The sequence below is a fragment of the Bradyrhizobium sp. CSS354 genome, assembly GCF_029051725.1.
In the GTDB taxonomy this organism is placed as follows: domain Bacteria; phylum Pseudomonadota; class Alphaproteobacteria; order Rhizobiales; family Xanthobacteraceae; genus Bradyrhizobium.
Map to the genome: position 1 here is coordinate 167,184 of NZ_JAACFU010000010.1, position 51,718 is coordinate 218,901.

Genomic DNA, 51,718 nt, shown 5'->3' on the forward strand with positions numbered 1-51,718 from the left:
GGACAATGCTGTGCGCGGGGCAACGATTCCACGCATCGGCAAAGAATGCGAATCCCGGGTCGGAGGCACGTTGCTGGCGGGCGCCTTCGACTGCTAGCAGCACCAACGTCCGTGACCGCAGCCGGATCAAACCAACGCAGTCTCCATCGCGCACTTCGCGGATCACGCGTGCGGGCGCGCGCAGCGTGCGAAGCAGTGCATCCTGCGGTTCGATCTTCGCCAGATTGTCGCCGCGAAGCACCAGCTCGCGCATCAGATCGATCGACTTTACGATGTTGTCCATCGCAAGCGCAGTTGCATGCGCGCAAGCCATGTCGCCGCGCGAGGCTGCCTCAATTCGATCGAGCGCAGCCTTCAACGCGCCGCTGCGCCTGATCCAGTATGCACGCAGCGGCCAGGCCGACAGCCAGGCCTGCAACGTGCGCGCGGCGGCGTAGGACTCCTCGCTAGCAACATAGTCGGCGAAGAAGAGCCGGCCTATCGCTTGCTGAACAGCGACGCCCATGCTGCGATGTGCGTGCCCGTCGCGGATGTAATTGCCGAGTTCGGCGATCTCCGGCGCGATCCGCTGCAACAGCGGCTCGACATCCGAAAGTGCGGATTCGAGCGCCGCCTGATGCGCCGCGCGGAATGCATCGCGCCGGTCGCGAAACGCCGGCCAGATGTCACCATCACGTGTGCGGAAAACCGCGAGCTTTGCCGCGATCGAGCGATTGAACAGACCGCCGCGGCCGGACAGCGAGCGCGCGACCACGCCCGCATCGTTGACGCGGAGCAGTTCGTCCGGATCGCGCACGAGGGCAAGACGAACGAGGCCCGGAATGGTGATGATGAGGGCCATGACTAGCCTCGCAGCACATTCCAGGGGGCAAAAGCGTTGTTGACGCCCTCGAGCGCCGCGCCGAGCTGCGGCACATGCCGCAGCAGGACCGATTTCATTCCGTTGTGGTTGATCCAGTCCAGACCGAAGTCGGTGTAAACTTCCGGCCGGTAGTCGTCGGTGAAAAAGCGGTCGCTCTTGAGACGCCGCGATGCCATCAGGATGAAGATGCGGAAAGCGGTATCGCTGAAGCCAAAGCCGTCCGGCAGGTCCTCGGCTAACAGCCCCACCATCAGATCAACGCGGTCGACGTCGCCCTTGTAGATCGTGCGCATCTTCTTGGCGGCACCGGGGATGCTGGTGATTTCCTCGAATGTCTTGACGCGCTTCTTGCCGACCAGCTCGCGGAAACGATTGTAGCGCGGCACGCCGCGCTCGCGATCACGCATGATATCGATCGCGGCCACGTCCAGCAGCGGCTGGCCGTCTTTCGTGAACTGGCGCAGGAAGTTGGGATAATTGTGGAGGCGAATGGCGCCGGGATGAGCGGTGCCGAAGGAGTACATCAGGTTGGCGAAGCCGTGAGACTGCATGAACTCGCGGGAGACGCGCCCCTGCATGTTGACCAAGTCGCAAGATTTTGGCTCTGTGGTATCGAGCCGCCGCACATCCATCTTGTCCGGGAGCAACGGGTGCAGGCGGTAGACAGCGGTGAATTCCTCGGTCATCGCGTAGGGCGCGCTGTGCTGGTCCGTCGGAGAGCCGATGATGCCATAGGCGGCCTCGCTGTTCTTGCCGAGCACTGCGCGCAGCACCCGGTATGGTATCCCCGACCAGTTGGCGTGCATGCTGAAATCCAGCGCAGGATGGTCGAGGATGCCTGGCGTCCATTCGACGGTGTGGATCTTGGCGATCAGGGCCGCGTTGATCAGGCGCGCACGCTGGAATAGTTCTTCGTCATTCCAGGCCGGATACCGGGTCTTCAAGCCATCGCAGATGAAATTGTGCTCACGCGCGAAGAGATTGTGGAGCAGGCTGAGCCCGACCCACCAATTGTCATTGAAGCCGGTGAGATCGGCACCCGGATGGACTGGATCGGCTGGGAGCATCCCATCATCGCCGACCCTGATCTTCCCATCGACCCCGGATCGGATCTGCATCTGCCTCGCGCGATCGCTGCCGTAGATCTGCCCGGCGTCCCACCAGTGCGAGTTGAAATTGCGAAATGTCGGTGTGGCGCCGAGCCATGACTCACGCGATGTCTCGTCGCAAACCGTGCGACGAATCTTCATGCAGTCGTCGAGCCGCTCCTTCTTGGGCCATTGGTCGCCCGCTTTCAGCGGGATCTTGAACTCGTTTCCCGGCTCGGGCACCCCATGGCTGAACCAATTATGCGTTTCGAACTGAATCCAGGCGGCGGCCAGCAGATTGAGGCTGGTCGCGGGAATAAATTGGTCCCGCGCCAGCAATTCCGTCGAAATTTCGCGCGGACTGGGTTCGAGCAGATCGTCTACGCCGTCCGGCACGCATTCCGGCAGCGGGAAATTGCGTCCGAACCGGGCGCCCGCCATGCCCATGCGCGGATGGTCGAGGCTGTTGAACGAGCCGTCAGCGGAACGCCACCGGTCATTGCCGGTGCTCCAGCCAGGCGACGTCGCGCCATAGCCGGTATGGTGGAGGTTGTGCTCGCGCAGCCGGTCGCGGAACACCGAAAGATTGGCAGCTCCGAGCAGGGTCGGCAGGTGGTCCCATCTGACAAGGAAGTTGATGGCCCGATAGACAACATCCAGGACCGCCTGGAGCAGGTCACGATGGAAGGCAAAACCATCGTTCTCGCGGGACATTGACGCTCCCAAACTCGATGGCGTGAAATAAACTCAATTTGCAACTAGTAAATGCAGTTCAATAGCACCAAAATAGCCGTTTGCCAACGCGGCTTTCCGGCGGTTGCGGTCGCCCGGGCATGCAATTTTCCCTGTCGACCAAAGGTTTGCTCGGATAGGATAACGTACAGCACGTGGGTGCATCGGGCGACCCGGCTGAATTTGCGTGAGCGCGGCGAAGCTGCGCGACAAAGCGCTTCAATCTCGTGAGAACCAGGCCGGCACCGGCGCCGGCAAGACCGAAAAGCCATCCTAAGTTGCGTGTTTCGCCGTCAAGGGGGTGACGCAGATGGGCAATATGGTTCGCAATTACGACGGCGGGATCACAAGCTCGCCCGCGCAATTGGTGTCACCGCGCTCCGTTGACGAGATTCAATCGATCCTCAGGGATGCCGACCGCTACCCAAGCCCTGTTCGGGCGATGGGCAGCTATCATTCCTTGACGCCTTGCGCGTCCTCCGACGGGACGATCATCGACATGTCCGGGATGAGCCGCATCCACAAGATCGATCCACACAGCATGACGTTCACGGCCGAGGCCGGTCTCCAGTTCATTGCTGCATCGCGGCTATTGCGGGCGATGAACCTCCAGTTTCTGACCAATATCGAGATCGGGAACATGACGCTCGGTGCGGCGGCCTGCTGCCACACCAAGGACGGCCTGGACGGCGGCGAGTTCGGACAGGTCGGCTCGTACATCACAGCGATGAAATGGGTGACGCCCAGCGGCGGGCTGGCGGAAGCATCGGAGGAGAAGGACCCGCATCTGATGTACCTGATGCGCTCCAGTTACGGCCTGTGCGGCGTCATCTACGAGGTGACGTTTCGCATCAAGCCGCTGGAAGCGATCCACTTCAGATATTTGCCGCGCCGGATCGGCGAACTGACCGAGAAGGAAGTGGACGGGATCATCGATGCGTCGCGAGGCCTGATCTGTTGGACGGTCGGACGAAAGGCGTACTTCCAGACGCGACGTCCCATCGACAGGATTGGACCGTTGGGATCGCTGTTCGCCGCCAGCCGCCGTAACCTCTGGAATTTTGCGGAAGCCCGCGTCGGCAGATTCATCGACAGTAGCATCCCGACCAAGCCTCTCAGGGATGCGTTGCTCGACACGTGGTTCATTGGCAACCGGCTGTTGATGTCGTTCTTGCACCTGATCGGCGGAGCGACCTTATACAATCCCGACAAGACGATCGACTACAGCAATACGCGGCCGTCGGCGCGATATGCGTTTACGTTCTGGGCATTTCCGCGCTCTGAATGGCTGCATGTGCTGCGCGATTACGTGGACTTCAGCGAAAAATATTTCAAGGACCATGACTTCCGCTGCAACATGGCGCTCGGCTCCTATTTCATCCGGAAGGATGAGCACTCGTTGCTGTCCTACTCGCATGACGGAGACGTGTTTTCGGTCGACCCCATCCACGCTTATACGGACCGGCCGGCTTGGGACGGGTTTTTGAAGGCGTTCAATGAATTTGCGAGCAAGAGGGGCGGCATTCCCCTGTTGAACCAGAGTCCATTCATCACCAGGGACCACGTCGAGGCAGCGTACGGGACAAGATGGATCGACTTCTCGGCGCATGTGAGAAGGGAAGATCCGCGAGGACGAATGCTGAATCCGTTCTTTGCCGATCTGCTGAGTCCGTGAGGATCGGGCTCGCGATTGAGGCAGCGGGATTGACCAATTACTCGCGTAACGTGTCGTGGACTTCTACCGAGGCAATGGCCAATCTGCGTCACGCTTTCGAAGAGGCAGCGGAGCCAACTCGAGCCGTGACGTCGAACCGGGCAACATGCTTCAGAATTCCGGGATGAGTGATGGATGACCCTCACGACAGAGCAACCGAACGCCGCCAGCTGACAGTTCTGTTCTGCGACGTGGTCGACTCAACAGGCCTGTCCGAGCGCTGTGACATAGAGGATTTGCGAGAGATCCTGCTGGAATTCCAGGCGATAAGCTCGCAATGCATCACTAATGCCGGGGGCAGCGTCGTCAATTATATCGGCGACGGCATTCGTGCGGAATTCGGCTATCCGCTCGCATCGGAGAACGAAGCCGAGAGCGCGGTCCGTGCCGGCCTGGTGTTGTTGCGGGCACTCCACGAACTGAGTGAGCGCGCCATCGCGGAGATCCAGGAACCGCTGCGCGTTCGGATCGGGGTCCATACGGGCGTAGCGGTGATCGGCAAGGCGAGGCTGGGTCACGTGCACGATGCAACCGAGATCGTCGGCGATACGCCCAACATTGCATTCCGGTTGCTGGAGATGGGCGAGCCCAATTCGCTGGTGATCAGCGGTGAGACCAGGCGTCTCCTCCGCGGCAAATTCGCCCTGCAATCGCTCGGTATGTGTTCGCTCAAGGGACTGTCGCGAAAAGTCGAGGTCTTTCTCGTCGAGGGCGAGGCGTTGGAAGATGGCGCTGGCCATCGTGCACGCCGTCGCAATGCCTCGCCCCTGGTGGGCAGGGTCGCTGAAATGGGGCAGCTGCTGCAAGCGTGGGAGCTGGCGCGGACCGGGCAGGGGCGTACGGTGGAGATCACTGGGGAGTCCGGGATCGGAAAATCGCGCCTGGCATTGGAGCTGATCGAAAGGGCCGCGCTGCCCGACGACCTGATTCTGGCGATCCAAGCTTCCGCCCCGCATCAGAGCACGCCGCTTTACCCGATCATCAGGGCACTCGAGCAGCGCATCGGCATCGGCAGGGATGGAGACGCCGACGCGAATTCAGCGCGTCTGCGTGATTTCGTGGCCGCGACGTCCGGCGGCGACGAGGAGCAGTTGACGCTGATCGGCCAGATGCTCGGCTTGGCGGTGCCGGCGGCGTCAGGCGCGATCATTCCCGACGCGCAGGAGCAGCGTCGAAAGACGCGTGATGCGGCGGTGCGGCTGTTGATCTCGCAAACGCGCGGCGAAGCCAGCCTGATCCTGATTGAGGATTTTCACTGGGCCGATCCATCGACAATCGAGATCGTCGAGCGAATTGCCGGCCAGATCGGCGGTACGCGGAATCTCCTAGTGTTCACCAGCCGGGCATCCGTGCTTGGTGACGTGTCGCCGACGATCCTGCGTATAGTGCTTCAGCGCCTCGACGATGAGCACTGCCGCCATCTTGCCGGATCGGTCGTGCGCGACAAACAGCTATCAAGTCAGCTGATCCAGCAGATTGTGGCGCGATCGGACGGTGTGCCGCTGTTCGTGGAGGAGCTGGCGGCGGCGGCCCTCGAAACGGGCCAGGTCGATCCGGGCGTCCGAACGGCTGGCGCCGGCGGACCTTCAGAAGTGCCGTCGGCGCTCTACGACTCTCTGATGCTGCGTCTCGAGCGCCTCGGCAATGCCAAGGCCGTCGCGCAGCTCGCGTCGGTGATTGGCCGAAGCTTTCCGCATCGGCTTCTTGCTGCCGTCGCCGGCGAGCTTCAAGATAGCCTCGAACCGGCTCTCGAGCGGCTGCGAGCGTCTGGGCTGATAGGATTTGAGCGCAACGACGACGAAAAGGTCTACTCCTTCAAGCATGCGCTGGTCCGGGACGTTGCCTATTATTCGCTTCTCAAGAGGCAGAGACGAGAGCTTCACGACCGCGTGGCTGCGGAGATCGAGCTCCATCTGCCGGAGGTTGCCATCACCGAACCCGGCTATCTTGCGCAGCACCTGTCCGAGGCCGGGCGCACCTCCCGCGCGGCACAGATGCGGCTCAAGGCGGCCCAGCAGGCAGCACAACGTTCGGCTAATCTGGAAGCGGTCGCCGAGCTCAACATGGCGCTGGAGGAGATCAGGAAGCTTCCGGCGGGACTTGAACGGGACAATCTGGAGCTGAACGCCCAGATCGCGCTGATCGGGCCCACGATCGCGCTGCAGGGATTCGGCGCCGATGCGGTCGCTGACGTCAGCAGCCGCGCCATCGAGCTCTGCCGTGCCCTCGACAACGATCCGCGCATCTTTCCGGCGCTGTACGCAAGATGGTCTTATTTGCGTGTTGCAAGCAACGTGCGGGAGGCCGGCACGCTGGCGCGGGATTTTCTGACGCTCGCCGAGCAAAAGGGAACGAGGGCCGATCGGATGGTGGGCCACCGGCTGCTCGGCACGTCGCTGCTCGACGGGGAGACCGAGCAGGCGTGCGTCCATCTCGATCGGGCCGCCAAACTCTACGATGCTGCCGCCGACCGAGCGACGGCCGTGACATACGGCACCGACGTGCAGATCACGAGCCTGTCCAACCTGTGCATCTGCTACTGGCTGGTGGGCCGAGTTGCCGACGCGGTCACGCACGGCCGAGAGGCACTTCGACACGCGCAGCAATTGTCGCATGCCCATACCCTCGGTTACGCCTATGCCCACGCCTGCATGCTCTACACGCTGGAGCGGGACGTGCCGACGGTGCGGGAGCTCGCCCAGCGGACGCTCGATGGGGCGATCAGACGGGAGCTGCCGCTCTGGGTCTCGGTGGCACGGACATTTCTCGGTTGGGCCGACGTTGAAAGCGGCCGCCTCACGGAAGGCATCGATCTGCTTGAGAAGCAGCGCGATTTCCTGCAGACGGCGCACCTCGTCTATTGGCTGCCCACTTATCTCTGCTGGTTGGCAGAGGCCTATGTCCGCGCCGACCGTCTGGCAGACGCACGGCGTTGTCTCGATCAGGCGCGTAACGTCTTCGGGCGAGGCGGCAACTACTGGTATGAGGCTGAATGCCTGCGTATCGAAGGGCGATTTGCCGCACATGCGCAGATCAACGACACTTCGCTGGCCGAGCGGAACTTCGAGCTGGCGCTCGCGCTTGCCAAGCGTCGTGGCCAGCACGGATTTGGCCTGCGTGCCGCGGAGGGTCTTGCGCGCCTGCTCGCCGCCAAAGGAGAGACCGAGCGCGCCCGGACGCTCCTGCATCACGAACTGCAATTTTTTGTCGGTCAGCCGGACGGTGGTGATCGTCCGGAGGCCAGCAGGCTGTTGCGCTCCCTCCAGGAGCGGTCGCGCTGATAGCTCAGACCCAGGGTCGATCAGGACATCGGCCGGCGAGACGGTCGGCATCGGCGATATCGCCGCCGCGCAGAAGATCGGGTTGACCGCCTTCGTGGCGCGGCCGACCGAATACGGTCCGCTCAAGAAAGGTCGATTTCGAGGCCACGGGCAAATCGTCGCCAAGGATTTTGGCGGAATCGCCGACAAGCGCGGGTGCTAGGCAGCCTTTCTACGGTTTGACATCCCTCAAGAGAGCGCCTTTCATATCGACGATGTCGATGTGAGGCCGCCCTTGGATACCGAGCTTGCGCGTACATTCCTGACGGTGGTCGCGACGGGCAATTTCATTACGGCCGCCGAGCGGCTTCACGTCAGCCAGTCCACGGTCAGCACGCGGATCCAGAGCCTCGAAGAACTGCTTGGCTGCACGCTGTTCGTGCGCAACAAGGCCGGCGCGGCATTGACGGCAGCCGGGCGCCAATTCCAGCGCCACGCCTCGACCCTGGTGCGCACCGTCGAGCAGGCCCGCCATGATGTCGGCGTTCCCAAGGGCTTTAGCGGGGCGTTGGTGATTGGCGGCCGCATCGGGCTGTGGGAGGAGTTTCTGGTGCTCTGGCTGCCGCGGATGCAGGAGGCCAATCCGCAAATCTCCATCCGCGCCGAGAGCGCGCTGGAGCCGGAGTTGATGCAGGGGCTGGTCGAAGGTCGCATCGACATTGGCGTGATGTATACGCCGCAAAGCCGGCCCGGCCTGAAAGTCGAGCTGCTGATCGAGGAGCAGCTGGTGCTGGTCTCGACCAATCCCAAAAGCGACCCCGAGCTGCAGGAGGGCTACGTCTATGTCGACTGGGGACCAGAGTTCTATGCCCGCCACAGCGCCGTCTTCCCCAATTTCGCAGGACCCGCGCTGACTGCCAATATCGGCTGGCTCGGGCTTCAGCATGTTCTGGCAAACGGCGGCTCCGGCTACTTCGCGCACCGGATCGTCGAACCGCTGCTGAAGGCGCGGCACCTGCACCTGGTGGCCGGCGCGCCGAAGTTCTCCATGCCGGCCTATGTCGTCTATTCGGTCGACCAGTCGGACGACCATGTACAGAGCGCGATCGCGATCATGCGCGACCTCGCCGCCGAGCAAGCGCGGCGCGTGATGGAAACGCCGGCGCGGAGCGCGCGCAAAGGCCGCTGACATCAGGTTCGCAGCGGCCGGACGGTCCTAGCGCCGGCGGTGCAAGCGGGTTTCGGCAACGGCCGTCACCGCGCCGATCGCAAGCATGGCGACGACGGTGTCCGGGGTCGCATCGAAGCCGAATGCAAGGACCGCAGCGGCGACCACCGCGGCAAGCATGCAGAAGGTAAAGCCCTCATCGGCGATCAATTGCCGCGCGCCGCCGACGCGCGTTGCGGGCCTGTCCGTCGAGCGCATGGGGTCGTGCCTACTGGAACAGCTTCATCGCGTTGAGCAGGGTCTGGATGACACCCGCAAGCAAGGGGATGCCTGCAAAGCTCCAGGCCAGCGCCAATTGCAGCGGCGTGGTTTTTACGGTCTGGGCATGATGCATGATAATGTCACGCTCCCGAGGGGTTGTTGCTCGCCGCGGCGGCGGCAGCGATCTCGCTGGCGCGATGGGACGGCTTGATCGCCGCCATCTGGGACACCCGATAGGTGATCCAGCTCAGCAGCAACTGGGAGAATGACGCTTCGCTTCGCGATGTCGTTGTCATGGTCGCTCCTTCTGTTCCGCTGCGGCTCAAGCACGCGCCGGCTCGAGACCTGCGTTGTCGTCTTTCATGTGATGGCGCTTGTCGACGGCACGGACGCAGAGGTTGGCGAGGAAGCCGACCACGAGCAGTCCGGCCATGATGTACATTGTGGTGTTGTAGGCCTGCGCCTTCGGCACGCCGTGGGTGACGTTGTATTCGCGGATGTAGTTGATCAGCACCGGCCCGGCGATGCCCGCCATCGACCATGCGGTGAGCAGGATGCCGTGGATGGCGCCGACATAGCGGGTGCCGAACATGTCGCGCAGATAGGCCGGCACCGTGGAAAATCCGCCGCCATACATGCTGACGATGATCAGGAAGCACAGCACGAACAGCACGACATTGCCGCTCGCGCCGGCATAGGGCACCGTGACGTAAAGCGCGAAGCCGAGCACCATGTAGACGAAATAGGTGTTCTTGCGTCCGATGAAGTCGGACAACGAAGCCCAGCTGAAGCGTCCGCCCATGTTGAACAGGCTCATCAGGCCGACGAGACCCGCGGCCGCCACCGCGGTGATATGTCCCGGGAACATCTCCTGGCTCATCGCCGAGGCCTGCCCGAGCACGCCGATGCCGGCCGTGGTGTTGCAGAACAGCACGATCCAGATCAGCCAGAACTGCGGCGTCTTGATCGCCTGATAGACGAACACGTCGTTCTTGGTCATCAGCTTGGTCGCGGTTGTAGGCGGCACGTAACCTTCCGGTTTCCAGCCCGGCGCAGGCACGCGCACGATTGCGGAGCCGACCATCATGAAGACGAAATAGACGCAGCCGAGCGTGATGAAGGCGCCGAGCGCGCCGACGTCGGTCGCGCTGGCGAACTTGCTCATCAGCCAGACCGAGAAGGGGGAGGCGATCAGTGCGCCGCCGCCAAAGCCCATGATGGCCATCCCCGTCGCCATGCCTGGCCGGTCAGGAAACCACTTCATCAGCGTCGAAACCGGCGAGATGTAGCCGATGCCAAGTGCACAGCCGCCGACGACGCCGTAGCCGAGATAGATGATCCAGAGATTGTGCAGAGAGACGCCGAGTGCCGAGATCAGGAACGCGCTCGCCCAGGCGACGCCGGCGGTGAACATCGCGCGCCGCGGGCCGCCTTCCTCGACCCAGCGTCCGAACACCGCGGCCGACAGTCCGAGGAACACCATCGCAATGGAAAAGATCCAGCCGAGCTCGGTCAGTTTCCAGTCGCCGGGCGCCGATTGCGTGACGCCGATCAGCTTGGTCATCGGCAGGTTGAAGACGCTGAAGGCGTAGGCCTGCCCGATACAGAGGTGCACGCAAAGCGCCGCGGGCGGCACCATCCATCGGCTATAGCCCGGCCTTGCGATCGTATGCTCGCGATCGAGGAACCGCAGTAGCGAGCGTGCAGGCATTCCCGATGCGTCGAGCGTCGTCGTCATCTTCATCCTCCTTGTGCTTCGCCATTTTTGGTGGCGGCCGTTCGGCCGCGGGCGATAGCCGCTCTGCGTAAGCTACGCAGGAGGACGATTTTGACAAACGAATAATATTGGCCGATTAAATCGGAATCTTAGATACCAAAGGCGAAGTGGGCGCTTTGAGACGGGAAGCAAAAAGTCCGGGCGGCAGGCGCTGCCCGGACTTTGACGATCTACAGAGTCATCTGCATCGGTTCGGGATAATAGTGGAATCCCTCACCGGCCTTGGCAACATGGCCATAGCCCGGCCAGGCGAAGTGATAGGACATCACCGGCACCTTGTTTGCCGCGAGCATGGTCAGCAGCTTGACGCGTGACTCGGCCGCCTGCTTGGGATCGGTGTCGTAGGAGAATTCCATTCGCGGCCGCTCCAGCAGCAGCACCGAATGGTGCGAGAGGTCGCCCATGAAGGCGAAGGACTTGCCGGCGGACGAGACCATGAAGATGGTATGGCCGACGGTATGGCCGGGCGCCGCGATCGCCTGCACGCCTGGCAGGAATTCCTGGCCGTCCTTGAAGAACACGATGCGGTCGCGCACCGGCAGCAGGTTCTTGCGGGCGTGAACGACGAAATCCTTGGCGTCGCTGCCGAGCTTGCCTTCGTCGGTCCAGAAGTCGAAATCGGTCTGCGAGATGTAGATCTGCGCGTTCGGAAACAGCGGCTTGCCGCCGTCGTCCACGATGCCCCCGATGTGGTCGATATGGGCATGCGAACAGACCACCGCATCGATGTCCCCGGGCTTGATGCCGGCCTCGGTCATGCTCTTCTGTTGCCGCCCAGTGGTAGCGCCGAACATCTTCGAGCTGCCCATGCCCGTATCGAACAGGATGAGCTTGTCGCCGGTGTTGACGATCGGCGAGTTCTGTTCGAGCACGACATTGTCCGGCGACAGGAAATTGTCTGCCAGCATCTTCTTCACCTCTTCCTTGGGAACGCCGGTGAAGGTGCCGGAGGGATCGCCGAGCGGAAGCGGTCCGTCGGAGACGATGGTGACTTCGGCATCGCCGAGAACGAAGCGGTGCCAGTAGGGCGTCTGGGTGCCGAGCTTGGGAGCGCGCGCCATCGCGCTGCTGCCGAGCATTGCGCTGGCTCCAAGGCCGGCCCCAAGGGCCAACAAGGACCGACGTGAGACATCGATTGTCATGCGTTTCCTCCGCTTTTGTCTTTTGTTTTGCGCAATTGTTTGCGCGTTACATTCGGCCTGCGCCGATCGCCTCGCGTCAGCACGATCGGATCGTACGGCCGAATGCAGTCAATGATTGTGTCGCGATTGTGTCTCTTGACTGCGCGTTGTAGCGGGACCGCAAGTTTCTTCGTCGCGAATGCCGTCTCACGCAATCCTCGGCACCAAGTCAGTGCGCTCCGTTTCGGCAAAGCCTGCCTGCAAAACCTCTTCGCGCTTATGGCGCAGATGCGCGCGCAGGATATGGGCGAGGCCGACGCCGTCCCGCCTCTGCAGTGCGTTCAGGATGGCATCGTGCTCCTGCACGGCGACCGCCCATCGCTCGGGCGTCATCGGCGTGACATAACGCGCGCGGCGGATGCGCGCAGTCACGGACGTATACAGCCCCGCCAGCACCGGGTTTCCGGCCGCAGCGACGATGGCTTCGTGAATGGCGCGGTTGCCGCGATAGTACTGGATCAGATCGCGCTCGCGATAGTGCCGCACCATGTTCGCGTGCACCGCGGCGATCGCGTCGATCTCGGCATCGGTGATGCGTTCGCAGGCGAGCTCGCCGGCGAGCGCCTCGAGGCCCTGGCAGACCTCGAACAGGTCGCGCATGTCCTTGTCGGTCAGTTTCGCCGCGCGCGAGCCGCGGTGGGGCAGGAGCTGCACGAGCCCTTCGGCGGCGAGCACCTTGAGCGCCTCGCGTAGCGGCGTGCGCGATATCTGCAGCCGTTCGCACAACTCGCGCTCGGGAATCCGTGCGCCCGGCGGGATCTCTCCGTCGAGCAGGATGGCCCGGATGCGGCCGACGACGTCCTCATGCAGCATGGGTCTGAAGTCCATTTGAATGCAAAAATGAAGATATAGGTGGTTTAAGGTAAGTTCCAGCTTGTAAACCGACAATTTTGCATTCAAAAATGTAGAAAAGCAGAAGGACATGAGGAAATGGACCAGCAGGTGGGGGTGGAAGACCTCTTTTTCGAGCGTCAGGACGGTATCGGGCGCATCACCTTCAACCGCCCGCAGGCGCGCAACGCCTTCACCTTCGCGATGTACGAGCGGCTTGCCGCGATCTGCGAGGAGATCAACGACGATCATGCGATCAAGGTGCTGGTGCTGCGCGGGGCCGGCGACAAGGCGTTTGCCGCGGGCACCGACATCAATCAGTTCCGCGATTTCAAGTCGCCGCAGGACGCGATCGACTACGAGAACCGCATCGATCGGGTCCTGACCACGCTCGAGCAATGCCGCGTGCCGACGATCGCGGCAATCAACGGGTTCTGCACCGGCGGCGGCGCGGGCATCGCCGCGGCCTGTGACCTCCGCATTGGCACCCAAAGCGCAAAAATCGGCTTTCCCATTGCCCGCACGCTCGGCAATTGCCTGTCGATGTCCAATGTCAGTCGTCTCACCGCGCTGATCGGTGCTGCCCGCGTCAAGGATCTGATCTTCACGGCGCGCCTCGTCGACGCCACGGAGGCCGCCAGTGTCGGTCTGCTCGGCGAGGTCGTCGAGGATCTCGCCGCGCTCGACAGGCGCGCGGACGAGGTTGCCCGATTGCTCGCCAGCCACGCGCCGCTGACGCTGAATGCGACAAAGCAGGCAGTGGCGCGCCTGCAAAGGCCGCTGACGCCGGACGAGGGCGAAGACCTCATCCTGATGTGCTACACGAGCCAGGATTTTCGCGAAGGCCTCGATGCTTTCCTCACCAAGCGCGCGCCGCAATGGCGCGGCCGATAGGACGCCCCGATGCAAAGCGATCGCTCGCAATCAACCTCCCGCCGTTCGGGGCCGCTCGCCGGCCTCAAGGTCATCGATCTCACCCATGTCATGGCGGGGCCGACCTGCACCTTGATGCTGGCCGACATGGGCGCCGACGTCATCAAGATCGAGAAGTCGCCGAACGGTGACGACACCCGCCATTCGGTGCCGCCGAAGATCGGTGACGAGGCGGCCTCGTTCCTGATGATGAACCGCAACAAGCGCGGCATCGTGCTCGATCTGAAGACCGATGGCGGCAAACAGGTCTTGCGGCGGCTGATCGCGGGCGCCGACGTGCTGGTCGAGAACTTTGCGCCGGGCGCCATGGAGCGCCTCGGCTTTGGCTACGAAGACCTGCACAAGCAGTATCCAACGCTGATCTATTGCTCGCTGTCGGGCTTCGGCCGCACCGGACCCTACAAGCACCGCCGCGGCTTCGATCTGGTCGCCCAGGCCATGAGCGGCATCATGAGCTTTACCGGCGAACGTCCCGATGGTCCGCCCGTGAAATGCGGCCCGCCGCTGTCCGACATCACCGCCGGCCTGCTGGCGAGCATGGGCATCCTCGCGGCCTACACGCACCGTCTCAAGACCGGCGAAGGGCAGTGGGTAGAGACCTCGCTCTATGAGGCCGCGCTGGTGCAGACCTACTGGCAGTCGACCATCGCGCTGGCTGCGGGTACCGCACCGCGCGCCATGGGCTCGGCCCATCCGCTCAACGCGCCCTATCAGGCCTTCGAGGCCTCGGACGGCTGGCTGGTGGTCGGCGGCGCCAACAAGAAGCACTGGCTGTTGATGCTGGAGGCCCTTGGCGCGAGCGAGCTCGCTGCCGATCCGCGTTTCATCAACGGGGCTGACCGCATGGCCAATCTGAAGGAGCTCGAAGCCGTCCTGAGCGCGCGCTTCCGCACCCGCACGCGGGCGCACTGGCTGGCGGCACTAGACGAGAAGGGCGTGCCGTGCGGACCCGTGCACGACATGCTGGAGGCGCTTCGCGATCCGCAGACGCTGGCGCGCGAGATGGTCGTCGAGGTCGAGCATTCCACGCTCGGTCCCGTGAAGACGATCGGCTTGCCGGTCAAGTTTTCGGAGACCCCAGGCAAAGTCCGCACGGGCGCGCCGGTCTACGGTGAGCATACAAGCGAGGTGCTGGTCGAGCACGGGTTCGACCAGAAGCAGATCGAAGCGCTCGAACAAGAAGGCGCAATCGTCCTGGCATCAGGAAGACGCGAGGAACGCGTCGCCTGACCGGACGTCGAAAACAACAAGTGACAAAAAATCAGCTGGAGGAAATCATGGGTCGGACGTCAACACTTCTGCTCTCCGCCGCCGCAACCGTGCTCGCCGGTACGATGCCGGCGCTCAGCGCCTGGCAGCCGCAAAAGCCGATCGAGTTCGTGGCGACCGCCGGGCCCGGCGGCGGCACGGACAATCTCGCGCGCGCCGTGCAGAACATCATCACCAAGCACAAGCTGGTGGAGCAGCCGATCGTCGTCGTCAACAAGGGGGGCGGCAGCGGCGCGGAAGGCTATGTCTACGGCAAGGCGTCCGCCGGCGATCCCTACAAGGTGATCTTCGGCACGTCGAATGCCTGGCAGCAGCCGCTCGTCTCCAAGGTTGCCTTCAACTACACCGATCTCACTGCGATCGCGGCGATGGCGCAGGACGAATTCCTGCTCTGGGTCAAGCAGGACGCGCCCTACAAGACGGCGGGCGACTACCTGAAGGCGGCCGCATCGGGCGAATTCAAGATGGGCGGCGCCCAGTCAAAGGACACCGACGAGGTGCTGACCCGCATGATCGAGAAGGCCGGCCACATCAAGCTGACCTACATCCCTTTCAAGAGCGGCGCAGAGACCGCCGTGCAGCTGGCCGGCGGACACCTCGACTCCCACGTCAACAACCCCAGCGAAAGTCTTGGGCAATGGCGCGGTGGAACGCAACGGCCGCTTTGCGTTTTCAGCCCGAAGCGGCTGCCGCAGGGCGCCAAGGTCACCGCGACCGAAGGCTGGGGCGACGTTCCGACCTGCGTCGAGCAGGGCCTCGACATCAAGCAGTACGAGCAGCCGCGGACAGTGTGGCTCCCGGGCAAGGTCACGCCGGACCAGGCCGCGTTCTATGTTGACCTGATGAAGAAGGTGCAGGCGACGCCGGACTGGAAGGACTACATCGAGAAAACCTCCCAGGTCGACACGTTCCTGACTGGCGCCGAGCTCGACAAGTTCATCAAGGAGGACCTCGAGCACGTCAAGCAAGTCGCGGGCGAGCAGGGCTGGTTGGTCAAGTAGACGGGACTCTTGCATGGGTGGTGACCACGTGGGCAGGCCTTCCAGCTACATCTCGGCGTTCGTGCCAAAAACTCCGCCGTCGTCCCGGCGAAGGCTGGGAAAAGCACGCGCGTTCTGCACGACCAGCCGCCGCTCGCCGACTGACCGGAGCCCCTGATGATATCGCGCCGCGCTCTCGAACTTGCGACCGCCGTTCTCACCGGCAGCTTCGGTCTGACCGTCGTCGTCTCCAGCCTCGATAACGGTATCGGCTGGTCGAGCGCGGGTGTGGAGGCCGGGACGTTTCCGTTCCTGACCGGGATCATCATCGTACTCGGGAGCCTCTACAACCTGGTTCGAGGTGTCGTGCCGGCCGCGACGCTCGCCAGCGTCCCAATTGCCATCACATCGATCGAGCTGCGCCGGCTTGCCGGCCTGTTCGTGCCGGCCGCGATTTTCGTGGCTGCGATCCCGTTGGCCGGGATGTACGTCGCCTCGGCCCTGTACATCTTCGCGGTGCTGGCGATCCCCAGACGACAATCCGTGCCGCGCGCGCTTGGCATGGCGGCGGCGACAGCGCTCGCGCTCTACGTCGTGTTCGAGCGCATGTTCCAGGTGAGCTTGCCGCACGGCGCGCTCGCCGCGGCGTTCGGCTTCTGACGGAGAGGTCGATGGACAATCTTGGGGAACTCCTGCACGGCTTCAGCATCGCGATCACGCTGCCGCATCTGGCGCTGATGGTGATCGGCGTGCTGCTCGGCATTCTCGTCGGCGTGCTGCCTGGGTTGGGTGCTCCGAACGGGGTGTCGCTGCTGCTGCCGCTGACCTTCGGCATGCAGCCGGTCTCTGCCATCATCCTGCTCTCCAGCATGTATTGGGGCGCGTTGTTCGGGGGGTCCGTGACCTCGATCCTGTTCAACATTCCGGGCGAGCCGTCGTCTGTCGCCACCACCTTCGACGGATATCCGATGGCGCGCGACGGACGGCCGACGACGGCGCTCGCCACCGCCTTCGGCTCGGCGGCGTTCGGCGCGCTGATCGGCGTTATCCTGATCACCTTCCTCGCATCGTGGGTGGCGCAGGTCGCACTCGCCTTCGGGCCGGCGGAATATTTTGCGGTCTATTTCCTGGCCTTCGCCAGCTTCGTCGGCATGGGCGGGGCGGCCCCGATCAAGACCATCGTCGCGCTGGCGATCGGCTTTGCGATCGCGGCTATCGGCATCGACACCGTCTCCGGCAGCGTGCGCCTCACGATGGGTGTCGACGAGCTGGTCAAGGGCGTCAACTTCGTCGTCGCGGTGATGGGCCTGTTCGGCATCGGCGAGCTGCTCGTCGCCGTCGAAGAGGAGTTCCATGCCCGTGCGGTCTCGTCGAAGATTGAGTGGCGCGAGGTGTTTCGCGCGATCGGCCGCCTGCCGCGGCATAGTGTTGCGCTGCTGCGCAGCGCTGCGATCGGATGCTGGATGGGCATCACGCCTGGCGGCCCGACTGCGGCGTCTTTCATGAGCTATGGCATCGCCCGACGCTTCTCGCGCCGTGGCCGATACTTCGGCACCGGAGAGGTTGAAGGCATCATCTCGCCGGAGACGGCCGATCATGCGGCCGGCACCAGCGCGCTTCTGCCCATGCTCTCGCTCGGCATTCCCGGCTCGGCCACTGCGGCCGTCATGATGGGCGGGCTGATGATCTGGGGTCTCAATCCCGGACCGATGCTGTTCGTCGACCAGAAGGACTTTGTCTGGGGCCTGATTGCCTCGATGTATGTCGGCAACATCGTCGCCGTCGCGCTGGTGCTGCTGACCGTCCCGGTGTTCGCGGCCTTGATGCGGATTCCCTTCGTGATCATCGCGCCGCTGATCGTGATCATCTGCGTCGTCGGCGCCTATTCGGTGTCGAACTCCTATCTCGACGTCGTCATGATGCTCGGCTTCGGCATCGTCGGCTATCTCTTCAAGAAGCTGTTCTATCCGCTGGCGCCGCTCGTGCTCGCGATCGTCATCGGCGACAAGGCCGAGGACGCGTTCCGGCAGTCGATGCTGATGTCCAAGGGATCGCTCGGGATATTCTTCGCCAACAAGCTGGTGACGTGCCTGATCGTGGCCGGCATCGCGCTGTTGCTGCTTCCGCTCGTGCTGCAGTTGCCGCGTCTCTGGCGCAAACCCGCATCTGCCGCGACCGAGACAACGGCTCAAGAGACCGCTCGTGAGAAGGTGACCATATGACCGCAAAGCCGCTCATTGCATTGGCAATGGGAGATCCTGCCGGCATCAGCCCGGAGCTGACCGCAAAGCTCGTGGTGCAGGACGATATCCGCGCCTGCAGCCGGATTGTCGTGATCGGCGACCGCCGCATCTTCGACGAGGGCGCGCGCGTTGCCGGCGTCAAGCCGGAGCTGACAACAGTGGAGCAGGGAGCCGATCTGCGCGCGGCGAAGGGCGAGACGCTATTCGTGGATCTCGGGCACCTCGATGCCGGCGACGTCCAGCAGGGAACTGTGAGCCTTGCCGGCGGCAGATTCGCGCTTGCCAACTACAAGCATGCGCTCGAACTCGGCCGCGACGGTCGGGTCGATGCCGTCTGCTTCACGCCGTTCAACAAGCAGGCGATGCGGCTGGCTCGGGCCGAGTATGACGACGAGATCGCGTTCTCCGCCGAAGTGGTCGGACTCAAAACTCCCGCAAGCGAATTCAATGTGCTGGACCGGCTCTGGAACGCCCGCGTGACGTCCCACATCCCGCTCAAGGACGTCGCCGCGCTGTTGTCCGGCGAACGTATTCATCGCGCGCTCAAGCTGACTGATGCCTGCATGCGCAATGCCGGCTTCGCCCGGCCGCGCATCGCGGTCGCCGGGCTCAATCCGCATGCCGGCGACGGCGGCAATTTCGGCCGCGAGGAGATCGATGTCATTGCGCCCGTGGTCGCGGCCGGCCAGCGCGAGGGCATTGCCGCCGAGGGGCCGTTCCCGGCCGACACGGTGTTCCTGCGCGCCAAGGGTGGGGCCTTCGATGCCGTGCTGACGATGTATCACGACCAGGGCCAGATCGCGATGAAGCTGATGGGCTTTGATCGCGGCGTAACCCTGCTCGGCGGCTTTCCGTTCCCGATCTGCACGCCAGCCCACGGCACCGCCTACGACATCGCCGGCCAAGGCATTGCATCAGTCGGTGCCAGCCGCGCCGCGGTGTTGCTCGCCGCGGAGATGGCCGTGCGTCGCGTCGCCTGATTTCTCCGACGGGGAGGTGGGCGCCTGCTTGTGTCTGCGGTGGCCGCGCAGTTTCGGACTTTCCGGGAAAAAGTGGAAACTTCCGTCCTCGTAACGAGTTGCCGTCGCATGAACGTCTCCATCTCGGAGTTGGAACATGGTCGACGACGACCCGCTACGAACGGCGGTGGATATTGCTTGGTCCGTTTACCGCGCCCGGCATCGCCACGTCGATGCCGCGGATAGTCGTCGCTGTCTGCTTGAGCGTCATCTGCAAGGGAGATGGAAAGCGCGCGGGAGCGATGCCGAAGAACTCACGCAATTCGGGATTGCCTACCTCGATCGGCTTCCTGACGACGAATGTTGAGGCTCATGGAAGGGGTCGTCTGCCGGGTCGCGGCCGCAAGTGCCAGGCCGAATTGGACGCTGCTCGCGATTTCGAACCTTCTGTCCGCCGCGATCATTCTGATCGTGCGTGCGGCGGTTTAACGGGTAGCCTCTCATGCGCATCGCTCAGCTTGCTCCCCTCGCCGAAAGCGTCCCTCCGAAGCTTTACGGCGGCACTGAGCGGGTAGTGGCCTGGCTGGTGGATGGACTGGTCGAGCTCGGCCACGAGGTCACGCTGTTTGCGAGCGGCGATTCCAGGACGAATGGTGCGCTTCATCCGGTTTGGCCACGCGCGCTGCGTCTCGGGCGGACGGGGGCGGACCCGACGGCCGCGAGCGCGATGCTGATGGAGGCGATTGCAAGGCGTGCGAAGGAGTTCGACGTGATCCACGCGCATGTCGACTGGCTGTCGTTGCCGTTGCTCAGTCGTCTCGGCGTGCCGTTCCTTACGACCATGCACGGGCGCCTCGACTTGCCTGGGCTACCGGACGTAGCCAGGCAATTTCCTGAAGCATGCTTCGTGTCGATTTCCGATCATCAGCGCCTGCCGCTTCCGGATGCGAAATGGATCGGAACAATCCAGCACGGGCTGCCGTCCGACCTGTTTCGGCCGTCCTACGAACAGGGGTCCTATTTGGCGTTTCTCGGACGTCTCACCGCAGACAAGGGTCCGGAGGACGCCATTCGCATCGCACGCGCGGTCCAGATGCCCCTCCGCATCGCCGCGAAGGTCCCTCGCGCCGAGACAGCCTACTTCAGGAAGCACATCGAGCCCAACATCGACGGCAAGAACATCCAGCTTGTTGGTGAAGTCGATGACGCGAAGAAACAGCCCTTCCTTGCCGAAGCCGCTGCGCTGTTGTTCCCGATCGACTGGCCGGAGCCGTTTGGGCTGGTCATGATCGAAGCCATGGCATGCGGAACCCCGGTAATCGCCTATCGCTCCGGCTCCGTCCCTGAAGTCGTCGAGCACGGATTGACAGGCTTCATCGTCGAGAACGAGGAGCAGGCCGTCAGGGCAGTCGGCGAATTGGGCAAGCTGGATCGAAGGAAGGTGCGCTCCCGGTTCGAGGAGCGCTTTTCCGCGAGCCGAATGGCGAGGCAGTACGAAGATCAGTACCGCAAATTGTCTGCCGCCGTGGCTCGGGAATTCATCACTGAACCGTCGGAAACGTGAAAGGACCCGGCAATGTCGCTCGGAAAAGCGGGGCAGATTTGCATCTTTCTGATCTTCGCTCTGACGGCGCCGCCAGCGTTCGCCGCGGCGATGGACGCCGCCGCCATCAATTCCGCCCAGCCAACCAACAAGACTCTCTCGAACGAGAAGCCGACCCCTGCCGGCGTCCGGCTGCAGGTCCTCCTGGACAGGGCGCGTTTCTCGCCCGGCGAGATCGACGGCAAGTTCGGAGAGAACGCCAGGAAGGCGCTGCGCGCCTATGCGGAAGCGCAGCAATTGCCGAGTTCGGAGGCTCTCTCGGAAGACATCTGGAAGGCGTTGCTGGCGGACGACCGGCCGGCAACGGCGACCTACACGATTGCCCAGCAGGACGTGGCGGGCCCTTTCCTGAGCAGGCTTCCGTCGAGCATGGAGGAGATGAAAGGAATTCCGAAGCTTGGATTCACGAGTCCGCGCGAAGGATTGGCCGAGAAATTTCACATGAGCGAGGAGCTCTTGGCAGCGCTCAACCCCGGGCGCCGCTTCGATCGTGCCGGCGACACCATCGTCATCGTGGATACCGCGAGTGGAGGCGCTGCGCCTGCCAAAGCCGACAGGGTCGAGATCGACAAGAGCCGACAGACGTTGAAGCTGTTCGACAAGTCGAATGCGCTGATCGGCTTTTATCCTGCGACGGTAGGAAGCGAAGAGAAGCCATCGCCCTCGGGCACCCTGAAGGTCACGGAAATCAGCCGCAATCCGCACTATCGCTACAACCCCGATTACCACTTCAGGGACGTCCGTTCGCGCAAGCCCTTCACCATCCAGCCCGGTCCGAACAATCCGGTCGGCACGATGTGGATCAACCTGTCCGCCGAGGGCTACGGCATTCACGGCACGCCTTCGCCGAAGAAGATCTCCAAAGCGGAATCCCACGGCTGCGTGCGTCTCACCAACTGGGACGCTGAACGGGTGGCAGCCAGTGTCTCGAAAGGTACCCCGGTCGCGTTCGTGGCGAGCGCGGGTTGACGCCAGCGTCCCGTTCCAGCATCGCCGTCTGCTGACCTGGCGCTACTTCGCGAGAGGCGTCGTCAGTTCCTTGTCGGCTGTATCCACCACGAACACGGCAAGCAGCTTCGCGGGCTCGGTGTCGCTGGCATTGGCGCTGACGGCATGACGGTCGCCAGGTCGTTCGGAAAAATTCTCTCCCTCATGAAAGACCTTGGCGGGGCCGTCATTCACTTGGCTGCGGATCGCTCCTTCCAGGACGGTGGCGTAGATGAAAGCCGAGGGCGCGTGGATGTGGGCCGGAGAGGAGCCTCCTGGGCCGTACTCGACCAGCACGCCCTTCATGCTCTTGCCGGGGACGTTGGGCAGCGCCTGGTCGAACACGACCGTCACCTTGGCTGTGGGTGCCGCCGTCTCGGCGGCATGGACCGTCAGGAATGATGCGGCATAAACAGCGGTTGCGATCAGCAATCTGCGCATGGAAGTCTCCTCAAAGTCTCGCGAGCCATGTAGCGAGCGGCGTTTTGCCAAGCCGCGCCTCGCCGAGAGGCCTCAGCGATGTGTCGTCGATGGGAGCGCCGTAGTACGGCGCCTTTGGGTCTCCCACCACCGGTCGGGCGTCGCCGGATGCCTTGAGGCGCCGTTCGATGAATTCATTGAAGGGCGCCTTCTCAGGCCCTGCGATATCGATCGTGCCATTGAGCGGCTGGCCCATCGCGACCTCTGCGAGGCGATCAGCCACGTCCTCGGCTGCGATCGGCTGAAACAATGCCGTGGGAACGACGATCCGGTCGTCGGCCGCGCCCATATCGCCGATGCCGCTGAGGAATTCGAAGAACTGGGTGGCGCGGACGATCGAGTAAGGGACCGGAGATGCCTTGACGATGGTCTCCTGTGCCAGCTTGGCGCGAAAATAGGAGTTATCGGGCGAGCGCTCGGTTCCGACGATCGAGAGGACCACATGATGCTTCACGGCTGCAGCCGCCTCAGTCGCAGCGAGGTTCTTGCTCGAACGCTCGAAGAATTCGAGCACGGCGGCAGGCTCCCAGGACGGCGCGTTGGCAACGTCGACGACGACATCCGCACCCGCCAGCACAGCGGCGAGGCCTTCCCCGGTCACGGCGTTCACGCCTGATTTCGGCGAAGCCGCGACGGCGTCGTGGCCTTGCTGCTTGAGTCTCGCTACGAGCTTGGATCCGATCAATCCCGTCCCGCCGATCACGACGATCTTCATGGCATGTCTCCTCGGCACGTTGCGAGCGCGAGCGTTTCAGGAGCGACGGCGCGCGCGTCGCGAAAGCGATGAGGCGACTCTTACCGGGGAAATGGGGCGGGCTCTTGCCTGTAACCGGCCTGCCTTGTCGAAAAATGCTGAAGACGTCTATCCGATCGCCGATAGATAAAGTTGGGTATCGAAATAGTCCGAAGCGCGGCGCGCAGTGCTGTCGCCGGCGTCCGCCGGCGGCACTCGCTAGATTGCAGCACGTCCTTCTTGTTGGCGTTCGGTTACTGACGGCATCCGCGCCACACACCGGAATCCGACATGACTGGTCGAGGTATCGACCGGCTCGGCGTGCCGCGCGGCCGGACGATATCGGCGGCAATAGTTCGGCGCGCAGAGGTGCGAGCCGCCCTTGAGGACCTTGCGCGGAATCTGGATGCCGGGGAGGCGAGGGTCGTAACTCGTGTGCTCACCGCCGCCGCGGGGATTCTTGGGAATGCAGCAGGGTTTTGCAGCCTCGGCGGCGTGCTTTGACGACCACCAGTCGGAGGTCCACTCCCAGACATTGCCGATCATGTCGTAGAGACCGTAGCCGTTCGGCGGGAAGGCCATGACCGGCGAGGTACGTTCGTACCCATCCTCGCCGAGATTCTGGACGGGGAAGTTGCCCTGCCAGACATTGGCCATGTGCTTGCCGCCCGGCATCAGCGCATCGCCCCAGGCGTATTCCTCCGCCTCGAGGCCGCCACGGGCCGCGAACTCCCATTCCGCCTCCGTCGGCAAGTCCTTGCCGGCCCAGCGGGCATACGCTGCCGCATCGCTGAAGGAGACGTGAACGACGGGATGGTCGTCGAGGTCCTTGATGTTGCTGCCGGGGCCATAGGGATGGCGCCAGTTGGCGCCGCGCAGGAAAGTCCACCACTGGCTCCAGTCGGTCAGATCGGTGATGCGCGGCAGCGGTGAGAAGACCAGCGATCCCGCGTAGAGCATCTCTGCCAGCGCGCCTGGATAGTCCTTCGGATCGGGGACGATCTGCGCCTCGGTGACATGGCCGGTTGCGTTGACGAACTGCTTGAACTGCCGGTTGGTCACGGGCGTGCGGTCAATCCAGAAGCCGTCGACAGCGACGCGATGGCTCGGCGTTTCCTCGGGATAATGATGGTCGGATCCCATGCGAAAGGTTCCGCCGGGAATGAAGACCATCTCGCCGGTCTTCAAATCATCCGGCAACCACTCGCAGTGATCCATATCCGCTCGCAACATGGTGGAAGCTCCGATACGCGCATTCCACTCGATGCTACTGCGCCAACTCTGGCAGACTTCGACGATAGCTCTTTGCCCGGCCCACTGGACGCATTGTCTAGTCCCCCTCTTTTTTTGGTGCTCGGGGGAGAGGAAGACGCTGCATTGCGTCAACATCTCTTTCCTTCGCACGCACGTTTTCGAGTACGCGGCAAATCATGCCGCGTGCGCTCTGCCATCCGCAGAGCGCTTCCCCTTGATATCGCTAAGGTTGCAAACGGTACCCGAAGATTGGACGGCTGTGATGTGCAGTTTGTGCCAGTCTGCGGGCATTTGGTGAGACCTAGGGCGCGGACTGATAACGCGCGGCCAGCCATAGCCGGATAGATGCAAGTTAGACGACGGCAAGGTAGTTTCCTGCAAGCCTGTCGTAGCGCCTCGCCACCCGACGGCACTGCTTGATCCTGTTGAAGAACAGTTCGACGAGGTTGCGAGCGCGATAGAGGTACGGACTAAAGCAGATCAAGCCGACTCATTTTTTCGCCGTCGCTGATCAAAAACGCTCATTCAACACGGCACTTTGGTGAGCTACGTTTCGCACAACGTAGAGGGATGGCGGATGAGCGACGTTAAAGACAAAGTTGTTCTTATTCTTGGTTGCGCTGGAGGCATCGGATCAGTAACGGCAAAGGATCTCGCATCAAAAGGGGCGAAGATCGCGGTCGCCGACATCAACGAAGCGAAGGCCGAGGATGTTGCAAGGGCGATACGTAACACGGGTGGCGAAAGCCGCGTCTATCCCGTCGACGTGACACAGAAAGAGCAGGTAAGGGCAACAGTCGCGAAGGTCGCTCAGGATTTTGGTTCGCTGGATACACTGATCAACTGCGCCGGGATCATGTTTGTCCGCCCGCTGATCGAGATCAACACCGTGGAATGGGAGACCACTGTCGACTTAAATATTAAGGGGGGCGCTGTGGGCAATCGCGGCTGTTCTGCCGGTTTTCATGCGCCAGCAGCGCGGGCATATCATCAGTCTCAGTTCCATCCACGGCCTCAAAGTGTTTTCGCCAGGCGGCGCGGTGCATTCGGCTTCTAAATTTGCGCTCCGGGCGCTATCCGAGGGTCTTCGAGCCGAACTTGCAACCACGCCAATACGGTCGACTTTAATCACGCCAGGTGCCGTCGACACCGGCATCCAACATAAGACCACAGGCTCCGACAGTGCGCGCATGCTTGATATCGACAAAAATGCGATTCCGCCCGAAGCGGTAGCTCGTGCAATCGCGTTTGCAATGGAGCAACCCGCCAATGTCGATATAAATGAGATTGTGGTTCGCCCGACGGCTCAAGCAATTTGACCGTGGATCGAACTTACTGAAACAATTTTGACTCGTCGTCGAAAGTAAAAGAAATATGGTCCGCGACGGTTTTGATAGGCAGGCTTTCTCGACTTTGACGCCTCATGATCAGCCACAGCTCGCGGATCAGCGGTTCACGCTCAAGATTGCATGTGAAGAGGCCGTCTTTCGATTTGCCAACGAAATGCGGTAGAAGTGCAATGCCTGCGCCCGCACGAGCGGCGACCGCCTGGGCGGACTGACTGTCGGTCCGAAAAGATAATCGACAACGTGGAAAGTGCTTAGACAGCCAGCGTGCTTCCGGCAAAATGCGCGTTCACTTCATCGAACCCGACAAAGACCGGCTCGGCTCCGGCTTGAACCCGGCGCCGCCATTCGGCATTAGCGTAAAAGCCGAACCCGATTGGCAGCAGCCGCTTGGCAACAACGTCACCATCCTGCGGGCGTCCGAAACGGAGGGCAATATCCGCTTCATGTCGTTCTAAACTCACCGAGCGAAAGTCGGTCGCCAAGTCGACATCGAGCCCTGGATGTTGCCTGCACAGTTTGGCGAGCCGAGAAACGAGAAAGTGTTGCGAGAGACTTGGCGGCGCGTTTACTCGAACAAGCCCAATAGGCTTGTCCTCGCCTCCGCCACGGCTGAGGTTTGCCGCCGCTGTTTCCATTTCAGTGGCTGGACCGAGAAGACGGGTGCCCGCAGGCGTAAGCAAATAACCGTCGAGACGCCGCTCGACCAGCCGCTGACCAAGAGATTGCTCTAACGACTTCACGCGGCGGGCGACCGTCGCGTGATTTACGGAGAGGGCACGCGCGGCAGCCGACAAACTCCCGTGGCGAGCGAGCGCGAGAAATTCTCCCAATCAAGCGCTGTGCGATTTTTAACAGCCATTGGGAGAAGATAGTGGATTTTTATCCGATGGCCAGTGGATTATCTAAGGTTGGACAACATTGAAGAGAGCTCTATGTCCGGTTCAATCACCCTCACCTTGATCGGTGGTCCAACAGTGCTCATTGAGCACAATGGCTTTCGCCTACTGACTGATCCTACCTTTGATCCACCTGGGCAATATCAGGGGCCGCACAGCCCCGTGAAACACGTCAAGACCGAAGGGCCGAGTATCTCGGTGGAGAATGTCGGAAGGCTGGATGCAGTCCTGTTGAGCCACGACCACCATTTTGACAATCTCGATAATTTGGGCCGGGCTTTGTTACCGAAGGTCGGCGCGGTCTATACGACCATGTCGGGAGCTCAACGTTTAGGTGGAAATGCCGTCGGCATTGACCCATTTGAGGCTCGTTTTCTCGAAGGAAAGGATGGTCAGCGGTTAATCGTGACTGCCACGCCGGCTCGCCATGGCCCTGTTGGCGTCGAGGCTGGTGACGTGGTCGGCTTTGCCCTTGGAGCAGAGCAGGCCGGCGACCTGATCTATATCACGGGCGATACGCTTTGGTTCGACGGCACGTCTGAGGTGGCGCGGAAGTTTTCGCCCAGGATTGTCATCCTACACACAGGCGCGGCCGAACCCCGCGGGCGGTTTCACATGACGATGGGTAGCGAGGACGCGCTGGAGGCTGCGCACGCCTTCCCGGATGCAGCTTTAGTCGCTGTGCATAATGAGGGATGGGGGCATCTGAGAGAGAGCCAAGATCAACTTGCCGAAGTCTTTGCCTCGTTTAACTTGTCAAAACGTCTGACAAGGTTTGAGAAGGGCGAAGCGTTGACGATCTCTTGGTAGCGGATGGTTGGCGCGATGGCACGTGTCGGCGATCAGTCCTTCTTGGAAGTCCGACAACGTCCGCTTTCGCGCCGCTGTTGGAGGACAAGCGGACATTGCGCGCCTACTCTTAGCAGCAGATTTTGTGGGTACGCACCCTGGCGCCCCATGTCGCAAATCCCTCAATGCAGAGGCAATTCAGTGGCATATCTCGCGACAAATTCGGCGATGATTTGCCTCAAAACGCGAAGTCGGCTTGTCGCGCCCACCTCGCGTTGTGGTGGTATTTCGCTGCTGTCTGCCGCAGAATTGTCGCGCTTCAGTAACACGGTACAGCCATGGGGCAATTCCTTCTGGTTGATTCGCGCAAGCTGGACGGTTTTGAAGGTCTACAGCAGGCCGTCCACGGCTCGCATGTCGATGTGATGCAACTCGGCCGCGGTCGGTTGCGCGGAACTTTATCCCATGTCGGCATCGGCGACTTCTCGCTCAGCATTGGTGCTTTCAACGTCGGCATGCGCACGCAGCGGGTTTCCAGCGACGACAGACTGATCATCGGGATGCTGCTCGCAGCCGAAGAACGCGTCGCCCACTGGTCGTTCGACATGCAGCTTAATGATGTGCTCGTCATTCCGCCGCGGCTCGAACATGACGGTGTTTTTCACGGCGGCTCCGCCTACGCCGCCATGCGCTTCGACCTCAACGAAGTCGCAACGCTGTTCGGTGGTGAGGCACGGCTGAGCGACCCCGTCACCTGGCGCAGCCGCGGTCATTTCCGCGCGCACATCGAGACCGGCGCGATCGCCTCGCGCCGCCTGGTCCGGGTCATGTCGCACCTGCGCGACAACAAATATGGGCTGACGCCATCAACTGCCGATTTCTGGAAACGATCGATCGCCGAATGCATGGCTGCCAACGTCGCGTCGTCGCTGCCACCCGACGGCAATGGCTGGCTCCCTTCCGCGCGACGGCTGATCCGCAAGGTCGAGGAGTTTCTCGACGACGCCGGCACGCGTCCGGTGCATGTGTCGGAAATTTGCGCGGCGCTCGGCGTATCGCGGCGCACCCTCCACCGCGCCTTTCAGGAGGTATTCGGTCTCGGCCCGGTCAGCTTCCTCAGGCACAAGCGTCTCTGCGCTGTTCATTCGATCCTGCACCAGAGCGCACCCGGCTCGACCACCGTGACAGCCGTCGCCATGCAACAGGGCTTTTACGAGCTCGGCCGGTTCTCGCAATATTACCTTGCAATGTTCGGGGAGCGTCCGTCGCAAACGCTTGGAATTGCGACGCAGCAGGCCGTCGAAGACGATATCACCAGAGCCTAGCGCTCTGAGTCTGGACCGCGAACGACGCCATGATGGCATGCGTGCCGGTGTTTTGCCGGCGTCAAATCGCGAAAAAACCGTCATGAAAACAACCAGATGGCTACTGTGCATGGGGTTGTTTTCACGGTTTTGAGTTGGATGGGCAGACCGCCTCCAGCTTCACGCCCCGCAGACGATCACGCCATACCAGCCCAGGCCGCGATATGTCTCGTAGCCCGGCGTGGCGTGGAACGCCACCAGCGTGCCCGAGCGGTCCTGATAGAAGCCGGAGCGCTGGCCGTCCAGCGAGAGTGAGATGCGCTCGCTGAGGATGCCCTGGCCGTCCGAGGCGGCGATGATGCGAAGATTGGAGTCGACCAGCAGCACGCGTGCCTTGTCGCTGTCGCCGACGCGCACACCCTGCACGATGGCGCGGGCCTGTGCCTCCCAGTCGAAATGGATGGCGAGCACCCCGATCGGCGCGCCGTTGGCCTGGCCCCCGGCGCGGACGCTGGCGCAATAGGTCGCGACCTGGGCGTTGCCGAGCAGCGGCTGGTTCTCGACGTCGCCGGCGACATAGTCGTCGCCGGAGCGCAGGGTGTTGGCCTCGCGAAACCATTTGGTGTGGGCGACGTTCTGGCCGACGGTGCGAAAGCGGTCGGCGCGGCCGTTGGCGATGACGTTGCCGTCGAGGTCGCAGAGCCAAAGGTCGAGGTAGACGGTGTAGGCCCCCAGGATCACACCGAGACGCTGCGAGGCATGGGACACGGCCGCGCCGTCGGGCGAGGCCGCGCAATCGACCAACGCTGAATCGGTTGCCCACCAGCGCACGTCGCAGGTCCGCTCATAGAGATTGCGGTCGATCAGCTCGATGGCGTTGAGCGACAAATCGACCATGCGCTCGCCGCGCGAGCGCTGGCTCATCCGGTCAATCGAGGAGACGAGATCGCCGGTCCGTTTCGTCAGTTGGCTTTCGAGCTCGCGGGCGATGGTCTCGACCTGCTGGCCGACGCCGCGGACCTCCTGCGCCACCACGGCGAAGCCCGCGCCCTGCGCGCCGGCGCGCGAGCTTTCGATCAGCGCGTTCAGCGCCAGCATCTTCATCTGGTTGGTGATCTGCTGGATCGCCTTGGTCTTGTCGACCGCGATCTGGTTGACCTCCGCCGTGAGGCGGTTGATCAGCGCGGAGATGTCGGAATCATCATCAGCGGGTTCATTTGCGATCGGCTTGGCTTTGAGACCCGGCGCAGCAGACATCGGGGGCTTCCCTTGGCAATGAGGTCTGATCTGCAACGAACCCGGAACAATCACTGACAGATCGAATACAATTCTTTTTCGAAGATTCCGCCTAACGCCTGCTTAATTTGCTGTTTTGCGGAATGCTCAAATGATAGTCAGTCCGCGTAGCAAAGCGGCAATCCACCGCTTTGTGCGGCGCAGACATTGCAAATCCCGGGGGATTGCGGGCCAATCGTCCCGTCGGCCGGACGATGCAACACCTCCGGCTCCCAGGTTCCTCAAACCGACCGCAGCTCATGACGCCGCCCGCCACCGCCTTGCCCGTCGAAGCGCCCCAGGCGTTCCTGGGGGTGGCGTGCTCGCTCACCGACAAGCTCTGGCGCGACCGGCTGGATGCGCGCGGGGCAGCGAAGGCGCTTGCCATCGTGCAGCGCCACCAACTGCCCGAGCTGCTGGCGCGGGTGCTGGCGGGCCGCGGTGTCGACAGCGACGCCGTCGCCGATTTCCTCGATCCCACCATCCGCAAGCTTCTGCCTGACCCGTTCACGGTGACGGAGATGGAAGCCGCCGCAAAGCGGATCGCGGATGCCGCGGCGAACGGCGAGAAGGTCGCGATCTTCGGCGATTACGATGTCGACGGCGCGACCTCGGCGGCGCTGCTGACCTGGCATCTGCGCCATTGCGGGCTCGATCCGCTGATCCACATTCCCGACCGCATCTTCGAGGGCTACGGACCCAACACGGAGGCCGTGCGTGCGCTGGCCGAAAAGGGTGCCACGCTGCTCGTCACCGTCGATTGCGGCACCACCAGCATCGAGCCGCTCGCCGAAGCAAAGCGTCTCGGCATGTCCGTCGTCGTGATCGACCATCATCAGGCCGGCACGGAGCTGCCGGAGGTCGACGCGCTGGTCAATCCGAACCGGCTCGACGATCTCTCCGGCCTCGGCCATCTCGCCGCTGTCGGCCTCGTGCTGGTGACGCTGGTCGCGGTCAATCGTGAATTACGCCAGCGCGGCTTCTGGAAAGCGGAGATGCCCGAGCCGGATCTACTCGGCATGCTGCATCACGTTGCGCTCGGCACGGTTGCCGATGTCGCGCCGCTGATCGGTCTCAACCGCGCTTTCGTCGCCAAGGGCCTGATCGCGATGCGGCGGCGCGACCATGTCGGCCACACCGCGCTGATGGACGTGGCGCGGCTCAACGGCCCGCCGGAGGCCTGGCATCTCGGCTTCATGCTGGGGCCGCGCATCAATGCCGGCGGCCGCATCGGCCGCGCCGATCTCGGCGTGCGGCTGCTTTTGGAGGGTGACAGCGTCGAGGCCGCGCGGATCGCCACCGAACTCGACCGCCTCAACAGTGAGCGCCGCATCATCGAGCAGGCGGCCGAAGCACAGGCCGAAGCCGAGGCGCTCGCCTCGATCGGGCTCGAGGACAAGATCGGCGTGATCGTGACGGCCTCCGAAGGCTGGCATCCCGGCGTGGTCGGTCTCGTTGCGTCACGGCTGAAGGAGAAGTTCTCGCGGCCCGCCTTTGCGATCGCGCTGGAGCCCGGCGGCATCGGCATCGGCTCCGGCCGCTCGATTGCCGGCGTCGATCTCGGCAAGGCGGTGCGGCAGGCGGTCGCCGACGGCATTCTTCTCAAGGGCGGCGGTCACGCCATGGCTGCGGGCGTCACGCTGCGGAAGGAAAAGCTCGCCGAATTTCGCGCCTACCTCGAGCATGCGTTGGCACGCGATGTTGCCGAGGCGCGCCACGTCAACGAGCTCTACATCGACGGCGCGGTCTCCGCGCGCGCGGTGACGACCGAGCTTGCAACGACGCTCAACCGCGCAGGTCCCTTCGGCAGCGGCAATCCGGAAGTCGTGTTGGCGCTGCCGGCGCACCAGCTCGTCTATGCCGACGAGGTGGGACAGGCACATTTGAGGCTACGCTTCAAATCGGGCGACGGCGCCATCGTCAACGGCATCGCGTTCCGTTCGATCGGACAGAAGCTCGGCAACGCGCTCGTTGCCAATCGCGGCCAGCAATTGCATGTCGCGGGATCATTGTCGGTCGATCGCTATCAAGGCGCCGAGCGTGTGCAATTCCGCGTCATCGACGTCGCGCTACCCGACCAGGGACCATCCATGATTAGATAGGCCCGGCAAACAACAAAAAAGCTTACAGCAAAAAAGGGAGTGAACATGGCAGGGCAGGTTGAGGGCAAGGTCGCGCTGGTGACCGGCGGCGCATCCGGAATTGGCGAGGCCATCGTCGAGATGTTCGCGCGCGAGGGCGCCACCGTCATCGCCACCGACATCGACGAGCTGCGCGGCCCCGAGCTCGCCAAACGCATCACCAAGGCCGGCGGCAAGGCAATTTTCCTGGAGCAGGATGTCACCAGCGAAGAGCGCTGGATCGAGATCACAGCCGAGATCGCGAAGCGCTTTGGCCGGCTCGATATTCTCGTCTCCAATGCCGGCATCGGCATCGCCGTGCCCTCGATCGTCGACATGACGCTCAGCGACTGGCGCAAGCAGAACGCGATCAACCTCGACGGCGTGTTCCTCTCGGTGAAGTATTGCCTGCCCTTGATGCGCAAGACCGGCGGCGGCTCGATTGTCATGATGTCCTCGCTCGCGGGCCTGCGCGGCGCGCCCGGGCTGTCGGCCTATTCGGCGACCAAGGGCGGCGTGCGGCTGTTCGCAAAATCGATCGCGATGGAGTGCGCGGCGGCCTGTGACGGCATCCGCGTCAACTCGGTCCATCCCGGCATCATCGCCACGCCGATCTGGGGCAAGATCCCGACTGGCGCGACCGGCAACCAGGCCAACGCGCCGATCGATCCGGAGGAGCGTGCGCGCGTCGTCACGCCGCTCGGCCGCGCCGGCCAGGCTGCGGAAATCGCCTCCGGCGTGCTGTATCTGGCCTCCGATGCCTCGCGCTACGTCACCGGCACCGAGCTCGTCATCGACGGCGGCATGAATGCCGGCGGTGTGCCGCGGCGGCAATAAGCCGCCGCGCGGGCTGCGAAGGGCAGGGTGGCGCCCGCGGGGGCTGACGCGCAGGCGTCGGACCTGTACAACGCGGGCGTCTTCCGATCGACAGAGGTGTCCTTCCGCCATGGCGCACAGCCTTCACTCTTCGTCATCCATGCCAGCAACGTTCCGCTCGAACCGTCCGGACCTCGTCACCGACGCGATCCGCAGCGCGCGCGAGGATCTTGCCGCTTGCTTTCGCATGGCTGCGCGCAACGGCTTTGAGGAGGGCATCTGCAACCACTTCTCGGCCGTGGTGCCGGGCCATGACGATCTCTTCCTGGTCAACCCTTACGGCTACGCGTTCCGCGAGCTGACCGCGTCAAAACTGCTGATCTGCGATTTCCACGGCAACGTGCTCGACGGCGAGGGCGTGCCCGAGGCGACCGCATTCTACATCCATGCCGAGATGCACAAGCGCCTGCCGCGCGCCAAGGTCGCCTTCCACACCCACATGCCCTACGCCACGGCCTTGTCGATGACCGAGGGCGATCCGCTGATCTGGGCCGGCCAGACCGCGCTGAAATTCTACGGTCGCACGGCCGTGGACCGCGACTACAACGGCCTCGCGCTCGACAACCGCGAAGGCGCGCGCATCGCGTCCAGCGTGGGGGACGCCGATATCATCTTCATGAAGCATCACGGCGTGATGGTGCTGGCACCGACCATCGCGGAAGCCTGGGACGATCTCTATTATCTCGAACGTGCTGCCGAGGTGCAGGTGCTGGCGATGTCGACGGGGCGTCAGGTACTGCCGGTCGATCCCGCCATTGCGGCCGAGACGTACAGGCAGATGCGCGAGGGCGATTCCGAATCCGCCCGGCTGCATCTCGCCGCAATCCATCGCCAGCTCGATGCGGAGGAGCCGCAGTACAGGCACTGAGCCTGCCTACGACCCCCGCCTACGACCCCTGGCGCAGCTTCGCCAGCACCTTCAGCCCGCCATAGCCGTCCGCGGGCGTGATGCCCGCGCGCTGCTGAAAATCCTTGATTGCCTTCATCGTGTCGTTGCCGACGCGGCCGTCGGTGCCGCCGGTGTCGAAGCCCGTCTTGGTCAACCGCGTCTGCATCTCCTGCACCTCGGCGAGCGTCAGCGCGCGCTCGGACCCAGGGAACGGCTGGATGAAAGGTGGGGCGCCGAGGCAGCGGTCGCCGAGATGGCAGATCGCCAGCGCATAGTTCATCGAGGGATTGTAGCTCTTCACCGCGTTGAAATTCGGCCCCAGCAGAAACGTCGGGCCACCCGCAACCGGGGTCCACATCTGCGCGGATGCGGAGGCTTGCGGGAACGGCTGGCCATCGGCGCGGGTGACGCCAACCGCCTGCCACGCCGCATAGGTCCGGCTGCCGCTCATCTCACCGGGCGCGCGCACCTCGTAACCCCAATGCTCCCCGCGGCGCCACTTGCCGCGATTGATGAGATATTTTGCGGTGGAGCCCAGCGCGTCGTCGGGCTTGCCGAACGGCGACACCTTGCCGTCGCCGTCATAGTCGATGCCGACATTGAGCCAGACTTCCGGCATCCATTGCGAATGCCCCATCGCGCCGGCCCAGGATCCCTGCATCTGCTCCGGCGTGCTCCAGCCCTTGTCGACGATACGCAGCGCGTTGATCAGCTCGGTCTCCCAATAGGCTTTTCGCCGCGGCTCGTTCCAGGCGAGCGCGGCAAGCGAGGGAAACACCGGCGTCATGTGGTTCTGCTGCACCAGCGGATCGCCATAGGCGGACTCGACGCCCCACAGCGCCAGCAGCGTGCCGCGCTCGACGCCGAAATCGCGCTCGATGCGCGCGAGCAGCGCCTCGTTGTTCTTCAGCGCGACCTTGCCGTTGATGATGCGCCAGTCGGAGACGCGGCGGTTGATGTATTGCCAGACCTGCTCATGGAATTCGGGCTGGTTGCGCATCTGCTTGAACACGCTCATGTCGGGCTCGACCCGGGCCATCGCGCGCTGCCAGGTCGCAGCGGAGATGCCCTTGGCCATTGCACGCGCGCGAAAGCCCTCGCGCCATTCCTCGAATCCTGGAGGCGCGGCCAGGATGCGCGTTGGGATTGCGACGAGTGCGGCCGCGCCGAGCGTGGATCGAAGCAGAGCGCGGCGGCTGCGAGAGGCTATGGAATCAGCGTGTTTCATGGGCCCATTCTAGCGGGAAACATGGCGGCTGTGACCCGGTTCCTGGAACCAGAGGAAGAGACGCAGGCCCCGCGTTCCCCGGAACAAACTGTCGCACTCCCGCATTCCCCCAGCACCAATTTGGAGGAGGAGAAGATGAGGAAATATCTGTTTGCCGCCGCCATGGTCACCGCCATCGCCGCGCCTGCGTTTGCCGACGAAGTCGGCGTTCACGTCGGTCCGGTCGGTGCCGGCGTGACGGTCGGACAGTCTCACGAATATCGTGAGCGGGACCGTGATCGCGACCGCACCACCGTCATCAAGGAGCGCGAACCCGCCGACCGCACCACGGTGATCAAGAAGGAAGACGAATTCGGCAATCGCAGCAAGACCGTGATTCATCACGACAACGACTGATGGAGTGGGGCCCCGGCCGATCGCCGGGGCCCGCCGTCCGTTCATCGAGAATTCGGGGTGGCATGAAGATACGCGCGCATGCGGAAAGCCATGTCGTCGAGCTCGACGACGGATCGCAATGGCAGATATTTCCCGGCGATCTCGCGACCACGCTGAGCTGGAAGCCCGAAACCGACCTGCATCTGGAGCGAAGCGGCGATCGGGTGAGTTCGCATGAGCTGGTGAACAATTCCGATCAAAGCCGCGTGCGGGTGATCGCGGTGGGCGAGATCTGGCCTGATGGCGAGGTTAAGAAAGTGTTGAAGGGCGGGTAGGGCGCGCCTGCAATGGGTCGGGTATCCCCAATTTTGAGCCTGTCGCTTTACGGTCGATTCGCTTCCGTCTGCGCACAATGCGTGAATGCAGGAGCTGTTCGACATCATCCGCGCCAATCCCTGGCCGTTCGGCGCCGGGTTGTTCGTCGTCATCCTGATGATCCTTGCGGAGAACTTTGGGCGCGGTATTCGAGGCAACGGCGCCGCAAGTGACTTCCCGGATTCGGACGGTGGCGGCTGCGGCGATGGAGGAGGCGGCGACTAGGACCCGTCAGCGGCGAACGCGCTTCGCCTAATCCTCCTGCAAATCGGCCGCGATGCCTGCGAGCCAGCGGCGAATGCTTGCCTCGGCCCTGGCATCGAGCCCGACCGCAAGGCGCTTCTCCAACGCAATCACCCGTTCCCGGCACGCTTTCAAAAGCGTCGCGCCGCGCGGCGTCGGCGTCCATTGCTGGATGCGGCCGTGGACGGGATGGGGCGTCATCACAATCGCACCGTCACGTTCGAGATTGCGGATGATGACGCCGACGGTCTGGGGCGTCAGAAACGTGAGGCGGGCGACGTCGGCCCCTGACAGTCCCGGATAGGCATTGAGCATGGTCAGCACCGCGAATTGCGGTGAGGTGACACCGAGATCGGCCAGCGACCGCTCCATCGTCAGACGGACTGCGGCGTGGGCCTGGCGCAGCAGATAGCCGAGATAGCCTTGTTCGCCGCGCTTGCCTTCCCCTGGCGCTGGCACCCGAACCGCCGGGGCGGCAGTGGCTGCCTGCCGCCGCGGTTGCGATCTCGTGATATCAGGCGGCTTGCGCGTCATATAAGTGCTCTTATAATGTATCAGCACTCTTACAATACCACGAGGTGAACGGCAATGTCACACGCCCGCAGCGAATACGAGGATTTCAAGAAGATCGCGCCCGACGCGTATGAGCTGGTGCTGGCGCTCGGCCGGGTCGCGGCCAAGGCCGGCCTCGACAAGCAGCTTCTCGAACTGGTCAAGCTGCGCGCATCGCAGATCAACGGCTGCGCCTTCTGCCTGCAGCATCACATCCTGCTTTCGGAGCGGATCGGCGTCCCAGTGGACAAGCTCAATTTGGTCGTGGTCTGGCGCGAGGCGCCGATCTTTTCCGCGCGGGAACGTGCCGCGCTGGCCTGGACCGAGGCGCTGACCTGCCTGCCCGACGGCGTCGGCGAAGACGTGTACGCCGAGGCGAGCCGTGAATTCTCGGAGACGGAGCTGACGTACCTGACCTCGGCGGTCGCCTCGATCAACGTCTGGAACCGTTTTGGTGCGGCGTTTCGCTGGACGCCGGCGAAGCGGCCGGTCGCAGCGAATGCAGCGGCATCCTGATTGCAACGAAGGGAGATCATGATGACAGCGATGAGTCTGCCCACCACACCACGCCCGTTGCCATCGCGCTCGATGGCGATCGCCGTCGTCGGAGGGCTCGCCTGCGCGCTTGCGATCGGTAAGGCGCTGCCGGTGACGATGGACACCATATCCGGCGCACTCTCGCCGCTCTGCGCCACAGCCGCCGAAAGCTCGCCGCTCGACAAGATCGAACCGATCGGCTCCTACGCGCTGCCGAACGTACCGGGCAAGCGCGTCACCATCGTGCGCGTGTTCTACGGTCCCGGCGGGTTCTCGCGGCCGCATCGTCACGCAGGATCCGTCACCGCCTACATCACCAAGGGCGAGATCCGCTCCCAGCTCGGCGGCGGCCCGGTCGAGACGTTCGGCGTCGGCCAGTCCTTCTTCGAGCCGCCCGGCTCGACCCATCTGGTTTCGGCCAATGCCAGCACCACGGAGCCGGCGGAATTGATCGCGGTGTTCGTGGCCGACGAGGGCGCGCAACTCACGACGTTGCTGGAGTAGCCGGCACTCGCAATCCGAAGCGGCTCTTGTTCAGGTGGGCTGCGATCGCTTCACACGTTTCCATAGCGGTGAAAGACCGTATGTGACGGCCGGTATCGCAACCGCGCCGACAAGGAGCCCAATGACGCCCGAGATGGCTGCTTCGACCGACCATTCGACGATGCCGGCAATGGACGGAAGGAGGTGCGCGGCAGCCTCGGTCGCGGCATGGACCGTTTGGCCGATCGCCGGTGGGCCGTATTGTTCGATGCCGTGCAGGATGATGCCGCCGCCGACCCAGATCATGGCGGCGGTGCCGATGGTGCTCAGCACCGCCAGGAAGGCAGGCATGCCGCGGACGAGCGCACGTCCAAGCAAGCGGATTGCGCTGCCAATGACCGAAGCGCCGTCATACCGCGCAAGGGCCAGGCCGACATCGTCCGCCTTCACGATCAGGGCGACCACGCCGTAGACACCAACTGTGATGAAAATGGCGACGAGCGCCAGCACGAGCGCCTGCGTCCAGATGCTGCCCGCCGGCACGGCTGCCAGCGTGATCGCCATGATCTCCGCCGACAGGATGAAATCCGTCTTGATCGCGCTCGCAACCTTCTCGTCCTCGACCGACCGCGCATTCAATGCAATCGGCTGGGACTGAGCTTCGTGGTGGTGCGCATCATGCGGCATTGCGGCCTCGAGCACCTTCTCGGCACCCTCGTAGCAGAGAAAGGCGCCGCCCAGCATGAGCAGCGGCGTGACGGCGGCGGGAAGGAAATAACCAAGCAACAAAGCGATGGGCAGCAGGATCAGCAATTTGTTGCGCAGCGACCCGACCGCAATCTTGCCCACGATCGGCAGTTCGCGTTTCGAGGCAAAGCCGATCACGTAGTTCGGCGTGACGGCTGCATCATCGATGACCACGCCAGCCGCCTTTGCTCCCGCCTTGGCCGTCTGGCCCGCTACATCGTCGAGCGAGGCTGCCGCAACCTTCGCAATCGCCGCGATATCGTCGAGAAGACCAATCAGTCCGACACTCATCAACCCAGTTCCTTCGGCCTTCCAGCGGGCGGTGTGTGCGACAAACACGCTGTTGCACTGCCTGGCAATGGAAGGAGCAAGCCGTCAGTTCTCGTCGCCGCCCGATCCCTCGCGCAGGTCCGGCTTGAGCACGTCCTCCGGTAGCGCATGCGCCACGGGCTGCGGCGTGCCGGCGATCTCCGGGCCGACCTCGCGGCCGCGGGCGCGGATCAGGCGCTCGTACGCCGAGACGAGCGTGACGTAAGGACTGACCCAGATCCAGCCGTCGCGAGTGAACACCTGCACGTCGAAATGCAGGTGCATCGAGGTGCCGGCGGGATGGTCGAGATAGTTCGAGACCACGCCGATCTTCTCGCCCTCCGATACGATGCGGCCATTGAGCAGGCCATCTGCGTTCAGCGCCTGCGGGTTCATATGCATGTAGCGGAAACGGATGTGCTCGGTCCGGCTGTTGATTTGCAGCGTCACGGCCTGGTCCTTGGAGGCGCGTATGACCCTCGCATCCCGCACGGCGACGACGGCGCGCTGCTTGGGATCACAGGCTTGGCGGCCTTCACCGGGCGGCGGGCACTCGGCCGCGCGGATGTCCTCGCCCTGATGGCCATAACCGCCGCCGCATTGCCAGACCTCGAAACTGCGGGACTCGCAAAAATTGTCGCGCCAGGGATAGGCGGTCGTGCTCTCCATCTTGTCGCGCTTGGCATAGGATTGCGAGTGTACGAACGCGGGCGCCTTATCGAGAGGAAAGCGGATCTGTGCGTAGGCCATCACGTCGGGATGGCCGCCCTGCTTGCGATAGCCGGTGTTCGGGATGATGTCGCCGCTCGGCCGGTAGGTGAAGTCCGGGGAACGTACCCCGGGACGATCGAGAATGTTGGAAGCGATGTCCGTCAGCGGCCGCATGCGCTGGCCGCCGGCCACGCGCAGCGCCTTCAGGAAGCGTTCGGCGACCGGATAGGCCTCCTTGCAGGCAAGTCGCCGCGGCTTGGCGACGCTATCGAGGCATTGGATCGACACCACATAGGCGACGCCGAAACGGGTGAAAGCGTAGCGCACATAGCCTTCCCTGATGAACTTGCGCAGGTCCGGGTAGAGCGCCGCGAGCGGTTTGACCGGGTCGCCCTTGCCGCCCGAGGGATCGGCAATGTCATAGACGAGCGCAGAACCCGTGATCTGCACCTCGACCGGCCTTGCGAACACCCGGCTCGGCATGCCGTCTCCGGCGCCAGGCTCGAACGAAAAGGTCGCGCTGTAGCCGGCGGGGCCGGCATCGAACATGTCGACGGAACTGAAGTCGGCCTGGTAGCGCGACAGCGCGAGGGTCGTCGGCGCGCCATTGCGCCGTGCTTCGAAATAAGCGGCTGTGTCGAACGGCAGCAGCACGGGCACGGAGCTGCGGGCGATGCCGGTGAAAAATTGCGAAGAGATCGCGTTGAGCTGCACCAGCGCCGGCATCGCACGTGGATCGTAGCGCGGCACCGAACGACGGGGGGCGAAGATGAAATCGTCCGCGGCCCGTGGATGGGTGTTGATTTCGGTGCGGAGCTGGTCGAGCGCCGCGCGCCAATCGACGCGCAGCGCCGTGAGCGAGGGGCTGCGGAACTCATCCGCAGCGAGCGGAGAGGCAATGAGGAGCGAAAGCGACGCCAGAAGTTGCGAGACGAAGCGGAAACCGTTCCCAACCACTGTCTCGCCCCCCGGCGGCACCTGTTGCGCTCGCTTTGGCCCCGTCAGTCCTTGGCGCGTTCGGAGTAGGAGCCGTCTTCGGTCATCACCACGATTCGGGTGCCGACGGCGATGTGCGGCGGCACCGTGGTGCGCACGCCGTTCGACAAAATCGCGGGCTTGTAGGACGAGGAAGCGGTCTGGCCCTTTGTCACGGGCTCGGTCTCGACCACTTCCAGCGTCACGCGCTGCGGCAACGCGATCGACACCACGTTGACGTCATGGGTCGACAATTTGACCGTCATGCTCTCCTGAAGATAGGCCGCGGCGTCGCCGATGACGTCCTTGGACACCTGGACCTGGTCATAGGTTTCCGGGTTCATGAAGTGGAAACCGTCACCGTCTTCATAGAGATAGGTGAAGTTGCGCTCTTCGATCGTGGCCTTCTCGACCTGGTCGGTGGTCTTGTAGCGCTCGGAGATCTTTACCCCGTCCGAGATTCGGCGCATTTCGATCTGGCTGACCGGGGTGCCCTTGCCGGGATGGATGTTCTCGGCGGTCACGACGACATATAGCTTGCCGTCTTGCTCGATCACGTTGCCCTTGCGAATAGAACTGGCGATGACTCTCAAAGCTGTATTTCCTGCTTGCTTGGCCCGGCTCGGGCCAGGACGTGGTCAAATTGATGGGGGACCTGGGGCCCCAAATCAGACCGCGGCACCTGTTTCGGGCCGCAACATACTGGTTTTGCCGTTGGATGCCAGCATTTTGCTGGCCTGCGGGGCGGCCGGCTAATGTCTGGGGACAAGCCGATGTCGCCGTTCTGGTCCCCCTCGCGGCATCTCGACCGCCAGCCGTTCCTGCAGGCCAGGGGAGCCATCACCGGGGCTCTACGGGGATTTTTCGCCGAGCAGGCCTTCGTCGAGGTCGAAACCTCCGTTCTCCAGGTCTCTCCGGGCAACGAGACCCACCTGCACGCCCCCCGGACGGAGATCATGCGACCCGACGGCAGCCGTGTGAGCCGATATTTGCGAACTTCGCCGGAATTCGCCTGCAAGAAGCTGCTGGCGGCCGGAGAGACTCGGATTTTCGAGTTCGCCCGGGTGTTCCGGGACCGCGAGCGCGGCGACCTGCATTTGCCCGAATTCACCATGCTGGAATGGTACCGGGCAGACGCCCCCTATGACGCCATCATGGCCGACTGCGTCGTCCTCATCGCCCGCGCGGCCCAGGCGACCGGTATCGGCACCTTCGCCTTCCGCGGCCGGACCGCCGATCCCTTCGCCGAGCCTGAGCTTGTGACGGTAGCCGGCGCCTTCGAGCAGTTTGCGGAAATCGACCTGCTTGCGACCATTTCCGGCGGCGAGGGCGACCGCGCCGCGCTCGCCCGGGCCGCTGCCGGCAAGATCCGCGTGGCCGAGGATGACACCTGGTCCGACATCTTCAGCAAGCTTCTGGTCGAGCATGTCGAGCCGCATCTGGGGCAGGGGCGTTTGACCATTCTGTTTGAATACCCATCTCCAGAGGCGGCACTGGCGCGCGTGAAGGCGGGCGATCCCCGCGTTGCCGAGCGGTTCGAGGTCTATGCCTGCGGTGTCGAACTCGCCAACGGTTTTGGCGAACTGACCGACGCCGACGAGCAGCGCAAGCGCTTCACGCAATCCATGGCGGAGAAGCAGCGCCGCTACGGCGAAGCCTATCCGCTGGACGAGGACTTTCTGGCCGCGGTCGCGGCGATGCCGGAGGCAAGCGGCGTCGCGCTCGGCTTCGACCGGCTGGTGATGCTGGCGAGCGGCGCGTCGCGAATTGATCAGGTAGTGTGGACGCCGCCTACAAATGAAACGTTAAGCGAGACATGACGAAGAGCAATCTTGCACGCACATTGCGCGAGCCGGCCGACCTTGTGGCCGAGCAGCTGGCGCCGGCCACAGCGCTGCCGGCGCTCGATCGCGTTGCCGCACGCTATGCGGTCGCGATCACGCCGGCGCTGGTCGATCTGATCGACAGGTCCGATCCCGACGATCCCATTGCGCGGCAATTCGTTCCGACTGCCGCGGAGCTGGAGATGCAGCCGGGCGAGAACGCAGATCCGATCGGCGATCATCCGCACTCGCCGGTTCCCGGGATCGTGCATCGCTATCCTGACCGCGTGCTGTTCAAGCTCGTTCACGTCTGCGCGGTCTATTGCCGCTTCTGCTTCCGCCGCGAGATGGTCGGACCCGGCAAGGAGAACGCGCTCTCGGACGGCGCCTATCGCGCGGCGATCGACTATATCCGCGCGCACGGCGAGATCTGGGAGGTGATCCTGACCGGGGGCGATCCCCTGATGTTGTCGCCGCGGCGGATGAGCGAGATCATGGCGGATCTTGCCGGCATCGATCACGTCAAGATCATCCGCCTTCACACCCGCGTGCCGGTGGCCGAGCCCGCGCGCATCAGCGAGGAGATGGTGGCTGCGCTGAAGGTCGAAGGCGCCACCACCTGGGTGGCGCTGCATGCCAACCATGCGCGCGAACTGACGGGGCCGGCGCGTGCCGCCTGCGCGCGGCTGGTCGATGCCGGGATTCCCATGGTGAGCCAGTCCGTGCTTTTGCGCGGCGTCAATGACAATTTGACCGCTCTGTCGGATTTGATGCGAGCTTTCGTCGAATGCCGGATCAAGCCCTATTATCTGCATCACGGCGATCTCGCGCCCGGCACGTCGCATCTGCGAGCGACGCTCGCCGAGGGCCAGAATTTGATGCGGCAGCTGCGCGGACGGGTGTCCGGACTGTGTCAGCCCGACTATGTCATCGACATTCCCGGCGGCGCCGGCAAGTCGCCGGTGGGGCCGAATTACGTGTTGCCGATGCAAAATACCGCACCTGATGCGCGTGATGCAGATCAAGAAACGCGCTATCGTATCGTGGATTATTGCGGCGACGTTCACCTCTATCCGCCCGAGACCTGATTGGTCGTGATGGAGATGCTGGCTCGAGGAATGGAGAAGCAAAATGAAAAGCATCATCCTGGCACTGTCCCTTCTGACGGTGTTCGGCAGCGCCGGCTTCGCGCAGACGGGAAGCAAGGGATCGACGACCTCGGGACAATCGGCGGGTACTTTGCCGCCTGCGCCCGTCGGTCATCGGCAGCCGCGCGCCGGCGACGTGCCAAATGAGAAGAACCTGAGCGACCCGAACGATCCCCTCAGCAAGGAAAATCAGGCGCTCGACAAGAAGATCAAGAGCATCTGCCGCGGCTGTTAGGCGCCGCAACGGCGGGCAGGATGCGACAGCCTCACCCCGCCCGCAATCGTTTGGTCAGGCGGAGCGCTCGTGCAGTCCTGCGCGCTTGGTGTTGCGCCGGATCTCGACCGCGTCAGCGAGCTGCTTGAGCACGGTTGCCGTGGTCGCCCAGTCGATGCAGCCATCCGTGATGCTCTGGCCATAGGTGAGCGGCTTGCCCGGCACCACGTCCTGGCGGCCGGCGACGAGATTGCTCTCGATCATCACCCCCATGATGCGGTTCTCGCCGCCGGAAATCTGCCTGGCAATGTCGGCCGTCACAAGCGGCTGGTTTTCCGGCTTCTTGCTCGAATTGGCGTGGCTCGCATCGACCATCACGAGCGGTGCGACGCTTGCTTTGGCCAGATCGTTGCAGGCCGCTGCGACGCTTGCCGCATCGTAGTTCGGCGTGCTGCCGCCGCGCAGGATGATGTGACAATCCTCGTTGCCCGCGGTTGAGGCGATCGCCGAGCGGCCGAGCTTGGTCACCGCCATGAAATGATGCGGATTCGAGGCCGACTTCACCGCGTCCGCTGCGATGCGCACATTGCCGTCGGTGCCGTTCTTGAACCCGACCGGGCAGGACAGCCCCGAGGCCAGCTCGCGATGGATCTGGCTTTCGGTCGTGCGCGCGCCGATCGCGGCCCAGGACACGAGGTCCGCAATGTATTGCGGCGTCGTCATGTCGAGGAATTCGGTGCCGGCCGGCAGGCCGAGATTATTCACCGCCGAAAGCACATTGCGCGCCAGCCGAAGGCCCTTGTTGATATCGAAGCTGCCGTCCAGATCAGGATCGTTGATCAGGCCCTTCCAGCCCACCGTGGTGCGCGGCTTCTCGAAATAGACCCGCATCACGATCTCGAGCTGGTCGGCAAGCTCTTCGCGCAAGCTCGCGAGGCGCTCGGCATATTCGAGCGCGGCCCTGGGATCGTGCACCGAGCAGGGGCCGACCACGACCAGAAGCCGGTCGTCCTGGCCATTGAGGATCGCATGGATGGCGTTGCGTGCCGCCATCACCACGCGCGTCGCCGTGAGCGTGCGCGGGACTTCCCGCATCACCTCTTCGGGCGTGCTCAGCTCTTTCAGTTCGCGGATACGAAGATCGTCGGTCGTGCTCAGCACGGCGGGCTCCTATTATTTTGAGACCCTGCCGGCCAATAAAAAAGCCGCCAGGTCTGGCGGCTTGTTCGGACGTTTGCTGCAATGTTTCAGATTGAGCGCGATCCTCCTGCCGCCAGCGAGCTGTCGTAGCTAAAATACCAAAAATAGCTGGTGACGAGGGTGATCATGGCCAGTGATATAGCGCGCGATCGGCGGGTTGTCACCCCCCCAATAGATGTGAGGGCCTCGGGGCGCCTCAACTGTTGCTTTTGCGTGCCGCCAGCGCCATGCCGATCAAAGAGGCGCCGCCGAACAGCAGGTTGATGCCGACGAGGATGCCGATCGCCCATTCGGCCGAGCTCGGCAATCCCGTGACTACCATGAACGAGATCGCGATGTCGAGGAGGCCCGAGATCAGGAGCCACGACCAGCGGCCGCCCGGCTCGCGGCGGTGCTCCAGTGCGTACATGATGGTGGCGACGCCCTCGGCTAGGAAATAGGCGCCGAGCACGATGGTCAGCGTCAGGACGGCCTGCATCGGCCGCGCCAGCAGGAGCATGCCTGCGAGCACGGCGAGCGCGGCCGAGATCAGCGACCACCAGAAGCCCGGCGTGCTGCGCGCCCAATAGGTGGCGATCAATCCGCCGATGCCGCTGATCAGGAACATCCAGCCGAGGAAGATCGCGATCGCAAGGCTTGCGAGCGGCGGCAGGATCAGCGCGGCAACGCCGAGCACTGCAAGCAGGATGCCTTCGAACAGGAAGGCCTTCCAATGTGCCTTGACCGTCCGGCTCATGGCGGATTGCAGCCGGGAAAAATCCTCAGGCGATGTCATTGGCAAGCTCCGGATCGAGAAGTGTGTGTTCAATCTAGTCTAGTACGCGCACACCGCGCTTGCCACCCGCGGCTCAGCCGCCGCCGTGCGCCGACGAAAAACCTTCGCCGCTGGTGCGGATGCGGTTGCGGCCGAGAACATAGATCGCGGTCGTGACGATCAGAAGTGCGAGGCCGAGCAGGATCGAAACCAAGCCGATCGGGATCAGGGCCAGCGTCAGATTGCGCTCGGGGTTGATGAGCCAGTGATGGATCGAGGTCAGCACGAAGGCGAGACCGAGAAAGCCGACGCCGCCGCCCGCGAGCAGCAACGCCCACATCCGGCGGAGCTGGCTGAGGCGCTCGCGCGCAACGTCAGTCCGGGGCGCGTGATGGCGCGCGACGCGCCGCACCAGGCGGATGGCGAAGGCGATCGAGCTGAAGCCGATCAGCAGGCTCGCGCCGCCCAGCCACATCCGCAGCGTCGGATCGAGATCCGGCATGCGCTGAAGTGTGAGCAGGGGGAAGTCGAAGGCCGAATGCAGGGCGAGCGGGCCTGCGAAGATCAGCAGCCGGCTGGAAAGACGAGCCCAGTCGCGATGATGGCGGTTCGCACCCAGCGCCGTGCCGGCGCGCGCGATGGTCAGATAGGCGCCGGCGATGATGCCGAGCGCGCCGTGGAACGGTACGGTCAGCACGCTGCGCAACGCGGCCAGCGAACGCCACATCTCGGCGTGCTGGACGAGATAGGCGAGGTTCTCGTAGGCGGCGAAGCCCAGGCCCACGGCGGCGCCATAGACCACGGTGTCCATCGGATTGGCGAAGGTCCGCCGCTTTGTCGAGGCGACCAGCACGATCACGATCACCTTGACCGCTTCCTCCGGCAGCGCGACCCCGAAGATCGAATGCATGGCCAGCGCCGCCCAAGGGTTGTCCGGGGCCGCGACCATTTTAGCGAAAGGGGCGCGGGCCAGGCCCAGCAGCGAAATGCTGGCCGCGCCGAGCAGGAACGCGGTCCAGACCTGGGCCGGCGGTCCCGGGCGTTCCTCGGCGGCAATGACAAGCCACAGCATCAGCAGCGCCGGGGCAATGGCGGCCGTTCCGATGACGGTGGGTAACGCTTCAATCAGGTACATCGGCGCCGAAAATAGGTTCCCTTGATCCGCTTATCTACATTCACCGATGCGACCTTGTGTCATGCGCTAGCTGTCGCGTCTCTTAACAAGCGCGACAGCCTGCGTTCATCAGGACAGTCGCCGAGGTGCACAATACAGAGGGCAATCAATTGCATGACAGAATCACCTCGTCATCCATGACAACGGTCGCGCGCCGTCATCGGATCGCGATTGGTAAGTCAGATCAAGGCAATGTGCAGGTTTCTTCGATTCACGATGCACGTGTCGCCGCGCCAAGTCCAGAGACGGGATCGTCCCGTCCGGCCGACGCGCGGCCGGTCTAGTCACGCTTCGTCGCGCGGGAGGATGATGCGATCCGGCGTGTCCGGACCTGCTCCAGCTCCCAGAACGCGCGTATGAGGCACGTGCCAAGGCAGAACACGATGAGCAACAGCAGGAAGGCCTGATCGACAGCGGGGATGTGAGTCATGGCCATGATAAAGCAACGCCCATGCCACGCGTTCCCGTCGCGGCCTGAGTTCCAGCCGATCCCCAGCCCCGGTTTGACTGTCTCAATGCGTGGTGAACGGCGGCGGTGTGTCGGGCGCGACGTCGAAGGCACCGAGATGGAATTCCTCGCCGATGGATGCGTCCGGCTCGGAATGCTGCGCCATCAGCGTGAACGCGGCCTGCGGGTATTGCTTCCAGATATCGAGATCGCCGGCGGTGATGGTGAGCCAGCCGAAGGTGTACATGTAGCGTCCGGGCTCGGTGACCCGGCCGACCTTGTCCCAGGTGATCTTTTCGACTCTGATCTTTTCGACCGTAATTTTCTCGACTGCCATTCGGTCCCCCGATCGCAAGTCTGCAGATGATCCACGGCACGAGACGCGGACCTTCAAAAGCTTATCTCGAAATAGGGCTGCGATAGGGCGGCGCGGCCGGAGGATCAGGCCGATTGCAGCATGGGCGAGCGGACGATCAGCCGGACGACGTCGTCCCGCGACTGCTTTTCGGCGAATTTGACAGCAAAGCCGTTTTCGAATTTGCGGATCACGCGCCCGACGCAAGCGCCGACCGCAAGCGGAGTTCCCACTGGCGGATCGTATTCGCAGGATATCGCGACACCGGCCGTGGAGACGTCGATGATGAAGCAGGCATGGGTGCTGCCGTCGGCGAGCGTCAGGAAGGTGTGCGCGACCTGCGGAACGAAGCGGGCGTCACGCCGCAGCTCCTGGACGCTGGCGTCCTTCTGCTTCTTCTCGAGCCAGGTCAGCTTTTCCGACATCCAGGCGCGCCGGGCCCGCGTCATCTCGAGCTCCATCAGGAAGCCCAATTTCAGCGTCGCGCTGATGGTGCACTGGAATTCGCCGAAATCCTGGAAGTAGGATGTCACGCGCTCGCCGACCTTTCCGACCACGGGAACGTCGACCATCATGCGGAACGGTGACACGCGGCTGGTGCGGCAGGCGAAGGTACGCAGCTTGCCCTCGCAATCGTACCAGCGCGGCAGCGAGTAGCTGCCACTCACGGTGACTTGCACGGCACGCTGTCTGAGGAACTCTGCGACGGACATGGGCGCCAATCGTGTTTCGGAGGCTTTCCGTAATTCCACGGTACCAGCCAAATTCTAAGCAAATGATACCGGCGCTCACGAGCAGGGGTAAATTTCTGGTAAATGCGCGGATCGAGGCGGGCGGCATAGCGCCGCGATTATGAGGCCCGTGACCTCACGATCGCGTTATCCGAGCAGCACCAGCAGAGCCAGCACGCCAATGACCATGACGAACTTGATCGTCGCGCAACCAAGGCTGTCCGGTCGGCTCTCAAGTCCGAACCACGGCAATGCATGCCGCATCGCGCGCGTTGCGAACGCTTCGACGATGGCGAGCAGAAGCGCGATGCCGGCGAGCAAGGACCACGATGCGTCCGGAAGCATCCATGCCGCGAGCCAATCGGGGACGGACGCTTTCAGCGAGGCCAGCAGCGCGAACCATCCGAACAGGGATACGAAGCCCTTGATGATGTCGGGCCCGATCGTGCCGGGCTCGAGACGAATGCCGATCTTTCCAAGAGCGAGTTCGATGCGCTCGCCATCAGTGAAGAAGAGGAAGGCGCCGAGGTAGAGCGGAACGCGCGACTGAAACAGGAGCGCGATGATGCCGAACAGGACGGCGTAGCCGCAGGCGTCAGCGAGTATGTTCGTGCCGGCCGTAGGCAACGGCTCCGGCGCAGCCGTGGCCTGAGGCCGCGATCTGGCGCGCGCCATGTGCTCCAGCATTCTGGCGCGGCGCTCCGGCGCGTAGGCTGCCGTACGGCGTATCCATGACGGCGGCGCCGGCGAGGCAATCCCGGCCTGGTCGTCCGAGGGAGATTTATTCTGCGCCATGGGCCTCCGGTTCCAACAGGACATTGGTCGGAGGCGAGGGGCAGCGAGGTTCATACGGGGTGGCAGATTTCGCCGTGTCATCCGCACGCCCGGATGATGGCGCTCCCTAGCGGAATCGAACCGCTCTCTCCACCGTGAAAGGGTGGCGTCCTAACCGATAGACGAAGGGAGCAAACCCAGGGCCCCGCCGCTTACCGCGGCACGGCCGCTGGCCGCCCGAGTCATGCCCGGCGGCTGCAGCGGGCGAACCTATAATGGCCTTTGGCGCCCTGGGCAAGCCGTTCGGGAACGGTCTTTTGGCACCGGTGGATAGCCTCTCACCCCAGGATCAATCGGGGCGAATTCAACGGTTTCTTAGGTTCCCTGAGCTAGCGCTGGACTGGGAGAATTTGAGCCGATGCCACCGCCCAAGAAGCGCGCAGCCCGCAAGTCGCTGTCGCAGCATGCCTGGATCACGCTCGACGGCGGGTTCGCGGCGCGGCAATGCCTGGTCCAGGACATCTCCGCCACGGGCGCCAAGATCACGCTGGACGAGGATGCGAGCCAGCTCCCGGGCGTGATCCGGATGGCGTTCGCGCGCGATGCGCGGACCGGGCGGAGCTGCCAGGTGGTCTGGCGCCGCGGCAAATCGGCCGGCATCAAGTTCATCTGAAGCGCCCCCTGATGGCGCGCGGCGCCGGTCCGGGCTAGAACGGCCCGCATGCGTGCGCCGCTCCTCATCTTGATCTCGTTGCTGACCATGTCCGCGGCCGCGGCAGAATCCTTGCGTCTTCCGCCTGCGGAGCGCCCACAGGCCGGGAAGGCCCTGCCGCTGAAGGGTGCCGGCGGAAGCGCGAAGGCGGGCTCCTGCGCCGCCTATGGCCGCGGCTTCCACATGGTCGAGAGCACCGGCACCTGCGTCAAGATCGGCGGCTCGATCAGCGTCGAGACCACGATCAGGCGCTGAAGCCCCATGCCACCGGACATCATGCGGCCCGAGATCATCGTTCCATTCGTGATGTATTGCGCGCTGCTGTGGTGGATCGGCCGCGGCCTGAGCTGGACCGCGCGGCTCGCCACCGCGGCCGTCACCCTTGTGCTGATCGTCTGCGTGCTTCTGTTCGAACGCGGCTGGCCTTAAACAAAAAAACGCGAAAACAACCCCATGCACAGTAGCCGCCGCCTCCCGGCGGCGTGCGCGAGAACGCCGATTCATCGTGCTCTCAACGGATTTTAAGCGGCGTCACCGCTCACGACATCGGCGGTGCTACAAATTGCGCAAAACCGGGCCGTTTGCCGAGTTCGGCGAGCCAGCGCGTCAGATGCGGCTGCGTCGGCCGGGTGATGCCCTCGACGCCGAGCCAGCGCCGTGCATAGGCGCCGATCGCGATGTCGGCGAGGGTGAACGCATCGCCGTCCATGAACGGGCGCGTGGAGAGCAGGCGGTCGGCGATGGCCCAGACCTCGGCGGCGGCATCGGCATCCTTCTGCACCTGGATCATGTCGCGCTCGGCGGGCGCCGTGCGCACGATACCCCAGAACACCGGGCGGTCGACCGGCTGCACCATCGACAGCGTCCAGTCGAGCCAGCGGTCGACGCTGGCGCGCAGCTTCGGCGCCTCGGGATAGATCGGCGTGCCGCGCCCGTGCGCAAGGCAGAGATAGCGCATGATCGAATTGGATTCCCACAGCGTGAAATCGCCCTCGACCAGCGTCGGGATCCGCGCAGTGGGGTTCATCGCGAGATAGTCGGCCTCGCGGGTCTTGCCGAACGCCATGCCGGCGTCGATGCGCTCATAAGCCAGGCCAAGCTCGGTGAGGCACCACAGCACTTTCTGCACGTTGACCGAATTGGCGCGGCCCCAGATCGTCAGCTTTTGCTCCGGCACGTCATCCTCCCCAAGCGTTTTTTGGTGTCGCGGGTGATAGCGGAATCCGCCGCCGCGAGCGATGCGCGATTGCGCCGATCCTCTCATGCAAAAAGGTCCGCATGCAAAAGGCGACATGCAAAAAGCTCCGCCCGAGGCGGAGCTTTCATTGCAGGGCAAAGCTGGTCAGGCGATCAGCGGCCGAAGAACAGCCACAGCAAGATGATCACCGGGATCGGCACACCCAACATCCATAACAAAATTCCGCGTCCCATCGCGTCCTCCTCCAATTGCATTGTCGAAGAGAGAACGCTTAGGGCCAAGGCTGGTTCCCGCGGAAAGGCTCTACCAATGGCCGATGTTGGGCATCGACGACCACGGCTCCTGCGGAGGCTTCGGGTCGCCCTTCTGCAAGATCTCGATCGAGTGCAAATCGGGCGAGCGCACGAAGGCCATGTTGCCGTCGCGCGGCGGACGGTTGATGGTGACGCCCGCCTTCATCAGCTTCTCGCAGGTCGCGTAGATGTCGTCGACCTCATAGGCGAGATGGCCGAAGAAGCGGTCCTCGCCATACTTCTCCTCGTCCCAATTCCAGGTGAGCTCGACCAGCGGCGCGCCGCGCGACTGCGGCTGCTTCTTCAGCGCCTCGAGATCGTCCGACGAGCACAAGAACACCAGCGTGAAGCGCCCCTTGTCGTTCTCGATCCGCCGCACCTCCTTCAGCCCCAGCGCATCCTGGTAAAACTTCAGCGCGACATCGAGATTGCGCACGCGCAGCATGGTGTGGAGGTATCGCATGGTTGTTGCTCCCTTGAACGGATGGAGGATTTTTGGTTTGGGCCGGGACGGCGGGGGTAGGAGATAGCAGGAAAGTGGGGCGA

At 63.5% G+C, this 51,718-nt stretch carries 58 protein-coding genes, 1 tRNA gene and 2 pseudogenes (1 of these 61 running past the window's edge); 31 read left to right on the top strand and 30 right to left on the bottom strand.

Annotated elements, in window-relative coordinates:
- Window positions 1–841, bottom strand: the 5' portion of a protein-coding gene (locus GWG67_RS24750) for a hypothetical protein (RefSeq protein ID WP_275171958.1). 104 nt of this gene lie to the left of the window's left edge; 841 of the gene's 945 nt are visible here — the first part of the coding sequence; the start codon lies at window positions 839–841; the stop codon falls past the left edge of the window.
- A gap of 2 nt (window positions 842–843) precedes the next feature.
- Window positions 844–2,664 (bottom strand): peroxidase family protein, encoded by a 1,821-nt coding sequence (locus tag GWG67_RS24755; RefSeq protein ID WP_275171959.1) that lies wholly within the window; start codon window positions 2,662–2,664, stop codon window positions 844–846.
- A 328-nt stretch (window positions 2,665–2,992) separates the two neighbouring features.
- On the opposite strand from GWG67_RS24755, the gene GWG67_RS24760 reads away from it, so the two are divergent.
- The 4 genes and pseudogenes from GWG67_RS24760 (at window position 2,993) to GWG67_RS24775 (ending at window position 8,845) form a co-directional block, all read left to right on the top strand.
- Window positions 2,993–4,357 (top strand): FAD-binding protein, encoded by a 1,365-nt coding sequence (locus tag GWG67_RS24760; RefSeq protein WP_275171960.1) that lies wholly within the window; start codon window positions 2,993–2,995, stop codon window positions 4,355–4,357.
- Window positions 4,358–4,527: 170 nt separating this feature from the next.
- Window positions 4,528–7,677: an adenylate/guanylate cyclase domain-containing protein gene (locus GWG67_RS24765; protein WP_275171961.1), complete on the top strand. Its 3,150-nt coding sequence runs from the start codon at window positions 4,528–4,530 to the stop codon at window positions 7,675–7,677.
- A 52-nt stretch (window positions 7,678–7,729) separates the two neighbouring features.
- Window positions 7,730–7,879, top strand: a pseudogene (locus GWG67_RS24770) (haloacid dehalogenase type II); the annotation flags it as partial.
- Window positions 7,880–7,951: 72 nt separating this feature from the next.
- Window positions 7,952–8,845, top strand: coding sequence for a LysR family transcriptional regulator (locus GWG67_RS24775; protein WP_275171962.1), 894 nt, complete (start codon window positions 7,952–7,954; stop codon window positions 8,843–8,845).
- A gap of 27 nt (window positions 8,846–8,872) precedes the next feature.
- On the opposite strand, the gene GWG67_RS24780 is transcribed toward GWG67_RS24775, so the two are convergent.
- From GWG67_RS24780 to GWG67_RS24805, 6 genes are all read right to left on the bottom strand, one after another.
- On the bottom strand, window positions 8,873–9,082 hold the full coding sequence (locus tag GWG67_RS24780) for a hypothetical protein (RefSeq protein ID WP_275171963.1): 210 nt from the start codon (window positions 9,080–9,082) through the stop codon (window positions 8,873–8,875).
- Between the two features lie 10 nt (window positions 9,083–9,092).
- Window positions 9,093–9,218 carry a hypothetical protein gene (locus tag GWG67_RS24785; RefSeq protein WP_275171964.1) on the bottom strand — a complete coding sequence of 42 codons (126 nt, stop codon included), beginning with the start codon at window positions 9,216–9,218 and terminating at the stop codon, window positions 9,093–9,095.
- Window positions 9,219–9,225: 7 nt separating this feature from the next.
- On the bottom strand, window positions 9,226–9,381 hold the full coding sequence (locus GWG67_RS24790) for a hypothetical protein (protein WP_275171965.1): 156 nt from the start codon (window positions 9,379–9,381) through the stop codon (window positions 9,226–9,228).
- A 26-nt stretch (window positions 9,382–9,407) separates the two neighbouring features.
- The gene (locus GWG67_RS24795) at window positions 9,408–10,823 is read right to left on the bottom strand and encodes an OFA family MFS transporter (protein WP_275171966.1); all 1,416 of its coding nucleotides are present in this window, start codon (window positions 10,821–10,823) and stop codon (window positions 9,408–9,410) included.
- Between the two features lie 209 nt (window positions 10,824–11,032).
- Complete coding sequence (locus tag GWG67_RS24800; RefSeq protein WP_275171967.1) at window positions 11,033–12,004, bottom strand: MBL fold metallo-hydrolase; 972 nt, start codon at window positions 12,002–12,004, stop codon at window positions 11,033–11,035.
- 186 nt (window positions 12,005–12,190) lie between these two features.
- The gene (locus tag GWG67_RS24805) at window positions 12,191–12,856 is read right to left on the bottom strand and encodes a GntR family transcriptional regulator (RefSeq protein ID WP_275171968.1); all 666 of its coding nucleotides are present in this window, start codon (window positions 12,854–12,856) and stop codon (window positions 12,191–12,193) included.
- A 117-nt stretch (window positions 12,857–12,973) separates the two neighbouring features.
- On the opposite strand from GWG67_RS24805, the gene GWG67_RS24810 reads away from it, so the two are divergent.
- The 9 genes from GWG67_RS24810 to GWG67_RS24850 all read left to right on the top strand — a co-directional run bounded on the left by GWG67_RS24810 (window position 12,974) and on the right by GWG67_RS24850 (window position 21,830).
- Window positions 12,974–13,768, top strand: coding sequence for an enoyl-CoA hydratase/isomerase family protein (locus GWG67_RS24810; RefSeq protein WP_275171969.1), 795 nt, complete (start codon window positions 12,974–12,976; stop codon window positions 13,766–13,768).
- A gap of 9 nt (window positions 13,769–13,777) precedes the next feature.
- Window positions 13,778–15,037 (top strand): CaiB/BaiF CoA-transferase family protein, encoded by a 1,260-nt coding sequence (locus GWG67_RS24815; protein WP_275171970.1) that lies wholly within the window; start codon window positions 13,778–13,780, stop codon window positions 15,035–15,037.
- Window positions 15,038–15,084: 47 nt separating this feature from the next.
- Window positions 15,085–16,077, top strand: a complete 993-nt coding sequence (locus tag GWG67_RS24820; RefSeq protein WP_275171971.1) for a tripartite tricarboxylate transporter substrate binding protein — start codon at window positions 15,085–15,087, stop codon at window positions 16,075–16,077.
- Window positions 16,078–16,233: 156 nt separating this feature from the next.
- A complete protein-coding gene (locus GWG67_RS24825) occupies window positions 16,234–16,716 on the top strand; it encodes a tripartite tricarboxylate transporter TctB family protein (RefSeq protein ID WP_275171972.1) in 483 nt (160 codons plus the stop codon).
- Between the two features lie 11 nt (window positions 16,717–16,727).
- Window positions 16,728–18,278: a tripartite tricarboxylate transporter permease gene (locus GWG67_RS24830; RefSeq protein WP_275171973.1), complete on the top strand. Its 1,551-nt coding sequence runs from the start codon at window positions 16,728–16,730 to the stop codon at window positions 18,276–18,278.
- A complete protein-coding gene (locus GWG67_RS24835) occupies window positions 18,275–19,279 on the top strand; it encodes a 4-hydroxythreonine-4-phosphate dehydrogenase PdxA (RefSeq protein ID WP_275171974.1) in 1,005 nt (334 codons plus the stop codon). Before GWG67_RS24830 ends, GWG67_RS24835 begins: the two co-directional genes overlap by 4 nt.
- A 136-nt stretch (window positions 19,280–19,415) precedes the next feature.
- Window positions 19,416–19,625 (top strand): hypothetical protein, encoded by a 210-nt coding sequence (locus GWG67_RS24840; protein ID WP_275171975.1) that lies wholly within the window; start codon window positions 19,416–19,418, stop codon window positions 19,623–19,625.
- A gap of 135 nt (window positions 19,626–19,760) precedes the next feature.
- Window positions 19,761–20,822 carry a glycosyltransferase family 4 protein gene (locus tag GWG67_RS24845; protein ID WP_275171976.1) on the top strand — a complete coding sequence of 354 codons (1,062 nt, stop codon included), beginning with the start codon at window positions 19,761–19,763 and terminating at the stop codon, window positions 20,820–20,822.
- 12 nt (window positions 20,823–20,834) lie between these two features.
- Window positions 20,835–21,830 carry a L,D-transpeptidase family protein gene (locus GWG67_RS24850; protein WP_275171977.1) on the top strand — a complete coding sequence of 332 codons (996 nt, stop codon included), beginning with the start codon at window positions 20,835–20,837 and terminating at the stop codon, window positions 21,828–21,830.
- Between the two features lie 42 nt (window positions 21,831–21,872).
- Here GWG67_RS24850 and GWG67_RS24855 read toward each other — a convergent pair whose 3' ends face one another.
- From GWG67_RS24855 to GWG67_RS24870, 4 genes and pseudogenes are all read right to left on the bottom strand, one after another.
- Window positions 21,873–22,289 (bottom strand): cupin domain-containing protein, encoded by a 417-nt coding sequence (locus GWG67_RS24855; protein ID WP_275171978.1) that lies wholly within the window; start codon window positions 22,287–22,289, stop codon window positions 21,873–21,875.
- A gap of 10 nt (window positions 22,290–22,299) precedes the next feature.
- Window positions 22,300–23,043 carry an SDR family oxidoreductase gene (locus tag GWG67_RS24860; protein WP_275171979.1) on the bottom strand — a complete coding sequence of 248 codons (744 nt, stop codon included), beginning with the start codon at window positions 23,041–23,043 and terminating at the stop codon, window positions 22,300–22,302.
- A gap of 237 nt (window positions 23,044–23,280) precedes the next feature.
- On the bottom strand, window positions 23,281–24,294 hold the full coding sequence (locus GWG67_RS24865) for a formylglycine-generating enzyme family protein (RefSeq protein WP_275171980.1): 1,014 nt from the start codon (window positions 24,292–24,294) through the stop codon (window positions 23,281–23,283).
- A gap of 373 nt (window positions 24,295–24,667) precedes the next feature.
- Window positions 24,668–24,793 (bottom strand): annotated as a pseudogene (locus GWG67_RS24870) (IS5/IS1182 family transposase); the annotation flags it as partial.
- Window positions 24,794–24,892: 99 nt separating this feature from the next.
- On the opposite strand from GWG67_RS24870, the gene GWG67_RS24875 reads away from it, so the two are divergent.
- Window positions 24,893–25,372, top strand: coding sequence for an SDR family NAD(P)-dependent oxidoreductase (locus GWG67_RS24875; RefSeq protein WP_275171981.1), 480 nt, complete (start codon window positions 24,893–24,895; stop codon window positions 25,370–25,372).
- Window positions 25,281–25,634 carry an SDR family oxidoreductase gene (locus tag GWG67_RS24880; RefSeq protein WP_275171982.1) on the top strand — a complete coding sequence of 118 codons (354 nt, stop codon included), beginning with the start codon at window positions 25,281–25,283 and terminating at the stop codon, window positions 25,632–25,634. Before GWG67_RS24875 ends, GWG67_RS24880 begins: the two co-directional genes overlap by 92 nt.
- 13 nt (window positions 25,635–25,647) lie before the next feature.
- Here GWG67_RS24880 and GWG67_RS24885 read toward each other — a convergent pair whose 3' ends face one another.
- Both GWG67_RS24885 and GWG67_RS24890 read right to left on the bottom strand, forming a co-directional pair.
- Window positions 25,648–25,941 carry a LysR substrate-binding domain-containing protein gene (locus GWG67_RS24885; RefSeq protein ID WP_275171983.1) on the bottom strand — a complete coding sequence of 98 codons (294 nt, stop codon included), beginning with the start codon at window positions 25,939–25,941 and terminating at the stop codon, window positions 25,648–25,650.
- Window positions 25,916–26,494 carry a LysR family transcriptional regulator gene (locus GWG67_RS24890; protein WP_275171984.1) on the bottom strand — a complete coding sequence of 193 codons (579 nt, stop codon included), beginning with the start codon at window positions 26,492–26,494 and terminating at the stop codon, window positions 25,916–25,918. Before GWG67_RS24890 ends, GWG67_RS24885 begins: the two co-directional genes overlap by 26 nt.
- A 78-nt stretch (window positions 26,495–26,572) precedes the next feature.
- Here GWG67_RS24890 and GWG67_RS24895 point away from each other — a divergent pair, with 78 nt between their 5' ends.
- Both GWG67_RS24895 and GWG67_RS24900 read left to right on the top strand, forming a co-directional pair.
- Window positions 26,573–27,370, top strand: a complete 798-nt coding sequence (locus tag GWG67_RS24895; RefSeq protein ID WP_275171985.1) for an MBL fold metallo-hydrolase — start codon at window positions 26,573–26,575, stop codon at window positions 27,368–27,370.
- 317 nt (window positions 27,371–27,687) lie between these two features.
- On the top strand, window positions 27,688–28,674 hold the full coding sequence (locus tag GWG67_RS24900; protein WP_275171986.1) for a helix-turn-helix domain-containing protein: 987 nt from the start codon (window positions 27,688–27,690) through the stop codon (window positions 28,672–28,674).
- Window positions 28,675–28,833: 159 nt separating this feature from the next.
- On the opposite strand, the gene GWG67_RS24905 is transcribed toward GWG67_RS24900, so the two are convergent.
- The gene (locus GWG67_RS24905) at window positions 28,834–29,910 is read right to left on the bottom strand and encodes a methyl-accepting chemotaxis protein (protein WP_275171987.1); all 1,077 of its coding nucleotides are present in this window, start codon (window positions 29,908–29,910) and stop codon (window positions 28,834–28,836) included.
- A 278-nt stretch (window positions 29,911–30,188) separates the two neighbouring features.
- On the opposite strand from GWG67_RS24905, the gene recJ reads away from it, so the two are divergent.
- The 3 genes from recJ (at window position 30,189) to GWG67_RS24920 (ending at window position 33,792) form a co-directional block, all read left to right on the top strand.
- On the top strand, window positions 30,189–32,030 hold the full coding sequence (gene recJ, locus GWG67_RS24910) for a single-stranded-DNA-specific exonuclease RecJ (RefSeq protein WP_275171988.1): 1,842 nt from the start codon (window positions 30,189–30,191) through the stop codon (window positions 32,028–32,030).
- Between the two features lie 45 nt (window positions 32,031–32,075).
- Window positions 32,076–32,885 carry an SDR family NAD(P)-dependent oxidoreductase gene (locus GWG67_RS24915; protein WP_275171989.1) on the top strand — a complete coding sequence of 270 codons (810 nt, stop codon included), beginning with the start codon at window positions 32,076–32,078 and terminating at the stop codon, window positions 32,883–32,885.
- Window positions 32,886–32,994: 109 nt separating this feature from the next.
- The gene (locus tag GWG67_RS24920; RefSeq protein WP_275171990.1) at window positions 32,995–33,792 is read left to right on the top strand and encodes an aldolase; all 798 of its coding nucleotides are present in this window, start codon (window positions 32,995–32,997) and stop codon (window positions 33,790–33,792) included.
- Window positions 33,793–33,811: 19 nt separating this feature from the next.
- Here the strand turns inward: GWG67_RS24920 and GWG67_RS24925 are convergent, their stop codons facing one another.
- Window positions 33,812–35,041 carry a lytic murein transglycosylase gene (locus tag GWG67_RS24925; RefSeq protein WP_275171991.1) on the bottom strand — a complete coding sequence of 410 codons (1,230 nt, stop codon included), beginning with the start codon at window positions 35,039–35,041 and terminating at the stop codon, window positions 33,812–33,814.
- Window positions 35,042–35,176: 135 nt separating this feature from the next.
- Between GWG67_RS24925 and GWG67_RS24930 the strand changes: the two genes are divergently transcribed.
- The 3 genes from GWG67_RS24930 to GWG67_RS24940 all read left to right on the top strand — a co-directional run bounded on the left by GWG67_RS24930 (window position 35,177) and on the right by GWG67_RS24940 (window position 36,016).
- On the top strand, window positions 35,177–35,437 hold the full coding sequence (locus tag GWG67_RS24930; protein ID WP_219680264.1) for a hypothetical protein: 261 nt from the start codon (window positions 35,177–35,179) through the stop codon (window positions 35,435–35,437).
- Window positions 35,438–35,499: 62 nt separating this feature from the next.
- Window positions 35,500–35,751, top strand: coding sequence for a hypothetical protein (locus GWG67_RS24935; protein ID WP_275171992.1), 252 nt, complete (start codon window positions 35,500–35,502; stop codon window positions 35,749–35,751).
- Window positions 35,752–35,836: 85 nt separating this feature from the next.
- Window positions 35,837–36,016 (top strand): hypothetical protein, encoded by a 180-nt coding sequence (locus GWG67_RS24940; protein WP_275171993.1) that lies wholly within the window; start codon window positions 35,837–35,839, stop codon window positions 36,014–36,016.
- A gap of 27 nt (window positions 36,017–36,043) precedes the next feature.
- Here GWG67_RS24940 and GWG67_RS24945 read toward each other — a convergent pair whose 3' ends face one another.
- Window positions 36,044–36,568, bottom strand: a complete 525-nt coding sequence (locus GWG67_RS24945; protein WP_275171994.1) for a MarR family winged helix-turn-helix transcriptional regulator — start codon at window positions 36,566–36,568, stop codon at window positions 36,044–36,046.
- Between the two features lie 54 nt (window positions 36,569–36,622).
- On the opposite strand from GWG67_RS24945, the gene GWG67_RS24950 reads away from it, so the two are divergent.
- Together GWG67_RS24950 and GWG67_RS24955 are read left to right on the top strand one after the other, a co-directional pair.
- Window positions 36,623–37,102, top strand: a complete 480-nt coding sequence (locus GWG67_RS24950) for a carboxymuconolactone decarboxylase family protein (RefSeq protein WP_275171995.1) — start codon at window positions 36,623–36,625, stop codon at window positions 37,100–37,102.
- 21 nt (window positions 37,103–37,123) lie between these two features.
- Window positions 37,124–37,627: a cupin domain-containing protein gene (locus GWG67_RS24955; protein ID WP_275172017.1), complete on the top strand. Its 504-nt coding sequence runs from the start codon at window positions 37,124–37,126 to the stop codon at window positions 37,625–37,627.
- A gap of 30 nt (window positions 37,628–37,657) precedes the next feature.
- Here GWG67_RS24955 and GWG67_RS24960 read toward each other — a convergent pair whose 3' ends face one another.
- The 3 genes from GWG67_RS24960 to efp form a co-directional block, all read right to left on the bottom strand.
- On the bottom strand, window positions 37,658–38,644 hold the full coding sequence (locus GWG67_RS24960; protein ID WP_275171996.1) for a DUF808 domain-containing protein: 987 nt from the start codon (window positions 38,642–38,644) through the stop codon (window positions 37,658–37,660).
- Window positions 38,645–38,728: 84 nt separating this feature from the next.
- Window positions 38,729–40,351, bottom strand: a complete 1,623-nt coding sequence (locus GWG67_RS24965) for a M23 family peptidase (protein ID WP_275171997.1) — start codon at window positions 40,349–40,351, stop codon at window positions 38,729–38,731.
- Between the two features lie 23 nt (window positions 40,352–40,374).
- Window positions 40,375–40,941 (bottom strand): elongation factor P, encoded by a 567-nt coding sequence (efp, locus tag GWG67_RS24970; protein ID WP_027569909.1) that lies wholly within the window; start codon window positions 40,939–40,941, stop codon window positions 40,375–40,377.
- A 162-nt stretch (window positions 40,942–41,103) separates the two neighbouring features.
- Between efp and epmA the strand changes: the two genes are divergently transcribed.
- The 3 genes from epmA to GWG67_RS24985 are packed head-to-tail and all read left to right on the top strand — an operon-like array spanning window position 41,104 to window position 43,554.
- On the top strand, window positions 41,104–42,168 hold the full coding sequence (gene epmA, locus GWG67_RS24975; RefSeq protein WP_275171998.1) for an EF-P lysine aminoacylase EpmA: 1,065 nt from the start codon (window positions 41,104–41,106) through the stop codon (window positions 42,166–42,168).
- A complete protein-coding gene (locus GWG67_RS24980) occupies window positions 42,165–43,259 on the top strand; it encodes a lysine-2,3-aminomutase-like protein (RefSeq protein WP_275171999.1) in 1,095 nt (364 codons plus the stop codon). Before epmA ends, GWG67_RS24980 begins: the two co-directional genes overlap by 4 nt.
- A 43-nt stretch (window positions 43,260–43,302) precedes the next feature.
- On the top strand, window positions 43,303–43,554 hold the full coding sequence (locus tag GWG67_RS24985; protein WP_275172000.1) for a hypothetical protein: 252 nt from the start codon (window positions 43,303–43,305) through the stop codon (window positions 43,552–43,554).
- Between the two features lie 54 nt (window positions 43,555–43,608).
- Here the strand turns inward: GWG67_RS24985 and GWG67_RS24990 are convergent, their stop codons facing one another.
- From GWG67_RS24990 to GWG67_RS25025, 8 genes are all read right to left on the bottom strand, one after another.
- Window positions 43,609–44,694 carry a 3-deoxy-7-phosphoheptulonate synthase gene (locus GWG67_RS24990; protein ID WP_275172001.1) on the bottom strand — a complete coding sequence of 362 codons (1,086 nt, stop codon included), beginning with the start codon at window positions 44,692–44,694 and terminating at the stop codon, window positions 43,609–43,611.
- Window positions 44,695–44,929: 235 nt separating this feature from the next.
- Window positions 44,930–45,508: an HdeD family acid-resistance protein gene (locus GWG67_RS24995; RefSeq protein WP_275172002.1), complete on the bottom strand. Its 579-nt coding sequence runs from the start codon at window positions 45,506–45,508 to the stop codon at window positions 44,930–44,932.
- Between the two features lie 73 nt (window positions 45,509–45,581).
- A complete protein-coding gene (locus GWG67_RS25000) occupies window positions 45,582–46,622 on the bottom strand; it encodes a PrsW family glutamic-type intramembrane protease (RefSeq protein ID WP_275172003.1) in 1,041 nt (346 codons plus the stop codon).
- A 319-nt stretch (window positions 46,623–46,941) separates the two neighbouring features.
- Window positions 46,942–47,097, bottom strand: a complete 156-nt coding sequence (locus GWG67_RS25005) for a hypothetical protein (protein WP_275172004.1) — start codon at window positions 47,095–47,097, stop codon at window positions 46,942–46,944.
- Window positions 47,098–47,173: 76 nt separating this feature from the next.
- Window positions 47,174–47,431 (bottom strand): hypothetical protein, encoded by a 258-nt coding sequence (locus GWG67_RS25010; RefSeq protein WP_275172018.1) that lies wholly within the window; start codon window positions 47,429–47,431, stop codon window positions 47,174–47,176.
- Window positions 47,432–47,550: 119 nt separating this feature from the next.
- A complete protein-coding gene (locus GWG67_RS25015; protein ID WP_007609965.1) occupies window positions 47,551–48,177 on the bottom strand; it encodes a pilus assembly protein PilZ in 627 nt (208 codons plus the stop codon).
- A 165-nt stretch (window positions 48,178–48,342) separates the two neighbouring features.
- Window positions 48,343–48,990 carry a hypothetical protein gene (locus GWG67_RS25020; RefSeq protein WP_275172005.1) on the bottom strand — a complete coding sequence of 216 codons (648 nt, stop codon included), beginning with the start codon at window positions 48,988–48,990 and terminating at the stop codon, window positions 48,343–48,345.
- A gap of 97 nt (window positions 48,991–49,087) precedes the next feature.
- Window positions 49,088–49,162, bottom strand: a tRNA-Glu gene (locus GWG67_RS25025).
- Between the two features lie 225 nt (window positions 49,163–49,387).
- Between GWG67_RS25025 and GWG67_RS25030 the strand changes: the two genes are divergently transcribed.
- From GWG67_RS25030 to GWG67_RS25040, 3 genes are read left to right on the top strand one after another with little or no spacing between them, the layout of a single operon-like run.
- Complete coding sequence (locus tag GWG67_RS25030; RefSeq protein WP_007591415.1) at window positions 49,388–49,642, top strand: PilZ domain-containing protein; 255 nt, start codon at window positions 49,388–49,390, stop codon at window positions 49,640–49,642.
- A 48-nt stretch (window positions 49,643–49,690) separates the two neighbouring features.
- Window positions 49,691–49,936, top strand: a complete 246-nt coding sequence (locus tag GWG67_RS25035; RefSeq protein WP_275172006.1) for a hypothetical protein — start codon at window positions 49,691–49,693, stop codon at window positions 49,934–49,936.
- 6 nt (window positions 49,937–49,942) lie between these two features.
- Window positions 49,943–50,110, top strand: a complete 168-nt coding sequence (locus tag GWG67_RS25040; protein WP_247397846.1) for a hypothetical protein — start codon at window positions 49,943–49,945, stop codon at window positions 50,108–50,110.
- A gap of 109 nt (window positions 50,111–50,219) precedes the next feature.
- Here the strand turns inward: GWG67_RS25040 and GWG67_RS25045 are convergent, their stop codons facing one another.
- Window positions 50,220–50,858, bottom strand: coding sequence for a glutathione S-transferase family protein (locus GWG67_RS25045; RefSeq protein ID WP_275172007.1), 639 nt, complete (start codon window positions 50,856–50,858; stop codon window positions 50,220–50,222).
- A 324-nt stretch (window positions 50,859–51,182) separates the two neighbouring features.
- Window positions 51,183–51,635 (bottom strand): VOC family protein, encoded by a 453-nt coding sequence (locus GWG67_RS25050; RefSeq protein ID WP_275172008.1) that lies wholly within the window; start codon window positions 51,633–51,635, stop codon window positions 51,183–51,185.
- Between the last annotated feature and the right edge of the window lie 83 nt (window positions 51,636–51,718).

Excerpts from the sequence above, each read along its gene's own strand:
- GWG67_RS24785 (WP_275171964.1), bottom strand. The coding sequence starts at position 9,218 with ATGCATCATGCCCAGACCGTAAAAACCACGCCGCTGCAATTGGCGCTG.
- GWG67_RS25000 (WP_275172003.1), bottom strand. The coding sequence starts at position 46,622 with ATGTACCTGATTGAAGCGTTACCCACCGTCATCGGAACGGCCGCCATT.
- GWG67_RS24880 (WP_275171982.1), top strand. The coding sequence starts at position 25,281 with ATGCGCCAGCAGCGCGGGCATATCATCAGTCTCAGTTCCATCCACGGC.
- GWG67_RS25035 (WP_275172006.1), top strand. The coding sequence starts at position 49,691 with ATGCGTGCGCCGCTCCTCATCTTGATCTCGTTGCTGACCATGTCCGCG.
- GWG67_RS24950 (WP_275171995.1), top strand. The coding sequence starts at position 36,623 with ATGTCACACGCCCGCAGCGAATACGAGGATTTCAAGAAGATCGCGCCC.
- GWG67_RS24985 (WP_275172000.1), top strand. The coding sequence starts at position 43,303 with ATGAAAAGCATCATCCTGGCACTGTCCCTTCTGACGGTGTTCGGCAGC.
- GWG67_RS24900 (WP_275171986.1), top strand. The coding sequence starts at position 27,688 with ATGGGGCAATTCCTTCTGGTTGATTCGCGCAAGCTGGACGGTTTTGAA.
- GWG67_RS24850 (WP_275171977.1), top strand. The coding sequence starts at position 20,835 with ATGTCGCTCGGAAAAGCGGGGCAGATTTGCATCTTTCTGATCTTCGCT.
- GWG67_RS24815 (WP_275171970.1), top strand. The coding sequence starts at position 13,778 with ATGCAAAGCGATCGCTCGCAATCAACCTCCCGCCGTTCGGGGCCGCTC.
- GWG67_RS24995 (WP_275172002.1), bottom strand. The coding sequence starts at position 45,508 with ATGACATCGCCTGAGGATTTTTCCCGGCTGCAATCCGCCATGAGCCGG.
- GWG67_RS25040 (WP_247397846.1), top strand. The coding sequence starts at position 49,943 with ATGCCACCGGACATCATGCGGCCCGAGATCATCGTTCCATTCGTGATG.
- GWG67_RS24765 (WP_275171961.1), top strand. The coding sequence starts at position 4,528 with ATGGATGACCCTCACGACAGAGCAACCGAACGCCGCCAGCTGACAGTT.
- GWG67_RS25050 (WP_275172008.1), bottom strand. The coding sequence starts at position 51,635 with ATGCGATACCTCCACACCATGCTGCGCGTGCGCAATCTCGATGTCGCG.
- GWG67_RS24755 (WP_275171959.1), bottom strand. The coding sequence starts at position 2,664 with ATGTCCCGCGAGAACGATGGTTTTGCCTTCCATCGTGACCTGCTCCAG.
- GWG67_RS24875 (WP_275171981.1), top strand. The coding sequence starts at position 24,893 with ATGAGCGACGTTAAAGACAAAGTTGTTCTTATTCTTGGTTGCGCTGGA.
- GWG67_RS24760 (WP_275171960.1), top strand. The coding sequence starts at position 2,993 with ATGGGCAATATGGTTCGCAATTACGACGGCGGGATCACAAGCTCGCCC.
- GWG67_RS24905 (WP_275171987.1), bottom strand. The coding sequence starts at position 29,910 with ATGTCTGCTGCGCCGGGTCTCAAAGCCAAGCCGATCGCAAATGAACCC.
- recJ (WP_275171988.1), top strand. The coding sequence starts at position 30,189 with ATGACGCCGCCCGCCACCGCCTTGCCCGTCGAAGCGCCCCAGGCGTTC.
- GWG67_RS24855 (WP_275171978.1), bottom strand. The coding sequence starts at position 22,289 with ATGCGCAGATTGCTGATCGCAACCGCTGTTTATGCCGCATCATTCCTG.
- GWG67_RS24780 (WP_275171963.1), bottom strand. The coding sequence starts at position 9,082 with ATGCGCTCGACGGACAGGCCCGCAACGCGCGTCGGCGGCGCGCGGCAA.
- GWG67_RS24930 (WP_219680264.1), top strand. The coding sequence starts at position 35,177 with ATGAGGAAATATCTGTTTGCCGCCGCCATGGTCACCGCCATCGCCGCG.
- GWG67_RS24825 (WP_275171972.1), top strand. The coding sequence starts at position 16,234 with ATGATATCGCGCCGCGCTCTCGAACTTGCGACCGCCGTTCTCACCGGC.
- GWG67_RS24810 (WP_275171969.1), top strand. The coding sequence starts at position 12,974 with ATGGACCAGCAGGTGGGGGTGGAAGACCTCTTTTTCGAGCGTCAGGAC.
- GWG67_RS24980 (WP_275171999.1), top strand. The coding sequence starts at position 42,165 with ATGACGAAGAGCAATCTTGCACGCACATTGCGCGAGCCGGCCGACCTT.
- GWG67_RS24800 (WP_275171967.1), bottom strand. The coding sequence starts at position 12,004 with ATGACAATCGATGTCTCACGTCGGTCCTTGTTGGCCCTTGGGGCCGGC.
- GWG67_RS24820 (WP_275171971.1), top strand. The coding sequence starts at position 15,085 with ATGGGTCGGACGTCAACACTTCTGCTCTCCGCCGCCGCAACCGTGCTC.
- GWG67_RS24840 (WP_275171975.1), top strand. The coding sequence starts at position 19,416 with ATGGTCGACGACGACCCGCTACGAACGGCGGTGGATATTGCTTGGTCC.
- GWG67_RS24805 (WP_275171968.1), bottom strand. The coding sequence starts at position 12,856 with ATGCTGCATGAGGACGTCGTCGGCCGCATCCGGGCCATCCTGCTCGAC.
- GWG67_RS24960 (WP_275171996.1), bottom strand. The coding sequence starts at position 38,644 with ATGAGTGTCGGACTGATTGGTCTTCTCGACGATATCGCGGCGATTGCG.
- epmA (WP_275171998.1), top strand. The coding sequence starts at position 41,104 with ATGTCTGGGGACAAGCCGATGTCGCCGTTCTGGTCCCCCTCGCGGCAT.
- GWG67_RS24860 (WP_275171979.1), bottom strand. The coding sequence starts at position 23,043 with ATGAAGATCGTCGTGATCGGCGGGACGGGATTGATCGGATCCAAGCTC.
- GWG67_RS25020 (WP_275172005.1), bottom strand. The coding sequence starts at position 48,990 with ATGGCGCAGAATAAATCTCCCTCGGACGACCAGGCCGGGATTGCCTCG.
- GWG67_RS24835 (WP_275171974.1), top strand. The coding sequence starts at position 18,275 with ATGACCGCAAAGCCGCTCATTGCATTGGCAATGGGAGATCCTGCCGGC.
- GWG67_RS24955 (WP_275172017.1), top strand. The coding sequence starts at position 37,124 with ATGACAGCGATGAGTCTGCCCACCACACCACGCCCGTTGCCATCGCGC.
- GWG67_RS25005 (WP_275172004.1), bottom strand. The coding sequence starts at position 47,097 with ATGGCCATGACTCACATCCCCGCTGTCGATCAGGCCTTCCTGCTGTTG.
- GWG67_RS24795 (WP_275171966.1), bottom strand. The coding sequence starts at position 10,823 with ATGACGACGACGCTCGACGCATCGGGAATGCCTGCACGCTCGCTACTG.
- GWG67_RS25030 (WP_007591415.1), top strand. The coding sequence starts at position 49,388 with ATGCCACCGCCCAAGAAGCGCGCAGCCCGCAAGTCGCTGTCGCAGCAT.
- GWG67_RS24915 (WP_275171989.1), top strand. The coding sequence starts at position 32,076 with ATGGCAGGGCAGGTTGAGGGCAAGGTCGCGCTGGTGACCGGCGGCGCA.
- GWG67_RS24920 (WP_275171990.1), top strand. The coding sequence starts at position 32,995 with ATGGCGCACAGCCTTCACTCTTCGTCATCCATGCCAGCAACGTTCCGC.
- GWG67_RS24845 (WP_275171976.1), top strand. The coding sequence starts at position 19,761 with ATGCGCATCGCTCAGCTTGCTCCCCTCGCCGAAAGCGTCCCTCCGAAG.
- GWG67_RS24830 (WP_275171973.1), top strand. The coding sequence starts at position 16,728 with ATGGACAATCTTGGGGAACTCCTGCACGGCTTCAGCATCGCGATCACG.
- GWG67_RS24940 (WP_275171993.1), top strand. The coding sequence starts at position 35,837 with ATGCAGGAGCTGTTCGACATCATCCGCGCCAATCCCTGGCCGTTCGGC.
- GWG67_RS24865 (WP_275171980.1), bottom strand. The coding sequence starts at position 24,294 with ATGTTGCGAGCGGATATGGATCACTGCGAGTGGTTGCCGGATGATTTG.
- GWG67_RS24790 (WP_275171965.1), bottom strand. The coding sequence starts at position 9,381 with ATGACAACGACATCGCGAAGCGAAGCGTCATTCTCCCAGTTGCTGCTG.
- GWG67_RS24945 (WP_275171994.1), bottom strand. The coding sequence starts at position 36,568 with ATGACGCGCAAGCCGCCTGATATCACGAGATCGCAACCGCGGCGGCAG.
- GWG67_RS24925 (WP_275171991.1), bottom strand. The coding sequence starts at position 35,041 with ATGAAACACGCTGATTCCATAGCCTCTCGCAGCCGCCGCGCTCTGCTT.
- GWG67_RS25015 (WP_007609965.1), bottom strand. The coding sequence starts at position 48,177 with ATGTCCGTCGCAGAGTTCCTCAGACAGCGTGCCGTGCAAGTCACCGTG.
- GWG67_RS24935 (WP_275171992.1), top strand. The coding sequence starts at position 35,500 with ATGAAGATACGCGCGCATGCGGAAAGCCATGTCGTCGAGCTCGACGAC.